The organism is Asticcacaulis sp. EMRT-3 (assembly GCF_030027245.1).
Lineage (GTDB): Bacteria > Pseudomonadota > Alphaproteobacteria > Caulobacterales > Caulobacteraceae > Asticcacaulis.
Window position 1 is genome coordinate 2518799 of sequence record NZ_JASERT010000001.1, and the last position, 55854, is coordinate 2574652.

General features: G+C 60.3%; 56 protein-coding genes and 1 tRNA gene (1 of these 57 running past the window's edge). 26 read left to right on the top strand and 31 right to left on the bottom strand.

The features are described 5' to 3' along the window. Positions 1–37: 37 nt before the first annotated feature. A complete protein-coding gene (locus QB905_RS11855; protein WP_282975231.1) occupies positions 38–220 on the bottom strand; it encodes a Flp family type IVb pilin in 183 nt (60 codons plus the stop codon). Positions 221–577: 357 nt separating this feature from the next. On the opposite strand from QB905_RS11855, the gene QB905_RS11860 reads away from it, so the two are divergent. From QB905_RS11860 to QB905_RS11870, 3 genes are all read left to right on the top strand, one after another. Then, positions 578–1051 (top strand): pilus assembly protein N-terminal domain-containing protein, encoded by a 474-nt coding sequence (locus tag QB905_RS11860; RefSeq protein ID WP_282975232.1) that lies wholly within the window; start codon positions 578–580, stop codon positions 1049–1051. Positions 1052–1340: 289 nt separating this feature from the next. Next, positions 1341–1886: a TadE/TadG family type IV pilus assembly protein gene (locus QB905_RS11865; RefSeq protein WP_282975233.1), complete on the top strand. Its 546-nt coding sequence runs from the start codon at positions 1341–1343 to the stop codon at positions 1884–1886. Further along, entirely contained in the window at positions 1886–2464 is a 579-nt protein-coding gene (locus QB905_RS11870) for a TadE/TadG family type IV pilus assembly protein (protein ID WP_282975234.1), read from the top strand. Before QB905_RS11865 ends, QB905_RS11870 begins: the two co-directional genes overlap by 1 nt. Before the next feature lie 3 nt (positions 2465–2467). Here QB905_RS11870 and QB905_RS11875 read toward each other — a convergent pair whose 3' ends face one another. From QB905_RS11875 to bioB, 5 genes are all read right to left on the bottom strand, one after another. Then, a complete protein-coding gene (locus QB905_RS11875) occupies positions 2468–3883 on the bottom strand; it encodes an anthranilate synthase component I family protein (protein ID WP_282975235.1) in 1416 nt (471 codons plus the stop codon). A 175-nt stretch (positions 3884–4058) separates the two neighbouring features. Further along, the gene (locus tag QB905_RS11880) at positions 4059–5567 is read right to left on the bottom strand and encodes an AMP nucleosidase (protein WP_282975236.1); all 1509 of its coding nucleotides are present in this window, start codon (positions 5565–5567) and stop codon (positions 4059–4061) included. Positions 5568–5632: 65 nt separating this feature from the next. Beyond that, a complete protein-coding gene (locus QB905_RS11885; protein WP_282975237.1) occupies positions 5633–5923 on the bottom strand; it encodes a type II toxin-antitoxin system RelE/ParE family toxin in 291 nt (96 codons plus the stop codon). Beyond that, a complete protein-coding gene (locus QB905_RS11890) occupies positions 5920–6186 on the bottom strand; it encodes a type II toxin-antitoxin system ParD family antitoxin (protein WP_282975238.1) in 267 nt (88 codons plus the stop codon). Before QB905_RS11890 ends, QB905_RS11885 begins: the two co-directional genes overlap by 4 nt. Positions 6187–6251: 65 nt before the next feature. Continuing rightward, positions 6252–7241: a biotin synthase BioB gene (gene bioB / locus QB905_RS11895; protein ID WP_282975239.1), complete on the bottom strand. Its 990-nt coding sequence runs from the start codon at positions 7239–7241 to the stop codon at positions 6252–6254. A 140-nt stretch (positions 7242–7381) separates the two neighbouring features. Here bioB and QB905_RS11900 point away from each other — a divergent pair, with 140 nt between their 5' ends. Further along, entirely contained in the window at positions 7382–8653 is a 1272-nt protein-coding gene (locus tag QB905_RS11900) for an MFS transporter (protein WP_282975240.1), read from the top strand. Positions 8654–8734: 81 nt separating this feature from the next. After that, positions 8735–10138 (top strand): adenosylhomocysteinase, encoded by a 1404-nt coding sequence (gene ahcY, locus QB905_RS11905; RefSeq protein WP_282975241.1) that lies wholly within the window; start codon positions 8735–8737, stop codon positions 10136–10138. A gap of 139 nt (positions 10139–10277) precedes the next feature. Here the strand turns inward: ahcY and QB905_RS11910 are convergent, their stop codons facing one another. Further along, positions 10278–11105: an AraC family transcriptional regulator gene (locus QB905_RS11910; RefSeq protein WP_282975242.1), complete on the bottom strand. Its 828-nt coding sequence runs from the start codon at positions 11103–11105 to the stop codon at positions 10278–10280. A gap of 118 nt (positions 11106–11223) precedes the next feature. Between QB905_RS11910 and QB905_RS11915 the strand changes: the two genes are divergently transcribed. Together QB905_RS11915 and QB905_RS11920 are read left to right on the top strand one after the other, a co-directional pair. Further along, positions 11224–11499: a hypothetical protein gene (locus QB905_RS11915; RefSeq protein ID WP_282975244.1), complete on the top strand. Its 276-nt coding sequence runs from the start codon at positions 11224–11226 to the stop codon at positions 11497–11499. Between the two features lie 65 nt (positions 11500–11564). After that, positions 11565–13241, top strand: a complete 1677-nt coding sequence (locus QB905_RS11920) for a tetratricopeptide repeat-containing sulfotransferase family protein (RefSeq protein WP_282975245.1) — start codon at positions 11565–11567, stop codon at positions 13239–13241. 186 nt (positions 13242–13427) lie between these two features. Here the strand turns inward: QB905_RS11920 and QB905_RS11925 are convergent, their stop codons facing one another. From QB905_RS11925 to QB905_RS11945, 5 genes are all read right to left on the bottom strand, one after another. Next, on the bottom strand, positions 13428–14627 hold the full coding sequence (locus tag QB905_RS11925; RefSeq protein ID WP_282973519.1) for an IS256 family transposase: 1200 nt from the start codon (positions 14625–14627) through the stop codon (positions 13428–13430). Positions 14628–15055: 428 nt separating this feature from the next. Beyond that, positions 15056–15772, bottom strand: a complete 717-nt coding sequence (locus QB905_RS11930) for a lysophospholipid acyltransferase family protein (protein ID WP_282975632.1) — start codon at positions 15770–15772, stop codon at positions 15056–15058. 8 nt (positions 15773–15780) lie between these two features. Continuing rightward, the gene (locus QB905_RS11935) at positions 15781–16437 is read right to left on the bottom strand and encodes a YdcF family protein (protein WP_282975246.1); all 657 of its coding nucleotides are present in this window, start codon (positions 16435–16437) and stop codon (positions 15781–15783) included. 4 nt (positions 16438–16441) lie between these two features. Continuing rightward, positions 16442–17356: a cell division protein FtsX gene (locus tag QB905_RS11940; RefSeq protein ID WP_282975247.1), complete on the bottom strand. Its 915-nt coding sequence runs from the start codon at positions 17354–17356 to the stop codon at positions 16442–16444. Further along, complete coding sequence (locus QB905_RS11945; RefSeq protein WP_282975248.1) at positions 17353–18144, bottom strand: cell division ATP-binding protein FtsE; 792 nt, start codon at positions 18142–18144, stop codon at positions 17353–17355. Before QB905_RS11945 ends, QB905_RS11940 begins: the two co-directional genes overlap by 4 nt. Before the next feature lie 118 nt (positions 18145–18262). On the opposite strand from QB905_RS11945, the gene QB905_RS11950 reads away from it, so the two are divergent. Beyond that, positions 18263–19213, top strand: coding sequence for an MJ0042-type zinc finger domain-containing protein (locus QB905_RS11950; RefSeq protein ID WP_282975249.1), 951 nt, complete (start codon positions 18263–18265; stop codon positions 19211–19213). Position 19214: 1 nt separating this feature from the next. Then, entirely contained in the window at positions 19215–19757 is a 543-nt protein-coding gene (locus tag QB905_RS11955; RefSeq protein WP_282975250.1) for a phosphoribosyltransferase, read from the top strand. On the opposite strand, the gene QB905_RS11960 is transcribed toward QB905_RS11955, so the two are convergent. From QB905_RS11960 to argH, 4 genes are read right to left on the bottom strand one after another with little or no spacing between them, the layout of a single operon-like run. Then, the gene (locus QB905_RS11960) at positions 19754–20290 is read right to left on the bottom strand and encodes a DUF4175 family protein (RefSeq protein WP_282975251.1); all 537 of its coding nucleotides are present in this window, start codon (positions 20288–20290) and stop codon (positions 19754–19756) included. The genes QB905_RS11955 and QB905_RS11960 overlap by 4 nt on opposite strands. 20 nt (positions 20291–20310) lie before the next feature. Next, entirely contained in the window at positions 20311–21630 is a 1320-nt protein-coding gene (gene lysA / locus QB905_RS11965; protein WP_282975252.1) for a diaminopimelate decarboxylase, read from the bottom strand. A 3-nt stretch (positions 21631–21633) separates the two neighbouring features. Then, entirely contained in the window at positions 21634–21975 is a 342-nt protein-coding gene (locus tag QB905_RS11970) for a hypothetical protein (protein WP_282975253.1), read from the bottom strand. Beyond that, entirely contained in the window at positions 21972–23339 is a 1368-nt protein-coding gene (argH, locus tag QB905_RS11975) for an argininosuccinate lyase (RefSeq protein WP_282975633.1), read from the bottom strand. Before argH ends, QB905_RS11970 begins: the two co-directional genes overlap by 4 nt. A 61-nt stretch (positions 23340–23400) precedes the next feature. Between argH and QB905_RS11980 the strand changes: the two genes are divergently transcribed. Beyond that, positions 23401–24210 carry a TlpA family protein disulfide reductase gene (locus QB905_RS11980; RefSeq protein ID WP_282975254.1) on the top strand — a complete coding sequence of 270 codons (810 nt, stop codon included), beginning with the start codon at positions 23401–23403 and terminating at the stop codon, positions 24208–24210. Here QB905_RS11980 and QB905_RS11985 read toward each other — a convergent pair. The 3 genes from QB905_RS11985 to QB905_RS11995 are packed head-to-tail and all read right to left on the bottom strand — an operon-like array spanning position 24200 to position 26693. Next, positions 24200–25372, bottom strand: a complete 1173-nt coding sequence (locus QB905_RS11985; RefSeq protein ID WP_282975255.1) for a DUF418 domain-containing protein — start codon at positions 25370–25372, stop codon at positions 24200–24202. The genes QB905_RS11980 and QB905_RS11985 overlap by 11 nt on opposite strands. After that, positions 25369–25815, bottom strand: coding sequence for a hypothetical protein (locus QB905_RS11990; RefSeq protein WP_282975256.1), 447 nt, complete (start codon positions 25813–25815; stop codon positions 25369–25371). Before QB905_RS11990 ends, QB905_RS11985 begins: the two co-directional genes overlap by 4 nt. A gap of 2 nt (positions 25816–25817) precedes the next feature. Continuing rightward, positions 25818–26693 (bottom strand): 3-hydroxybutyryl-CoA dehydrogenase, encoded by an 876-nt coding sequence (locus QB905_RS11995; protein ID WP_282975634.1) that lies wholly within the window; start codon positions 26691–26693, stop codon positions 25818–25820. A 171-nt stretch (positions 26694–26864) separates the two neighbouring features. On the opposite strand from QB905_RS11995, the gene QB905_RS12000 reads away from it, so the two are divergent. Together QB905_RS12000 and QB905_RS12005 are read left to right on the top strand one after the other, a co-directional pair. Then, on the top strand, positions 26865–27116 hold the full coding sequence (locus QB905_RS12000) for a hypothetical protein (RefSeq protein ID WP_282975257.1): 252 nt from the start codon (positions 26865–26867) through the stop codon (positions 27114–27116). Positions 27117–27446: 330 nt separating this feature from the next. Continuing rightward, on the top strand, positions 27447–27788 hold the full coding sequence (locus QB905_RS12005; protein ID WP_282975258.1) for a DUF2794 domain-containing protein: 342 nt from the start codon (positions 27447–27449) through the stop codon (positions 27786–27788). On the opposite strand, the gene QB905_RS12010 is transcribed toward QB905_RS12005, so the two are convergent. From QB905_RS12010 to QB905_RS12025, 4 genes are all read right to left on the bottom strand, one after another. Further along, entirely contained in the window at positions 27789–28055 is a 267-nt protein-coding gene (locus tag QB905_RS12010; protein WP_282975259.1) for a hypothetical protein, read from the bottom strand. A 30-nt stretch (positions 28056–28085) separates the two neighbouring features. After that, entirely contained in the window at positions 28086–29285 is a 1200-nt protein-coding gene (locus tag QB905_RS12015; protein ID WP_282973519.1) for an IS256 family transposase, read from the bottom strand. A 117-nt stretch (positions 29286–29402) separates the two neighbouring features. After that, on the bottom strand, positions 29403–30302 hold the full coding sequence (locus QB905_RS12020) for a hypothetical protein (protein ID WP_282975260.1): 900 nt from the start codon (positions 30300–30302) through the stop codon (positions 29403–29405). Positions 30303–30374: 72 nt separating this feature from the next. Beyond that, on the bottom strand, positions 30375–31127 hold the full coding sequence (locus QB905_RS12025; RefSeq protein WP_282975261.1) for a Bax inhibitor-1/YccA family protein: 753 nt from the start codon (positions 31125–31127) through the stop codon (positions 30375–30377). Between the two features lie 243 nt (positions 31128–31370). Between QB905_RS12025 and QB905_RS12030 the strand changes: the two genes are divergently transcribed. Beyond that, complete coding sequence (locus tag QB905_RS12030) at positions 31371–32168, top strand: HpcH/HpaI aldolase/citrate lyase family protein (protein WP_282975262.1); 798 nt, start codon at positions 31371–31373, stop codon at positions 32166–32168. Here the strand turns inward: QB905_RS12030 and zapE are convergent. Both zapE and QB905_RS12040 read right to left on the bottom strand, forming a co-directional pair. Next, entirely contained in the window at positions 32152–33261 is a 1110-nt protein-coding gene (gene zapE / locus QB905_RS12035) for a cell division protein ZapE (RefSeq protein ID WP_282975263.1), read from the bottom strand. The genes QB905_RS12030 and zapE overlap by 17 nt on opposite strands. Positions 33262–33364: 103 nt before the next feature. After that, positions 33365–34210, bottom strand: coding sequence for an NAD(P)/FAD-dependent oxidoreductase (locus QB905_RS12040; protein WP_282975264.1), 846 nt, complete (start codon positions 34208–34210; stop codon positions 33365–33367). Between the two features lie 240 nt (positions 34211–34450). Between QB905_RS12040 and QB905_RS12045 the strand changes: the two genes are divergently transcribed. From QB905_RS12045 to rarD, 3 genes are all read left to right on the top strand, one after another. Then, complete coding sequence (locus tag QB905_RS12045; RefSeq protein ID WP_282975265.1) at positions 34451–34876, top strand: response regulator; 426 nt, start codon at positions 34451–34453, stop codon at positions 34874–34876. A 149-nt stretch (positions 34877–35025) separates the two neighbouring features. Then, positions 35026–36054, top strand: coding sequence for an aspartate-semialdehyde dehydrogenase (locus tag QB905_RS12050; protein WP_282975266.1), 1029 nt, complete (start codon positions 35026–35028; stop codon positions 36052–36054). Positions 36055–36131: 77 nt separating this feature from the next. Continuing rightward, the gene (gene rarD / locus QB905_RS12055; protein WP_282975267.1) at positions 36132–37055 is read left to right on the top strand and encodes an EamA family transporter RarD; all 924 of its coding nucleotides are present in this window, start codon (positions 36132–36134) and stop codon (positions 37053–37055) included. A 13-nt stretch (positions 37056–37068) separates the two neighbouring features. Here the strand turns inward: rarD and QB905_RS12060 are convergent, their stop codons facing one another. From QB905_RS12060 to secA, 3 genes are all read right to left on the bottom strand, one after another. Continuing rightward, positions 37069–37323 (bottom strand): hypothetical protein, encoded by a 255-nt coding sequence (locus tag QB905_RS12060; RefSeq protein ID WP_282975268.1) that lies wholly within the window; start codon positions 37321–37323, stop codon positions 37069–37071. Between the two features lie 20 nt (positions 37324–37343). Next, positions 37344–38480: a serine hydrolase domain-containing protein gene (locus tag QB905_RS12065; protein ID WP_282975269.1), complete on the bottom strand. Its 1137-nt coding sequence runs from the start codon at positions 38478–38480 to the stop codon at positions 37344–37346. An 86-nt stretch (positions 38481–38566) separates the two neighbouring features. Further along, positions 38567–41437 (bottom strand): preprotein translocase subunit SecA, encoded by a 2871-nt coding sequence (secA, locus tag QB905_RS12070; protein ID WP_282975270.1) that lies wholly within the window; start codon positions 41435–41437, stop codon positions 38567–38569. A gap of 285 nt (positions 41438–41722) precedes the next feature. Between secA and QB905_RS12075 the strand changes: the two genes are divergently transcribed. Continuing rightward, a complete protein-coding gene (locus tag QB905_RS12075) occupies positions 41723–42793 on the top strand; it encodes a peptidylprolyl isomerase (RefSeq protein WP_282975271.1) in 1071 nt (356 codons plus the stop codon). 203 nt (positions 42794–42996) lie between these two features. Beyond that, positions 42997–44412, top strand: coding sequence for a bifunctional glutamate N-acetyltransferase/amino-acid acetyltransferase ArgJ (argJ, locus tag QB905_RS12080; protein ID WP_282975272.1), 1416 nt, complete (start codon positions 42997–42999; stop codon positions 44410–44412). Positions 44413–44587: 175 nt separating this feature from the next. Here the strand turns inward: argJ and QB905_RS12085 are convergent. After that, a tRNA-Gly gene (locus QB905_RS12085) sits at positions 44588–44661 on the bottom strand. A gap of 259 nt (positions 44662–44920) precedes the next feature. Beyond that, complete coding sequence (locus QB905_RS12090; protein WP_282975273.1) at positions 44921–45640, bottom strand: EAL domain-containing protein; 720 nt, start codon at positions 45638–45640, stop codon at positions 44921–44923. Between the two features lie 240 nt (positions 45641–45880). On the opposite strand from QB905_RS12090, the gene QB905_RS12095 reads away from it, so the two are divergent. The 5 genes from QB905_RS12095 to QB905_RS12115 all read left to right on the top strand — a co-directional run bounded on the left by QB905_RS12095 (position 45881) and on the right by QB905_RS12115 (position 50238). Continuing rightward, positions 45881–46930 (top strand): NAD(P)-dependent alcohol dehydrogenase, encoded by a 1050-nt coding sequence (locus QB905_RS12095; RefSeq protein ID WP_282975274.1) that lies wholly within the window; start codon positions 45881–45883, stop codon positions 46928–46930. Positions 46931–47199: 269 nt separating this feature from the next. Further along, positions 47200–47730, top strand: a complete 531-nt coding sequence (gene gcrA, locus QB905_RS12100; protein WP_282975275.1) for a cell cycle sigma 70 cofactor GcrA — start codon at positions 47200–47202, stop codon at positions 47728–47730. Between the two features lie 167 nt (positions 47731–47897). Next, positions 47898–48149, top strand: a complete 252-nt coding sequence (locus QB905_RS12105) for a FeoA family protein (protein ID WP_282975276.1) — start codon at positions 47898–47900, stop codon at positions 48147–48149. Then, positions 48149–49981: a ferrous iron transporter B gene (feoB, locus tag QB905_RS12110; RefSeq protein WP_282975277.1), complete on the top strand. Its 1833-nt coding sequence runs from the start codon at positions 48149–48151 to the stop codon at positions 49979–49981. Before QB905_RS12105 ends, feoB begins: the two co-directional genes overlap by 1 nt. Positions 49982–49989: 8 nt before the next feature. Continuing rightward, positions 49990–50238: a DUF6587 family protein gene (locus QB905_RS12115; RefSeq protein ID WP_282975278.1), complete on the top strand. Its 249-nt coding sequence runs from the start codon at positions 49990–49992 to the stop codon at positions 50236–50238. Positions 50239–50629: 391 nt separating this feature from the next. Here the strand turns inward: QB905_RS12115 and QB905_RS12120 are convergent, their stop codons facing one another. Continuing rightward, positions 50630–53113, bottom strand: a complete 2484-nt coding sequence (locus QB905_RS12120) for a glycoside hydrolase family 3 protein (RefSeq protein ID WP_282975279.1) — start codon at positions 53111–53113, stop codon at positions 50630–50632. Positions 53114–53307: 194 nt separating this feature from the next. Here QB905_RS12120 and QB905_RS12125 point away from each other — a divergent pair, with 194 nt between their 5' ends. From QB905_RS12125 to QB905_RS12135, 3 genes are all read left to right on the top strand, one after another. Then, positions 53308–53727: a GlcG/HbpS family heme-binding protein gene (locus QB905_RS12125; protein WP_282975280.1), complete on the top strand. Its 420-nt coding sequence runs from the start codon at positions 53308–53310 to the stop codon at positions 53725–53727. Positions 53728–53731: 4 nt separating this feature from the next. After that, entirely contained in the window at positions 53732–54772 is a 1041-nt protein-coding gene (mgrA, locus tag QB905_RS12130) for an L-glyceraldehyde 3-phosphate reductase (RefSeq protein ID WP_282975281.1), read from the top strand. Between the two features lie 139 nt (positions 54773–54911). Further along, positions 54912–55854, top strand: the 5' portion of a protein-coding gene (locus QB905_RS12135) for an aminotransferase (protein ID WP_282975282.1). Its footprint extends 203 nt past the window's final position; only the first 943 of its 1146 coding nucleotides appear in the window; it begins with the start codon at positions 54912–54914; its stop codon lies off the right edge, out of view.

Sequence of the window (55854 nt, forward strand, 5' to 3'; positions counted from 1 at the left end):
GTGGCCCGCATCAGATCAGATAGGTGATCTGGGTCGATTAAGCGGCGCCGTTAGCCGTCGTCAGCTTGGTCGAAATCTTGCTGAAGGTGTTCGACAGGCTGCCGGACAGGGTGCCGAGAATGGTGATCAGGGCAACGGCGATCAGGGCGGCGATCAGGCCATATTCGATGGCGGTGGCGCCGGATTCGTCTTTGGCAAAGCGGTTGAAGAACTTGGTCATAGGGTTTCTCCTGGTTGAATGACTTGTAGCAATTGATCCATTTACTCGTATCGGGCCTCAAGTTGAATGGCTCAAATGCTCCCGAACACAGGATCGAATTTAGCGAACCTTGATTAATTGCTAGTAAATATCGAATTATTTTTGAAAATAATCTATAGTTAATAAGGATTTACTGTTAATTGTCATTAAGGTTAATCTTTATTAAGTCTATCAAATATTGATTTTTCTCAAGAAATTTGCTTTAATATTATGTTTAGTAAATTTAAAGATTTATTATTTACCTTTCCCGCTAATCGATTCCTCAGCTCTGGCCGCCAGACTGAAGCTCCGTCCTTCTTTGCAAGATGAGCCGCATCCATGATGAACCGCAAAATTTTCGGCCCTGTTGCCGCCCTGATGGCCGCTATGGCCCTGATGGCCGCTATGGCCCTGCTGGCCGCCCCGGCCCTGGCCGCCCAGCGCGTGACGGTGGAAAAGAACCACACGCTGCGCGTCAGCCTGGCCGGTTCGGCGGGATCGGTGATTGTCGGCAATCCCGACATTGCCGATGTCACCGTGGTCGATTCCCACACACTCTATATAGTGGGCAAGGGTTTCGGTTCGAGCGCCATCACCGTCACCGATCAGGCGGGCCGTCCCTTGTTCGATGGCGAGGTGATGGTCACCGCCGCCCAGCAGGGTGCGGTCACCGTCTATAAGGGGCTGACCCCCTCCACGGTGATCTGCTCCACCATCTGCACGCCGGAAGACCCGCAGGCCGTGGCATCGCAGGGATCGTCCGGTATGAATCTGACGCCCGCCGCCATGCCGGTGACGGTGGCTGCGCAATAGACGGAAGATACCCCACCGTCAGCTTCGCTGCGCTCGCTGCCACCTCCCCATCTTCGCTTTGCTCGATAGGGAGGAGGGTGGTGCCGTTATCTCCCTCCTCCCGTTATCTTCCTCCTACCTGCGCGAAGCGTGGGGTTTGGCAAAGCAAAAGTATAGCTTTTGCAAAGCCAAGGGCGCGCAGCGCCGGAGGGGTATCTTTCTTTCTCACCCTTCTGGCGGGCACTTAACGGACTGTTGACGCCGTTGCGCTAAACTGACGGATCATCTCGTCGGGGGCTTCATGCTGACCATGCGGTCATTGTCTTTATCGCGCGCCTTTCAGGCCCTGCGCCGCCGTTGGCGCGATGACCGGCGCGGCGCGGCGGCGATCGAATTCGCCCTGGTGGCCGGGCCGCTGATCTTCATGATCATGTGCTGTATCGAACTGGCCCTGGTGATCCTGCTGTCGGTAACGCTCGACAACGCCACCGACATCGCCGCCCGCCAGATCCGCACCGGCACCACCACGGCGGCCAATTCCACGGCGACGGATTTTCGCCAGCTCATCTGCAATAATATGACCTGGCTGGCCGGCAGTTGCATGGCGTCATTGCAGGTCGATGTGCGCACCTACAGTAATTTTTCTCTGGTTGACACGACCAGCCCGATCCTGAACGGCAAGATGCAGGGCAGCGTTTTTGCTTATCAGATCGGGGCGGGCTCCACCATTCAGTTGGTGCGCGCCTATTACGAATGGCCCCTGTTCACGCCTTTCCTGAAGCCGGGTCTGGCTTCGCTGGCCAATGGCGACGCCGTCATCACCGCCACGGCGGTCTTCAGGAATGAGCCCTTCTGATGCTGCGCCAGATGAACCGAAAGATCAGGCAATGGGCCGGCTTGCAGCGTTTCGCCGCCGACCGCAAAGGCGTATCGGCCATCGAATTCGCCCTGGTGGCACCGCTGCTGATCATGATTTATCTTGGTCTGGCCGAGCTGACCCTGGGCATGATGGCCTCGCGCCGCACCTCGCACCTGGCCGCTACGATCGGCGATCTGGCCGCCCAGTCCGAAACCCTGACCGTGGCTAATATCAGCGATCTGTGGAACATCGGCAACAGCATGATGCAGCCCTTCGCCACCGGTGCGAGTCTGAAAATGCGCCTGACCAGCGTGACCATGAGCAGTCAGAACAAGGCGCTGGTGAACTGGAGCCAGGGCTCCAATATGGCCCGCCTACATCAAAACGACCCGGTTCCCGCCATCACCACGGCGCAGATCGCACCCGGCGAAAGTCTGATCATGACCGAGGTGGAATATGATTATGACTCGCCGATTGGCAATTTCCTGCCCGGCGAGACGAAATTCACCGACACCTTTTATCACCATCCGCGCAATGGCGCGGCGGTGGTCTGTTCGGATTGCCCCGTACCCTAGAGCTTAAACGCCCTCCAGCACGGCCCGGATCAGCGACAGCTTGGTTTCGCTTTCCAGCCGCTCGCTGAGCGGATCGCTGTCGGCCACGATGCCGCCGCCCGCCGCCGCCCGGATCAGCCAGCGGCCACCTTCATCCCTTTCGCAGGCAAGCGTGCGGATCAGCACATTCGAATCCATGCCGCCGCCCGCATCGATCCAGAACAGCGAACCGCAATAGGGGCCGCGCGCCGCCTCCATCCCGGCGATCACCTTCATCGCCTGCACCTTGGGCGCGCCGGAAATCGATCCGGCGGGCAGGGTGGCGCACAAAAGATCAGCCGCGGTCAGGCCCTCGCGCAAACGTGCTGTGACGGTCGAGACGAGATGGTGGACATTGGCGAACGATTCCAGCGCATGGAGCGCCGTCACCCGCACGCTGCCGATCTCGGCCACACGGCCCAGATCATGGCGCATCAGATCGACGATCATCAGGTTTTCGGCGCGGTCTTTTTCGCTGGCCAGCAGTTCGGCGGCCAGTGCCCGGTCGGCTGCGGGGCTTTCACCGCGCGGGCGCGTGCCCTTGATCGGGCGCGTTTCCATACGGCCATCGGGTTCAAGGCGAATAAAGCGCTCCGGGCTGTTGGAAACGATGGCGCGCTGTGATGGGCCAAGGCGCAGGTATCCGCCAAAGGGGGCGGGGCCACGCCGGTGCAATTGCGCCGCCACCTGTCCGGGGGTTACGCCTTCGCGCAAACGCCCCGTCCAGCCGCGCGCCAGATTGGCCTGAAACAGGTCACCGGCATGGATCTGCTGCACCAGAGCCGCCACCTTGTCTTCGTGGGCGTCATCGGGCGTTTCCGAACGCAAGGGCGCATCGAGGCAGGGGCCACTGACGGGCGGCATGTCGGGCGGCAAAACGGGCGTGCGGGCATACAGCGCCGCCAGCTGATCGCGCGCCGCCTCGGCGGCTTCAGGCGTGGGGCCGCGCCCATAGACGGTCAGGGTATGCGCGGTGTGGTCAAAAGCCAGCACCGCCGGATAGAGGTGCAAGACCAGTTCGGGCCAGGCCGTGCGGCCTTCGATGCGGAAAGGGCGGCGGCGCAGGTTTTCCAGCCGTGGGCCCAGCTCAAACGCCGCCATGCCGATCACGCCGCCGGTAAAGGGGGCAGCGTCCGGCGTGGTTTCGCCCCGATCAAAAGCGCAGGCGGCGTGCAAAGCATCGCGCGCGTCACCCACGGCGTCGTGCGCCAGTTCGGCGGTGGCCGCGGGCAGGGCTGTCAGGTAACTATAGCGTCCGCGTTCGCCGCCATCGGAGATCAGCGCGCAGGCGTGATCGTGCGTGAACCAGCCCGCCAGCCGATCCGCCACCGGCGTCCAGTCCAGCCGCCTTTGCGCCAGACAGATCAGGGCTTTCGGCTGATCACGGAAAAAAGACAACATTCACAGCAACTTGATTCGATTGTTAAGGATGAAAGCGCCACTATTGTTACAGGATTTGTCAGCCGGTTGCGGTTTTCAAAACCTATGGATGGAGGTCCATTGATCAAACTTCAGGAGCAGATGGCGGCGGCTGGGCGTGCCGCGCGATCTGCTCCGATTTTTATTCCCCTTACGTTTAGCGAAACGGCGGCTCGTCAAAGGCGCGCAGCTTGCGCGAATGCAGTTTCGGGCCAAAGTCGCGCAGGATATTCATCGTCTCGATGCCGATGTCGATATGTTCGCGGATGGCGCGCTCATAGAAATGATTGGCCTGACCGGGCAGTTTCAGTTCGCCATGCAAGGGCTTGTCGGAAACGCACAGCAATGTGCCGTAAGGGACGCGGAAGCGATAGCCCTGCGCCGCCAGTGTGGCCGATTCCATATCAATCGCCACGGCGCGCGATTGTGAAAAGCGCAGGGCGCTCAAAGTATAGCGCAGTTCCCAGTTGCGGTCGTCGGTGGTGACGACCGTGCCGGTACGCAGGCGTTTTTTCAGCGCGTCGCCGCTTTCGCCCGTAATACGCACGGCCGATTCATGCAGGGCCAGTTGCACCTCGGCAATCGGCGGAATGGGAATTTCGAGCGGCAGCACATCATCCATGACGTGATCATCGCGCAAATAGGCGTGGGCCAGCACATAGTCGCCGATGCTCTGTGATGGGCGCAAGCCGCCGCAATGGCCGATCATCAGCCAGACGTGCGGGCGCATCACGGCCAGATGGTCGGTGATGTTCTTGGCATTGGACGGGCCGACGCCGATATTGACCAGCGAAATGCCGCGCCGCCCCTCGGCCAGCAGGTGATAGGCCGGCATCTGGTGGCGTCGCCATGAAGACTTAGCGATCAGTTCCTCAGGATTGGGCGTGTCCTTGGTGATGGTGAAGTGGCCGCAGCACGACAGCGCCGTGTAGGGGCTATCGGCTTTGCGTAACTGTTCCAGCGCATAGGTGACGAACACATCGACATAGCGATGATAGTTGGTGAGCAGGATATAGCCTTGGGTATGTTCGGCGGGCGTGCCCGTATAGTGGTTGAGGCGGGCCAGCGAGAAATCGGTGCGCAGGCCATCGAAAAGCGCCAGCGGATGATGGCCCTGTTCATCGACGATATCGAGGCCATCGGCCACCTCATTACCGATCAGGGCCAGTTCGGTGGCCGGGAAATGCCGCGCCAGATCGAGCGCTGACACGCTATTGAGATCAAGCCCCGCCCCATCCAGCACGTAAGGGTAGGGGATTTCCTGATCGGACAGGCTGACCCTGACCTCGGCCCCGTAATCGCGGATCATCAGGTCGAGCTGTTCCTCGATATGGCTGCCGAAAATATCGGGCCGGGTAATCGAGGAGGCATAGGTGCCGGGGCGCGAGAAGCGGGCAAAGGCGCGATTGACCTGCGGGTGGCGGTTTTGCAGGATCAAGGCCTCGTCATCGGCATCGTGCTGGCCGTGCCAGACGACGGTGAGCCTGGGGTAGCAATAACGGCCACCGGCGCGCAGCTCTTTCGAGGGCAGGATGCGCTTATCAAGCCAGGCGTGTAGATCGGCCTGAAGCGCCGTGACGGCCTGGGTGTAAAGGCGCTTGAGTTGGCGGACGGCTTCGGCGGCGGAGAGCGGCGTCGTGTCGGTGGTGTTGGCGGGTCTGTTCATGGCTCTGGATACCATGCGCTTCGCCGCTTCGCCAATCGGGACGGCGTGAATATTTTATGGCGTGGTCAGAGGTGCGTGCCCGGTTCCATGCTTTGGTGAAGGATACGCACGATGATGAGATCATCGCCATTGATGCGGAAATAGAGTGTATGTGAAGCGACGTGACATTTGTTATGTCCGGCCTTGATGTGATCCGCTGTTTGGCCAATGCGCCGCCCCTCCAGCACATCCTGACAAGCCTGTTTTATGACACCTATGTAGCTATCGGCCTGCATCACCGACCATTGCTCGGCAGAATAATCCCAGATCTGGCCCAGATCGGCCACGGCACGGTTCGACAGGACGAGGCGTTTCAAGCCTTGCGGGCCTTCATCTTTTGCTCATGTGCGACGTGGCGTCCGGCCAGAAAATCGTCGAAATCGAAACTCTCGACATAGCCGGAAGCTTCGCCCACATCCAAAGCTTCGCGCAAAGCCTTCACCTTGGATTCGTGATCTTCCAGCAAGCGCAGACCGGCATTGATAACGTCGCTTGGCGATGCGAAGCGCCCCGCATCTACCTGTCCGGCCATAAAGGCGGCGGCATGATCATCCAGATTAAGGGAAACAGGTTTTGTCATGTCATCCTCTTCTGAAAGCCGTCCTCTTTTGAAGGCAGGGAGTGTAGAACTTAAAGCCTGTGGCCTCAAGCCATCGTCATCGGGCGGAGTCCCAGTTCTTGCAACAGATGGGCGTCCGAGCCGCGTTCGGGGTTGGGCGTGGTCAGGAGCTGGTCGCCGACAAAGATCGAATTGGCTCCGGCCAGAAAACACAGAGCCTGCAATTCTTCGCTCATCTCATTGCGACCGGCTGACAGGCGCACCATCGATTTCGGGCAGACGATGCGCGCCACGGCGATGGTGCGAATGAATTCCAGCCCGGAAATGCCGCCGTCGCGTTGCGCTTTTTCACCGAGCGGCGTGCCCGCAATGGCGACCAGATTATTGATCGGAATCGAATCGGGATGGTGGGGCAGGGTGGCGAGTTGGTGCAGGAAAGACGCCCGGTCTTCGCGGCTTTCACCCAGCCCCATAATGCCGCCGCAGCAGGTCTTCATGCCCGCATCGGCCACGGCTTGCAGCGTGTCGAGGCGTTCCTGATAGGTACGGGTGGTGACGACCTGATCATAATATTCGGGCGAGGTATCGAGATTGTGGTTGTAATAATCAAGCCCCGCCTCTTTCAAAGCCTGCGCCTGATCGGGGCGCAGATGGCCGAGCGTGGCGCAGGTTTCCAGCCCCAGCGCCCGCACGCCGCCGATCATTTCGGCCAAAGCCGGCACATCGCGGTCTTTCAGATCGCGCCAGGCTGCGCCCATGCAAAAACGCTGCGCCCCGCCATCCCTGGCGGCTTTCGCCGCGGCCAGCACCTCATCGACCGGCATCAGTTTCGACGCCTTCAGGCCCGTGTCGAAATGCGAGGATTGCGAGCAATAGCCGCAGTTTTCGGCGCAGCCGCCGGTTTTCACCGACAAAAGCTGCGACAACTGCACCTCGCTCGGATCGAAGCTCTGGCGATGCACGGACGCCGCCTGAAACACCAGTTCCATGAAGGGCAGATCGAACAGGGCGGCGATCTCGGCCTTTGTCCAGTCGTGACGTAAGCTGATCGTGGAAAAGGCGGCGGTGTCGGCCATGAGAAGCTCCGTGAAATGCGTCACCAGACTTAGCCTTAAAGGCCGTGCCGGGTCAAACCTTGCAGCGCAGCAAATGACAAAAATCCTCGCGCTTTGGACGGCTTTGTTTTATGTGCGGCTGATAAGGGAGGCCACAAACCATGACCGCACACCAAAAACCGCTCAATTCGCCGTTCAAGGTGCTGATCGCCAGCCTGATCGGCACGACGATTGAGTTTTTCGACTTCTATTCTTACGCCACGGCGGCGGTGCTGGTCTTCCCGACCCTGTTTTTCCCGAATGGCAACCCGACCACGGAGCTGTTGCAGTCGTTTGCCACCTTCTCCATCGCTTTTTTTGCCCGCCCGATCGGCGCGATGGTGTTCGGCCATTTCGGTGACCGCATCGGCCGCAAGGCGACATTGGTGGCGGCGCTTCTGACGATGGGGCTGTCGACCGTCATCATCGGTTTCCTGCCCGGCTATGCCAGCATTGGCGTGGTCGCGCCGCTTCTGCTGGCCCTGTGCCGCTTTGGTCAGGGTTTCGGTCTCGGTGGTGAATGGGGCGGAGCGGTGCTGCTGGCCACCGAAAACGCGCCGGAGGGCAAGCGCTCATGGTACGGCATGTTCCCGCAGTTGGGCGCACCGGTCGGGCTTTTGCTGTCATCAGGCGCCTTCTGGGCGCTGTTGCACTTCATGCCGCAATCGGCGCTTTTGAGCTGGGGCTGGCGCATTCCGTTCGTCGCTTCGGCGGTGCTGATCATGCTCGGTCTGTGGATGCGGCTGTCTCTGACCGAAACGCCGGAATTCCAGAAGGCGGTCGCGGCAGAAGAGCGCGTCAGCGTGCCTCTGGTCGAGATTTTCCGCCGCTATAAGCGCAATCTGTTCCTCGGCACCTTCGTGGCCCTGGCCACCTTTGTTCTGTTCTATATCGCCAGCGCCTGGCTGTTGTCTTACAACGTCAAGACGCTGCACATCCCCTTTCTTGACGCGCTTGAAATCCAGATGGCGGGCGCCGTGGCTTTCGGTATTTTCATCCCGCTGGTGGCCAAGCTGGCCGAACGGATCGGCCATCGCCTGAGCCTGATCCTGACCACTGTGCTGATCGGCGTCTTTTCGTTTGCGCTGGCACCCTTGCTGAAGGGCGGCGAGAGCGCGATCCTGATCTTTGCTATCGTCAGCATGGCGCTGATGGGCATGACCTATGGCCTTTTGGGCACCACCCTGGCCGCGATGTTCCCGACGCGCGTGCGCTATACGGGCGCTTCGCTCACCTTCAATTTTTCTGGCATTGTCGGCGCATCGCTGGCCCCTTACATCGCCTTGTGGCTGCAAGGGCATTATGGCTTAGGCGCGGTCGGGCTTTACCTGCTGGTGGCGGCCCTGATCACGCTTGTTTGCGTGCTGCTCTCCGATAAGACGGACGCCATATAAAGATATGTTTATGTCTTTATTGCGAAGTGCGGTGTGAGCGGCTATAAGCGGCCATCATCCCCTTCGTAACGGACATTTCTCATGGCTGCCAAAGACCAGGATTTCATCGTAAAAGACCTTTCGCTCGCCGCTTATGGCCGCAAGGAAATCGACATTGCCGAAGGCGAAATGCCGGGCCTGATGGCCACGCGCGCCGAATTTGGCCCGACGCAAACCCTGAAGGGTGCGCGCATTGCCGGGTCGCTGCACATGACGATCCAGACCGCCGTGCTGATCGAAACCCTGCAAGCCCTGGGTGCCGAAGTGCGCTGGGCGTCGTGCAATATCTTCTCGACGCAAGACCACGCCGCCGCCGCCATTGCCGCCACGGGCACGCCGGTCTTCGCCATCAAGGGCGAAACGCTTGAGGAATACTGGGATTACGCGCACAAGATCTTTGAGTGGCACGATGGGGGTTACCCCAACCTGATCCTCGATGACGGCGGTGACGCCACGCTTCTGTGCGTGCTGGGCCCCAAGGCCGAAAAAGACCCGTCCGTCCTCGACAAGCCGACCAATGAGGAAGAAGAAGCGCTGTACAAGGTGATGAAGCGCTACCTGAAGGAAAAGCCCGGCTTCTATTCGGCCATCGCCAAGGCGATCCAGGGTGTTTCGGAAGAAACCACCACGGGCGTCCACCGCCTTTACGCGATGGCGCAAAAGGGCGAACTGCCCTTCCCGGCGATCAACGTCAACGATTCCGTCACCAAGTCGAAGTTCGACAACCTCTATGGCTGCCGTGAATCGCTGGTCGATGCCATCCGCCGCGCCACCGATGTGATGCTGGCCGGCAAGGTGGCCGTGGTGCTCGGCTATGGCGATGTCGGCAAGGGTTCGGCGGCGAGCTTACGCAATGGCGGGGCGCGCGTCATCGTCACCGAAGTCGATCCGATCTGCGCTCTGCAAGCCGCGATGGAAGGCTATGAGGTGCGCACCGTCGAAGAGGTGGCCTCTGCCGCCGACATCTTCGTCACCTGCACCGGCAATAAGGACGTTTTGCGCTTAGAGCATATGCGCGAGATGAAACATAACGCTATTGTCTGCAATATCGGCCATTTCGACTCCGAGATTCAGGTGGCGGCCTTGCGCAACTACAAGTGGGACGAAATCAAGCCGCAGGTGCACCACGTCGAATTCCCTGATGGCAAGAAGATCATCATCCTGTCGGAAGGCCGCCTGGTCAATCTCGGCAATGCCACGGGCCATCCGTCCTTCGTCATGTCGGCCTCGTTCACCAACCAGACCCTGGCCCAGATCGAATTGTGGACGCGCGGTGAGACTTACGAAAACAAGGTCTATACCCTGCCCAAGCACCTCGATGAAAAAGTGGCCATGCTGCACCTCGAAAAGCTGGGTGCAAAGCTGACCGTGCTCAATGCCGAACAGGCCAACTATATCGGTGTGCCGGTCGATGGCCCGTTCAAGCCGGATCATTATCGTTACTAATATCAAAAGTCTTTCGCTACGCTCAGTGTACTTTTGATATTGAATTTAAGAGGCGGCGCATCACTGGGTGCGCCGCCTTTATTTGAATCCTCCCCCATCAAGAGATGATAAGGGAGGCGGGTTTCGTCAATTTTCCGTTTTACCTGACTACCGGCACCCAGATTTCGATCACACCTATGCCGGTGTGGCCATCGAAGCGTTCATCCATGCGTTCGAAGCTCGGTGTGTATTGCGGTTTCAACCCGGCATTCGCCAGCCATGCGTCATAGATGGCCCGCCATGTGTCCGAAATTCCCGAAACATGACCATGATGCTCGAAAATAGCATAACGGCCTGAGGGAATTTTGATAGTGCTGAAGCCGTCCGGCAGTATGCCCGAGCCGTCAATCTCGACGCCAGACATGTAGGTGAGCCCGTCTGGTTTGAAGTCGTAGGACACACCATAGCAAACGCCCCCGACCTGTCCGTCAATATGGCCGAAATGGTCGCGGAAGGCTTGCCACTGGCCGGGTATGCCGGTTAGTTGCGTCATGGTGTAAGCATGGGCCAGACCGGCGATAGTCATGGCGGCCCCATCTACGAGGCGAGGGGTTTGCGTGGGCAGGGTCTTGATCTCAGTCATGGAAAAAGGCTCCGTTAAGGCAAGCGCGGCGAGATTGCCGCTAAGACGCAAATCCTTGGGTGACATGCCAAACTCTGCCCGAAAAGCGCGGGTAAAGGCGGCATGGCTGCCATATCCATTGGCCACGGCGACGTCGAGAATATCACCAGCCACCATCAGGGCCTTCGCCGCCTGGCTCAGCCTGCGTGCGCGGACATAGGCCATAAGGGGACGTTGGCTCACAGCCGCGAACAGGCGCGTGATGTGAAAGCGGCTGGCATCCGTGGCCCTAGAAATTTCGGCCAAGTCAGGATTGCGTTCGAGATGGGCCTCGACATACCAGACGATCTTGCGGATCAGACTCACGTTCTTCTCTTTCGGGTTTGCGCTTATAATAGTCTAATCGGGCTCAGACGACGATATTTGATCGCTCTTGTGGCGAAGCGGCAGGATATGGCCTGCCCTGAAAATAAAGAGGTTGGGCATGAAGGAAACCGGTATTGTTACCGTCTCCATCGCATGTTGTCCCGATGCCGAAGCGCAGGCTCTGGCGCGCGCCCTGTTTCGCGTTGACGGCACCGACGCCCAGATCCTGACCAAGTCGGAGCTTTTGCAGCTTCTGGCCGCCTTCGACATCGATGCCCAGCGCAAACTGACGACGATCCGCCTCGGCGATAATGGCAAGACCGACCGCGCCGCCGCCCTCGATCTCGGGCTGGCCCAGTATCAGATCGTCAAACAGTACGAAGCCGGTCAATAAAGCTGTGTTGCGTTTGGCTGCGAAGCGGCTGAAACTGGCCGTTTATTCCTTTCCGGCGCGTCTGCATGACCTCAGCTTCCCGTCCATCCGATCAGGCCGTCTCCGCAGCCATCGCCGCCATGCAGCGCGGCGATCTGCACCGCGCCGTCGAAGCTGCGCGTCAGGCGACCGGGCTTGATCCTGATGATCTCGACGCCTGGTGGCTGCTGGGCTCAGCCACCTGCGAATTGTGGATTTTCGGCGAGGCCGAGGAGGCTTTCGCGCAAGGCATCAAACGCGCGCCCTCAGGCTCGCCGCGACAGGTCAGCTTCCTCGTGCATCGCGCCCGCGCCCTGGCCGCGATGGCGCGCATGGCCAGTGCAAAAAACCTGATCGAAAAGGCACTGGCCATCGGCACCCATGATCCCGCCCATCTGGCTATCATGGGCAAGGTGCTGACCCAAGCCGGATGCACAGGTCAGGCCATCCCCCTGCTTGAAAGCGCCGTCAAGGCGGCACCCGACAATGCCGAGAACTGGCATCTGCTGGCCGAGGCGCAGCAATATATCGGCGATCTCGACGCGGCTGAAACCGCTTACGAACATGCGATCGACCTGGCCTCGCTGCCTGCCGCTCATCTGGCTCTGGCGCGTTTGCGGCGCTGGACGAAAGCGCATCACCATATTGCCCGCCTTCAGCGCCTGCCGCGCCGCAATGCGCAGGAAGCCGCCTCGATCTGTTATGCCCTGTTCAAGGAATGCGATGACATTGGCGATCATGAAGCGGCGTGGAACTGGCTGCAAATGGCGGCGCTAGCCGCGCAGGATCAGGTGGTGCCCGCCGAACGCGGTCAGTGGAATCGCGGTCAGCCCCTGCTGCCGCCCGTGCGCATCGGTGACTGGAAGCCGGCTCAGGAGGCGGCGATTGTCGATAGCTGGATCGAACATTTTCCGGCATCGCGCTTTGAAAACCCGCCTGCCTCCGCGCCGCAAAGGCCCCGGCGCATCTTCATCATCGGCCTGCCGCGTTCGGGCACCACGCTGGTGGAACGCATCCTGACCGCCCATTCGCAGGTGCAGGCGCAGGGCGAATTGCAGGTGATGGCGCTCGGCACCAAGATTCTGTCCGCCAGCCGCAGCGGCCCGATGCTCGATCCCGATGTGGCGGCGCGCGCTGCCCGTATCGACCCCGTCGAACTGGCCGAATATTACCGCAGCGAAACCGTATTCTTAAGCGATGGCAGCCCCTATGCCATCGATAAATTGCCGCACAATTATCACTATGCCGGTCTGATCCGTCTGGCTTTTCCTGATGCCATCATCATCCATCTGCGCCGCGATCCGATGGATTCCCTGTTCGGCACCTACAGGCTTCTATTCGGCTATGCCTATCGCTGGTCGTACACACAAGACAATCTGGCCGGATTTTACGCGCAATATGTGCGCCTGACCCGCCACTGGCGCGCCTGTTTTGCGGCCAGTGGCCAGCCTTTGATCGATGTGTCGCTCGAAGCCCTGATCGCCAGCCCGGAAAGCGAAATCCGACGCCTGCTCGCGGCCTGCGGTCTGCCCTTTGAAGCGGCCTGCCTCAATCCGCACAAGAGCGATGGCGCGGTGGCCACGGCCAGTTCGGTTCAGGTGCGCCGCCCGATCAACAGCGAAGGCGTGGGGGCGTGGCGGCGCTATGCAGCGGGCCTTGCGCCTCTACGCCAGCGCCTGTTCGAGATGGGGTTTATCGACGAGGATGGCCTGGGAAGGGCTTAGGACGGGCGACATTCAGGCTGTTTTCTGTAGCATGGTATAGACCCTGAGCTGTCGTTTAAATAAGCAGCCTTCATTAAGAAGCCACGGATAGACACGGATGATGGCCTACGGCCACCGATCGTGCCCCAGGGCGTGGTGTAATTGAGCGCTTGGCATCAATGACTTCCGGACAGGTCCGGGTTTCGCTCAGTTTGCCACGGCTGGCATGCTGAGAAGTGGATCATCGCTGAGTTGTGCGATGGTTTCAAGGGTAATGTAGCGTCCGCGCTGAACCGCCCATTCGTCATTTTGTTCGAGCAGGATGGCGCCGACCAGTCTGGTGATGGCATCGTCGTTTGGGAAGATGCCCACGACATCGCAGCGACGCTTGATTTCGCCATTGAGCCGTTCAATGGGGTTGGTTGAGTGCAGCTTGATGCGGTGTTCCTTCGGGAAGGTCATATAGGCCAGGACATCGTGCTCAGCCTCGTCCATGATCGTGGCCAGCTTTGGCATTTTGGGCCTGAGCTGGTCGGCGACGTTTCGCCATTGGGTACTCGCCGTTTCCGCCGTCTCCTGGGCGAAGGCCGTGCCGATGAAGGCAGAGACGACGCGTCGCCCGCTCTTGCCGGCATGGGCGCAGACATTGCGCATGAAGTGAACACGGCAGCGCTGCCAGGTGGCGTTGAGAACCTTGGAGACGGCACCCTTGATCCCGATGTGGGCATCAGAGACCACAAGTTTGACACCACGCAGGCCCCGGCGTGTCAGGTTGCGCAGGAACTCTGCCCAGATCGGTTCGGCTTCCGAGGTGCCGACCTCCATGCCCAGCACTTCACGCCTGCCGTCGCTGTTGACGCCAACGCAGATGATGACGGCGACCGAGACGATACGGCCGCCCCGGCGCACCTTCAGATACGTAGCGTCAATCCAGATGTATGGCCATTCCCCTTCAATGGGGCGGTTCAGGAAAGCCTTCACACGGTCATCGATCTCTTCGCACAGCCGACTGACCTGACTCTTGGAGATGCCGCTCATCCCCATCGCCTTGACCAGATCATCGACAGAGCGCGTCGAGATACCCTGAACGTAAGCCTCCTGGATCACAGCCGTCAGTGCCTTCTCGGCCACGCGCCTGGGCTCCAGGAAACCCGGGAAGTAACTGCCTTTACGAAGCTTCGGGATCCGAAGCTCGACCGTGCCTGCGCGTGTTTCCCAGTCTCGGTCACGATAGCCGTTGCGCTGGACCAGCCGGTCGCCGGTTTTCTCATGGTAGCCGGCACCGGTCATGCCGCTCACTTCCAATGCCATCAAGCGTTCAGCCGTGAAGCTGATCATGTCGCGCAACAAATCGCTGTCTGAGGTCTTTTCAACAAGCCCTTTCAGGGCCATCATATCGTCGGTCATCGGTGTTCTTTCGTTCTGGAATGAGTGTCGCAACCCAAACCTATCCGAAAATCACTGATGACCAACCCGCTACGCTAAGGCTCGCTTTGCCCTTTTGAATGGGCAGCGAGCCATGCGCTACGCTCTTACCCAGTTACACCACTCGCTGGGACACGACCCGGCCACCAGCACGGATAATACCAACTTGCGCAGACCAGAACCTATTCAGGTGCAAGTTGGTATTCGTTTTTTTGCAGCTCAAGCGCCGCATGGCTCGCCGCATACGCGGCGACGCGCAGTCGCGCTTGCCAAGCTGCGATGAGTCAAAGTCATCGCAGCTTGGTATAAGGTTTAAAAATCTGTTCTTATCCGTGTGGTCGCTTGCGACCGTCCGTGTCTATCCGTGGTTCAATCTTTCTGCAAAGGCCTCACACCTGATTGTCGATCGCCTAACGCGGCGTCTCATCCATCAGGGCGTTCGAGGCCGTTTCCAGCCGAGTCTTGATCTCGCTCATGAATTCGGCGCGCTTGAGGCCCGCGGGTAAAGGCGGCAGAAATTCAAACACCACCGTGCCCGGCTTGCGGTCAATGCCGTGGGCGGGCCAGAACTGGCCGGAATTGGTGGCCAGCAAATGACAGGGCACATCGAGATCACGATACAGCGCCGCCACGCCCGGCTTATAGCTCGGATCATCGCCGGGATCGGAGCGCGTGCCTTCGGGGAAGATGATGATCTGGCGGCCCTCCGACAGGTTTTTACGGCAGCCCTTGACCATCGCCTTCAGCGCCTTGGCCGCGTCTTCACGCTTGATTGCCACCATATGGGTACGCCAGGCATACCAGCCAAGAAATGGCATATAGATCAATGATTTCTTCAGGACATAAGAGGTCTGGTTCAAAACCGTAAAGGGGGCGATCGTATCGAGCATACTCATATGCTTGCCCGCGATCAGCGCTGCCCCATCGGGTCGGTGTTCGAGGCCGCGAAACTCGACGCGGATACCCACCAAAAGGCGTGCGCCGAACAAAACACAGTGCGCCCACCAGCGGATGACGGCCATCGCCGCACCGGTCGGCAACAGCAGAAGCGGCGAACAGCCGATGCCGAAGATGGCCATTGAACCATACAGCCACACGATAAACAGGATGGAGCGGAGGCGGGTGATCAGGGCGCTCACGAACTGGCGCTCGCAGCGGCGGAGTCTTCGGAACCGGCGGCGGGTGCCCCGCCCTTATCGCCGAAACTGCGCGAAAGGCTGATAATGGCGTCGCGCGTCAGTATGGCCAGGTATTTGCAATATTCGACAACGATGAGGCGCTGGCTTTTCGGTGATTTCCACCAGCCGCGCGCGTCCAGTTCGGGGGTCGCCACCGGATAGGCGATAAAATGGGCGTCAGGCATATCGGCTTTCAGTTCGAGAAGGGCGCGGGGCATGTGGTAATCCGAGGTGACGACGATCAGATTATAGAAATCGTGGCCGCGCGCCCAGTCGGCGATTTCGCGGGCATTACCGACCGTATTTTCGGCTTCGTAGCCGAGATCGACGCAGCATTCATAAAGCCGTTTTGAGCCTTGCGTGACGGCCATCAGCTCCGGGCGCTTGACCTCGCGGTTGACGCCCGAAATAAACAGACGCTGGCCGCGTCGGCGTTCGAGCAGCCGCATCCCTTCCTTCAGGCGCAGATCGGAGGCGCCGGTCAGCACCACAATGGCGTCGGCAGCCGTCGCCGGTTCGACGGCAGGCGTCGAATCGATCACGCGGTCGGCAAAGACCAGCAGACCCGCCAGCCACAGCAGAATGACCACGGCCAGCGCGATGAGGGATCGCATGTGCTTAAATTTCGCCTCCCCGATGACCCGAACCACCCAGCAGCTTCAGCGTGACCATGCGCGCCGTAACGGCGGCGGTCAGCGCCACCAGCACGGGACACGGGATCAATATTAACAGGTCGGGCCATGAAAAGGGAAGGGCCAGGGTGAAGCTTTGTGAGCGTCCGGTGATTTTTATGATCGTCATGGCCAGGGCGGCCAGGCCTGCACCGAGCAGCCCCGATTCAAAGGCCATGCGCGCAAAGCGATTCTGGAAGCGTTCGGCGATGAAGATGTCGCTGGCCCCGCACAAGGACAAGACCTCGACAATATTGGCGCGCGCCGTCAGCCCCGCCCGCGTGGCAAAGCCGACCACCGCCGCCGTGGCCGAGCCGATGATCAGGAAAATGCCAAGCGAAAGCAGCCTGATGGTCAAGGCGCTTTGCTGCACATCCTTCAGCCACACCGTATGATCGTCGATCGAGGCGTCGATGTCCTGCGTGCTCAGGGCGGTTTTGAGATCATGCAGACTGGCCGGATGGCGCGGATCAAGGCGCACCTCGACCAGATTGGGAATCGGCAGATCATCAAGCACGGCATCGCCCAGCCACGGCTTGATCAGATCCTTGGCCTTTTCCGGTTCCAGCGCCGTCACCTGCCCCACGCCTTTCACTCCGGCCAGCACCTCAGCGGCGCGCGCGGCGGCCACCGAACCGCTTTCAAGGCCTGAGGGCCGCACCTGAACCGTGACTTCGGCGTGAATATCGCGTGACCAGCCGGCGGCGGCGCGGTCCGACGCCATGACGGTCAGGGCCGCCATGCAGGCCAGAAAGCACAGGACGCCGATCACATAATGCAGGGCCACTTCGCGCTCATCCTGACGCGGCAGCAGGTCGCGGGCGCGCAAATTCTGAAAGCGGCTGAGCAGCGGGCCGATCATGATGCCTCCCCTTTGGCAGGATCGGTTTTTGTCAAATCCCGACGGCTCAGACGACCGCTTTTCAGCTCCAGCACCGGCATACCGGCGGCACGCACCAGCCCCTCATCATGGGTGGCGATCAGCACGGTGGCCCCTAAGCGGTTCAGCTCGATAAACAGGCGCATGATGCGCAGGCCCATCGCATAGTCGATATTGCCGGTCGGCTCATCGGCCAGAATCAGCGTGGGCCGCGTCACCACGGCGCGGGCAATGGCCAGCCGCTGTTTTTCACCGCCCGACAAAAGCTCCGGCATGGCGTCAAGGCGGTGCTTGAGGCCTACCCAGGTCAGAAGCTCGGTCACGTCATCATGATAGCTGGCCGGATTTTTGCCGTGCACGAACAGGGGCAGGGCGGCATTATCGAACACGGTCAGATGATCGAGCAGGCGGAATTCCTGAAAGACGATGCCAAGCTGGCTGCGCAGCCGCGCGCTCTGGGCGCGGTCACGCGGGCGCACCGCCTCGCCAAACAGCGAAATCCGTCCCTGCGAAGGTTGCTGGGCCAGATAGATCAGCTTGAGCAGCGAGGTCTTGCCCGCGCCCGATGGCCCGGTCAGGAAATGAAACGAACCGGCAGGCAGTTGAAAATTCAGGTTTTTCAAAATGAGGCGCGGATCGTCCTCGCCCTGCAAAGGCGGCTGGCCCGGCCCCAGTCCATAGCCCAGCGACACCTGCTCAAACGCCAGTACCGGCGCAGCGGGGCGGGCCGTCGGAGGGGGGCTGGCGGTGGTGTCGGGGCGTCGGGACATCTCTTCAGGTGCGGCTCAGGGCTTGATCAGTTGTTAAGATTTTTCGGGACATAAGGTTAAGAACCTGTGTGTGGTTAATACGGGCTTATGCAGTGATTCGGCGATAAACTGACTGACCATGATCTTGAGTTGCCCCAGTTGCGGTACGCGTTACACCCTTCTTGAGTCCCAATTGGGGCCGGCAGGGCGCAAGGTGCGCTGCGCGGCCTGCAAGACGACCTGGCACGCCGAAGCCGCCCCCGCGCCCGAAGACCCGATCGATCTGGCCCCCGAACCGGCACCCAAACCGCGCGTCGAAGACCTGCGCCAAATCAAGGCCGAAAAACTGCCCTCGCGTTATCGCGCCCTGTTGCAGGACAAGAAACGCCTGAAAGCCCTGACGGCGCAAGGTCTGGTGTGGGGCGGCATGGCGGCGGCCTTTATCGCCGTCTTCGGACTGGCCTTCATGCTGCGCGTCAATATCGTCAGCGCCTTCCCGCGCATCGCCGGAGCCTATGCGATGGTTGGGCTGAAGGTCAATGCCACCCATTTGCAGTTCGGCAACAAGAGCGCCGATGCCGCCTTCAAGGGCGGGCAGTTTGTCGTCACCGTGCAGGCGCAGGTGAAAAACCTCAGCGACAAGCCGGTGCCGGTGCCGCCGGTGCGCGTCAAGCTGATGGATTCGACGCTGCAAACCTTCAGTTCGGTGCTGATCCCGTCGAGCGGCCTGGTGGTCGGGCCGCATCAGACGCGCACCCTGACCTTCGATGTGGCCGATCCAAAGAATATGACGGCTTCAATCGATCTCGATTTCGATCTTGTGGCGATGAAGGCGATGAAGAACAGCCCGGCCCCCTTGCGTCCGGCGATGGCTGAGGCCGATTCGCCGCCCGCAAGCGAAGATCCGGCTTCCGAATCTGCCACCACCGAACTGGCCGACAACAATACCCTGCCCGCCACCGCGCCGGTCAGCGCCGCCGCCATCGATTCCGACAGCGGCGCACCCGTCTCCGACCATGCCTCACCGCCGCTGCGCCCGCCGCTTAGCGATGACGGCGATGGCCCTTCAGCCCACAAGGCCGCGCACTGAGATGACGCAGACGCCCGCCCTGCCGCCGGTTTTGCTCTCCGAAGACGAGGTACAGACGCGCGTCGAGGTGCTGGCCGACCTCATCAGCCACTATATCCGCGAAACCTGCGTCGGTGTCTGTTTGCTGACCGGTGGCCTGTGGTTCTCCGCCGATCTCAGCCGCGCGCTCAACAAACGCGGCTCCGACATCGCCTTCGACGCCCTGTGGCTGTCATCCTACGGCGATGTGCGCGAATCAGGCACGCTGCTGATCCGCGCCCCCTTGCAGCGCTCGGTGGCGGGTCGTCAGGTGCTGATCATGGATGATGTGCTCGATACCGGGGCCAGTCTGAAAATCGCCCGCGACATCGCGCTGGAGGCGGGAGCGGCGGAGGTGCTGACCTGCGTGTTTGCCCGCAAACCCGATCCGCTCAAAAATGGCCAGATGCGTGAAATCGACGCCGATTTTTCCGCCTGGGAAGCCCCGGCGCGCTATCTGGTGGGCTATGGACTCGATGATGCGGGACGTTACCGCGCCCTGCCCTATATCGGCGCGCTGGATTAGTTCCGGCTGGCCAGAGTGAAGGGTTGCGCAGTGATTCCCGGCACAAAGGCCGACATAATGCGTTCCATCGGCACGGGCCCCAGCAGGATAAACCCGAAAATCGCCGCCACCAGCGCCACATAGCGCAGGGCGAACGGATCGGCCTCGGCAATGCCCGCCTTGGCCTTGCCCAGCTTCAGCGGCGGCTGACTTATCTCGTGGCGCATGGCCAGCAGGCGTTCCGGTTTCAGGCCATTATCAAGCGCGAGGCGGTTATTGATCTCGGTAAAGCCGGGCATCCGAAAACGTCTGGCGGCGCGCACCGAAGCGATGAAGGTCAGCACAAAACCGACGATCAGAACCGAAGCATGGGCGGGCGTCGAAAGATGCTGAAACAGCCCCCACTGCGCCGCCACCGCCACCCATATGGCCAGCAACACATAGGGAAACAGGGCCGGCAAAAGCCGCTCCCAGATCATCAGGACTTTCGTGGCGAACAGGGCGCGATTGAGCGGCGCGAAGGGCGACCGGTTACTCGACTGCAAACTCGACATCACTCCCCCTTCTGTGTCCGTTAAGCGCTGGCCTTGTGTGGCGCTGATTTCAGCCAGACCGGCAGAGGTTCGCGCTTCATCATCTCATCATAGCTCGGCCTAGGACGCACGACCGACCAGTCAGCGTCACGCACCAACACCTCAGGGGCGAGCGGGCGGCTGTTATATTCGCTTCCCATCACCGCGCCGTAAGCCCCCGCCGACATGAAGGCAACCAGATCACCCGCCTTCAGCACCGGCAGTTCGCGGCCGCGCGTAAAGGTATCGCCGGTTTCGCAGATCGGGCCCACAACATCATAGGCCGCTGTAGCATTGCTTGTCGGCTGCACCACGGGGCGGATGTCGTGATAGGCGTCATACAGCGCCGGACGGATCAGATCGTTCATCGCCGCATCGATAACCAGAAATTGCTGGCCCGAATCCGTGCGCTCATGCACATGGATGACGCGCGACAGCAAAACCCCGGCATTGGCGGCGATCAGCCGGCCCGGTTCAAACGTATAGCGCACGCCGAGATTACCGACCGTCAGGGCCGTCATTTCGGCGAAGGCGGCGGGTGAGGGTGGTTCGGACTGGTTGAAATAGGGCACGCCCAGTCCACCGCCGAGATCGAGCCGCTCGACCGGTAAACCATTGGCGCGCAAATCCATCACCCAGCCGCGCATTTTCGCAAAGGCCGCCTGCATCGGCGTCAGATCGGTAATCTGGCTGCCGATATGGCAGGCCAGACCCATCGGGGCCAGATTGGGGTGCGAAGCGGCATCGGCATAGAGGGCCAGCGCCTCTTCGGCGGAGATGCCGAACTTGTCGCGCGCCCCGCCTGTCGTGATCTTGGCATGGCCGCCCGCCCCGACGCCGGGATTGATGCGGATAACAAACGGGGCCACCCTATCGAGCGAGGCCGCCACGCGCGCCAGCCGCTCCAGCTCAGGGCGCGATTCGATATTGAGCTGATAAATGCCCGCCTTCAGCGCAAAGGCCATTTCGTCATCGGTCTTGCCGACGCCGGAAAAAACGATTTTGTGCGCCGGAATACCGGCGGCCAGCGCCTTGCGGATCTCGCCTTCCGACACCGTATCGGCGCCCGCGCCGCACCCCGCCAATGTGGCCAGCACGGCCATATTGGAATTGGCCTTGGTGGCATAGGCCACCAGAGGCGCCTCACCCTTCGGGCTTTTCAGTTCGGGCGGGGTGGAAACGGCCTGAGCGAAGACATGATAGTGCCGTTCCAGCGTGGCCGAGGCATAGACATAGCAAGGCGTGCCGACCGTATCGGCCAGTTCGCGCAGACTGACATCCTCGGCATAAAGTTCGCTGTCGCGGTAGTCGAAATGGTTCATACTTTACTGGCCTTCGGCATTACCAAAGCCTTCGAGCGGGGCGCTCGAAATCTTCTTATTGCCGCGATAGGGATCGGGCATGTGATTGACATCGTCCTTGTCCGGCTTGGCGCGCTCAGTGTCGGCCGAACGCGAATCGTCGGTGGTGGTGGTGGTGCCGCCATCGCTGTTTTGCGAGGTGGACCACGACAGCTCCGCCGATTTATTCATCATGGGCGGTGCCTGTTCGAGCGTGCCGAGCTTGCCGCAGGCGCTCAAGGCCAGCGAGGCCAGAAGCGCCGTAGTGGTCAGGGCAGCAGCGGCGATAAAGCGGGCCCGATTCGGGTTATGAGGTCGAATTGTCATTTGCGTTGGTCCTTCCAGCGCTGGATTTGCAAACGAACCTGATCGGGCGCTGTGCCGCCGTAAGACTGGCGGGAGGCAGCCGAGGCCTCAGGGGTCAGAACCTTATACACATCATCGCTGATCCTGGCTTCCAGATTTTGCAGATCGGCCAAAGACAATTGCGCCAGATCGACCCCTTGCGTTTCAGCCAGTTTCACCGCCGCCCCGGTGATATGGTGGGCATCGCGGAACGGAATATCGAGCGTGCGCACCAGCCAGTCGGCCAGGTCGGTGGCGGTGGAAAAACCGGCCCCGGCGGCGGCGCGCATCCGGGCGGTATCGGCCTCCAGATCGAGCACCATGCCGGTCATGGCGCGAAGGGCCAGATCGAGCGCATCGAAGGCTTCGAAAACCGGCGGCTTGTCTTCCTGCATGTCCTTGGAATAGGCCAGAGGCAGGCCCTTCATCACCGTGGTGAGCGCAATCAATGAACCATTGATGCGGCCCGTCTTGGCGCGCACCAGTTCGGCAGCGTCCGGATTGCGCTTTTGCGGCATGATCGAAGAGCCGGTCGAAAACGAATCCGACAGGCGCACAAAACCAAAATAGGGCGTGGCCCAGATGACGATTTCCTCGGCCAGACGGCTCAAATGACCAGCGCAGATCGCGGTATGGCTCAGGGCTTCGAGCGCGAAATCACGCGCCGATACGCCATCGAGCGAATTATGCATCGGGCGGTCAAAGCCCAGTGCCTTCGACGTGGCGAAGCGGTCGATCGGAAACGGCGAACCGGCCAGGGCCGCCGAGCCCAGCGGGTTTTCGTTCATGCGCAGGCGCGCATCGGCAAAGCGCGAGCGGTCACGGCCGAACATCTCGACATAGGCCATCAGATGGTGGCCGAAAGTGACCGGCTGGGCGGGCTGGAGGTGGGTAAAGCCCGGCATCAGGGCGTCGGCATATTCCTCGGCGCGGCGGATCAGGGCGGCCTGCAAATCATCGAGCTGGCCTATCGTCATATCGACGGCGTCGCGCACCCACAGGCGAAAATCGGTTGCCACCTGATCATTACGCGAACGCGCCGTGTGCAAGCGGCCCGACACCGGCCCCACCAGTTCGCGCAGGCGCGCCTCGACATTCATATGAATATCTTCAAATTCGGCGCGGAATGGAAAGGTGCCTGCCTCCAGTTCGCCCTCAATGATTGTCAGGCCGTCGAGCAGGGTTTGGGCATCTTCGGAACTTATGATAGCCTGCGCCGCCAGCATGGTGGCGTGGGCGCGGGAACCGGCAATATCCTGACGCCACAAACGCTTATCGACATCAATCGACACATTGATGGCTTGCATGATCTCATCCGGGCGGGCATTGAAACGTCCACCCCACATTTTCTGGCCCGCAGGCGCCTGTGCGGGCGTTGCAATGGCTTTGGCGTCGGAAGATTCGGACATGACGGAACCCGTAGATAAGAGTGAGATCGAAGCCGAAGGCCAGCCTCTGGCGCAGGTGGCGGCGGATCAGGCCAAGCCTATAGCCGACGAAGGCGCGGAACCCAAGACGCCCGACGCAGAAATTTGGCGCGACACGGCGCCAACCGTCACCCGGCCGCGCAAATGGCGCGGCCCGCCCCTGCCTGCCCTGCTGATCGTGGGCGTCATCATTCTGGCCTTGCTGGCCCTGATCGTCTGGCGCGTGGTCGCCGTGACAACGCACCATTCCGAAGCCGGTGCCGCAAGCCCGCTCACCGCCAATAGCGCCCCGGCTGCCGGTGTGGCGGCAGGGCCGCTGGCCGTTTACGCCAAGGGCTCGCTGGCCCATCTGGTGACACTGGCCACGCCGCAGGCCATCACTGACATCGGCTTTATCGACCGCGACAAAAAGCCGGTCAAGCTGAGCGATTTCAAGGGCCAGGTGGTGATCCTCAATGTCTGGGCCACCTGGTGCGCGCCGTGCCGCTTTGAAATGCCGACTCTGGCCAAGCTCCAGGCCGATAATGCCGGCAAGGCGCTGAAAGTCCTGCCGCTCAGCGTCGATACGGAAGACAAGTTTGGCGATGTCAAATCCTTCATCGACGTGCAGCAGCCGCTTGATGTCTATGCCGACCAGAATTTCGCCGCCCCGCAGGCTTTCAATATTGCCGGTATGCCCACCACCCTGATCCTCGACAAGCAGGGCCGCGAAGTGGCGCGGCTGGATGGCGAAGCGACCTGGGACACGCCCGAAGTGCAGACCCTGATCAACCACCTGCTCAGCGAGTAATGGCAAGCACCTGCCGGTAGGTCAGGCAGCGCCAGCCCCATTCAAACGGGCCATAGCGGAAAAAGCGCAGCCAGAGCGTGCTGACGACCAACTGGCCGATCCAGATGGCGATGACAATCGGCACGAGGGCGGCGTGGTTCATTGTGCCGAACAGGCCACCCTGCCAGAACAGGCTGCGCCCGCCATAAAAAATGCCGGTCATGATCAGGGATTGCATCAGATAATTGCTGAACGCCATTCGTCCGCAACAGGCCAGCGGGTGCAAAAGCCACGCGCCGAGGCGCGTGCGGCCCATGACAATCAAAACCGCCATATAGCCGAGCGTCACCGGCAGGCATAAAAACCGGTTGGCGAGATCATAAAGGCCCAGCGTCTGTGGAAAGGGAAAGTCCTGCACCTCGGCCAGATATGCCTGCCAGCCGATCAGGGCCAGACACGGCACAGCCGCTACGATCGCCGCCACATAGCCGATCATCCGGCCTTCGCCACGCAGCCAGCCGCTTTTGAACAGGCCCAAACCCACCATCATCAGGCCCAGCGTCAAAGGCAGGTAACTGATCAGCTCACTGGCTTCGCTGTCCGCCCAGGTGGTGAAATTACCGCCGAGCGAACGCCAGAAACCGCCCTGCATCCGGCCCACCATAGCCAGTATCGCCTGTGGATCGCCTGCGCTGCCCTGCGCCGTCAACAGCAGCGGCCCGACGATGAGCAGATTGCCGATGATAAACAAAAACAGCCCGAAACCGAGCAGTATTTTCGGCGAAGCGGCCCGCCAGCGCCAGAAAAACGCACCTGTCACAGCATAGGCCAGCAATATGTCGCCATGCCAGATCAGCGCGCCGTGGATCAGGCCGAACACGGCCAGCCAGCCAAGGCGGCGAAACAGAGGTGTATCATAGACCGGCCTGCCCGGCGGATGATCGCGCCCGACCAGAAACATGCTGACGCCGAACAGCAGGGTAAAGGCGGTAATGAACTTGTTTTCAAAGAAGGTTTCGCTCAGCCACCAGACAAAGCGATCCGCCTGCGTCAGCGGCAGGGGCGACAGGCCGGGCAGGGAATAGACCTCGAAAGGCTGGGCGAAGGCGATGGCATTGACCAGCAATATGCCGAGAATGCTCAGGCCCCGGATATGGTCGAGCGCGGCGATGCGGGCCTTCATGCAGATCGGCGCGTCAGGGCGATCCCTTGCAGCAGCAGGATCGACGGCAGGGCCATGATGAGTTGCGCCAGCACCAGCATCAGGCTGAGCATCGAAAACGACGACAGCAATTCATGGCTGGGCGCATAGCCTTGCAGCAGAACCAGCCGGATCAGAGCGGCCAGTGAACCCAGCACCACCACGGCCAGGGTGCAGCCCCAGGCGCTGAAAACGGCGTGCAGCCGCGAAGACGGCGCGAACACCTTCCACACAACGAGCGCGCATATGAGCCAGCCGAGCGCTGGCACCATCTGGCGACAGGCTTCACCCCCTGCTGCCGCATCACCGGCCAGGGTGCGCGCCACGAACCACAGCGCGCCATGCAGGCACAGGGCGGCGGCCGTAGCGGCGATCAGCCAGGGCGTCTCCGGCTGGCGCAGATGTAACGGAGCCATATCGGTCATGATCAGCGCGTCGGCACCGGCTTTTCGCCGCGATAATCATAGAAGCCGCGCCCGGCCTTGCGGCCCAGCCAGCCCGCCTCGACATATTTGACGAGCAGCGGACAGGGGCGATATTTCGAATCGGAAAGCCCGTCATACAGCACATTCATCACGGCCAGCACCGTATCAAGCCCGATGAAATCGGCCAGTTCGAGCGGCCCCATCGGGTGATTGGCGCCCAGTTTCAGCGCCGTATCAATCGATTCGACCGTGCCGACGCCTTCATAGAGCGTATAGACCGCTTCATTGATCATCGGGATCAGGATGCGATTGACGATAAAGGCGGGAAAATCCTCGGAATTGGCCGTCGTCTTGCCGAGGCTGCGCGCGAAATTGACCGCCGCCTCATAGGTGCCGGGCTCGGTGGCGATGCCGCGAATGATCTCGACCAGATTCATCACCGGCACCGGATTCATGAAGTGCAGGCCGATGAACTTGCCTGGCCGGTCGGTGGCCGCCGCCAAGCGGGTGATCGAAATCGACGAGGTGTTAGAGGCCAGCAGGGCTTCGGGTTTCAGATGGGCGCACACGGCCTTGAAAATGGCGTTCTTGACCGCCTCATTCTCGGTGGCCGCCTCGATCACCAGATCGCAATCGGCAAGGTCGCTCATGGCGGCAGCCATCAGGCGGCTGCGCGCCTGCGCGGCGTCGGCCTCGCTCAGAACCTCTTTTTCGACCAGCCGCGCCAGACCCTTTCCGATGCGTTCCAGGGCGGCGCTGACCGCATCGGCGGACTGGTCGAACAGCCGGACGCTGTAACCCGATTGTGCGCAGACCTGCGCAATGCCCGCCCCCATCTGGCCCGCGCCGATAACGCCGACGGTGTGAATAGTCATAATGATTTGATCCTTAGACAATCTGGAACTGTAACCGGCAATATGGGAACAATTTGCTGCGAAGCGCAAGGCGTATTGCCTGATCGTCCCTCCGTTTCCAAGCCCTTAAAATTCTCGTCTTGGAGAGCGGGCCACTGTCTGGCATGGAGATATGTCGTCACAGAAAGCCACCGGATGAACAAGACCGTACCCGTCCTCATTGCCCTTGCCGGACTGGCGGCCGCCTTTTACGCCGCTATCAGCAATCTGATGTCGCCGGGACCGCAAAGTGCTGTCTTCGCCATTATCGCGCTGGTGTGCGGTGTCTGGTCGTTCCGGCGCGGCGGCGGCTGGCGCTTTCTGGCCATCGCCATGATCGGCCCGGCGGTATTCGTGCTGACCGACGCCCTCATGCGCCTGTTATTCTGGCTGAACCATCGCGGATAACAAACAGCCGACAAAAAAATAGCGCCGCTGCGGGAGGGGGGAGACGCAGCGGCGCGGAGATTTTATCAGGGAGGATAATCTGTCAGCCAAGGGATCGGCTAGGTTCCAGGGGGGCTGGGGGGCTGTTCAGGGAGGAACCGGGCCGACCGCCTTGGCTGACAATCAGATATTCGCAGGCCAAACAGGCAGCCAAAAGGCGGAATTAAGGTCATCTCGCGGCGAATTTATAATGCCAGGATAAGACGGCCACGCCGAAGCCGTATTTCGGCTTGCGCGATTCATGGGTTTGGGGCGTAATCACCATGTCAGCACCCGGACAGAGTAGGCTTCATGAGTGTTCAGGATTTCAGCGCCGCTATGACGCAAAGCCCCAAGGGGCCGGTGTTTTTCGACCGCAAGGAACTGGATCTGATCTTGAGGCTGTATGGCCTGCATGTCGCGGCGGGCGACTGGCGCGACTATGCCATCGACCAGTTTTCTGACGCCGTCTGTTTCAACATCTATCGCCGCACGTCCGAAGCGCCGCTCTATCGCATCGAAAAGCGTCCGGCGCTGGCCCGCAAACAAGGTGCCTTCGCCGTGTTTAATCAGGCGGGCCTGATCCTGAAACGCGGCCGCGAACTGGGGCCGGTGCTGGCCGTGCTTGATAAGCGCAAATTCGAGGTGCTGTGATCATATGTCCCGATAAATCCGGCGATAGGTTCTGAATTCACTGTCCGCCAGAATGGGTTCAAGCGCCGCTTTTGCCAGATCGAAATCGACAACAAAACAACATACTTCCATAGTGCCCTGTCCCGAAGACCCGCCGTCGCAATGACCGAGGCCCAGACGCCCTGTCCAGTCATCGAGGAAGACTTCGAGCGCATGGCGCATATCTACCTCATCCGTATTGGCAAAATGATCGTGCCCCAGGGCGTGGTGTAATTGAGCGCTTGGCATCAATGACTTCCGGACAGGTCCGGGTTTCGCTCAGTTTGCCACGGCTGGCATGCTGAGAAGTGGATCATCGCTGAGTTGTGCGATGGTTTCAAGGGTAATGTAGCGTCCGCGCTGAACCGCCCATTCGTCATTTTGTTCGAGCAGGATGGCGCCGACCAGTCTGGTGATGGCATCGTCGTTTGGGAAGATGCCCACGACATCGCAGCGACGCTTGATTTCGCCATTGAGCCGTTCAATGGGGTTGGTTGAGTGCAGCTTGATGCGGTGTTCCTTCGGGAAGGTCATATAGGCCAGGACATCGTGCTCAGCCTCGTCCATGATCGTGGCCAGCTTTGGCATTTTGGGCCTGAGCTGGTCGGCGACGTTTCGCCATTGGGTACTCGCCGTTTCCGCCGTCTCCTGGGCGAAGGCCGTGCCGATGAAGGCAGAGACGACGCGTCGCCCGCTCTTGCCGGCATGGGCGCAGACATTGCGCATGAAGTGAACACGGCAGCGCTGCCAGGTGGCGTTGAGAACCTTGGAGACGGCACCCTTGATCCCGATGTGGGCATCAGAGACCACAAGTTTGACACCACGCAGGCCCCGACGTGTCAGGTTGCGCAGGAACTCTGCCCAGATCGGTTCGGCTTCCGAGGTGCCGACCTCCATGCCCAGCACTTCACGCCTGCCGTCGCTGTTGACGCCAACGCAGATGATGACGGCGACCGAGACGATACGGCCGCCCCGGCGCACCTTCAGATACGTAGCGTCAATCCAGATGTATGGCCATTCCCCTTCAATGGGGCGGTTCAGGAAAGCCTTCACACGGTCATCGATCTCTTCGCACAGCCGACTGACCTGACTCTTGGAGATGCCGCTCATCCCCATCGCCTTGACCAGATCATCGACAGAGCGCGTCGAGATACCCTGAACGTAAGCCTCCTGGATCACAGCCGTCAGTGCCTTCTCGGCCACGCGCCTGGGCTCCAGGAAACCCGGGAAGTAACTGCCTTTACGAAGCTTCGGGATCCGAAGCTCGACCGTGCCTGCGCGTGTTTCCCAGTCTCGGTCACGATAGCCGTTGCGCTGGACCAGCCGGTCGCCGGTTTTCTCATGGTAGCCGGCACCGGTCATGCCGCTCACTTCCAATGCCATCAAGCGTTCAGCCGTGAAGCTGATCATGTCGCGCAACAAATCGCTGTCTGAGGTCTTTTCAACAAGCCCTTTCAGGGCCATCATATCGTCGGTCATCGGTGTTCTTTCGTTCTGGAATGAGTGTCGCAACCCAAACCTATCCGAAAATCACTGATGACCAACCCGCTACGCTAAGGCTCGCTTTGCCCTTTTGAATGGGCGGCGAGCCATGCGCTACGCTCTTACCCAGTTACACCACTCGCTGGGACACGACCAACAATTGCCCTCCACCGGATACTCGACAATCAGCCGCTTATGTTTTGACATGGGTACAGAGCGGAATCCCTTCGCCTTCATTTGCGATTTCAACCGGGCGACAATTTTTGCTGCTTGAGCTGACGTTTCAAAATCATGGAACCGGTTTTCGCCGCCGATGCCGCAAAGCCCTTCATATTCGGTGATGCGCCCTTCATGCGGGAAAGCTTCGTAGAAATGCAGGCCGTCTTCGTCGCGTCTGAACTGACGAGAGATCGCAGGTAAGGCTTCTTCACCCTTAGTCTGGGATGTGGGAATCGAAAAAGCATCTTCAGGCCTGACTTCGACATAGCGAACGCCCGGCGGGGAAAAGTCATTCGCACCGGGGACGGGACCAAAATGGAGACCGGCCCGGTCGCTGCTTTCAAAATAGATGAGTGAAACCGGCTTAAGGGGTGTGATAAATTCGGGTGCTGATGCCATAACCTCTGTGATTGTGCGCGCATTGACATCCAGCAACACAAGACGCTCGGCATCGGTGAGACGGGTCTTCGCAATCCGCATGATGGCTGTATCGATCGCCTGACCATAGCCCAGAACACGCGAGCGCCAGTCCTGCGGAATCCAATCCGCATAATCCAAGTGGCAAGAGCTGAAATAGGTATGGGTCGGTTTATAATAACTGCCCCGGCGGTTATCCGGTGCCCGTTGCGCTGCCGGGTGCATGATCGAGGTGAATATGACCAGATCACCGAAGCTCTGTGACACGGCTCCATCACCGAAGATGCGTACAAATGTAGGCCCATAGACCGCATCCATTTGCTTGATCGCCTCGCTTGTATCCTCGCTATACGACACGCAGCGGATTTCAATTCGCATAAAGCCCCCCTTTATGAAAAAGCCCTCCGGAGTCGCTTCCAGAGGGCTTTCATGTATCGTCTCCGTCAGCTTTTAGCGGCGACCACCCGTGAAGCGCAGAATGCTGAGGAACAGGTTGATGAAGCTGATATAGAGCGACAGGGCACCATAATAGGTCATGGCGGCCAGACCGGTCTGGTTATGCTCAAACTGGTAATAGGCGTTTTTCAGCCACTGGGTCTTGTAGGCGATCAGGCCCGAAAAGATCAGCACGCCCGCCGCCGAGATCATCAGGTCGAACATGGTGTTGTGCAGCAGGAACACATTGACCAGCGAGGCAATGATGATGCCGAACACGGCCATGACGAGAAAGGAGCCCCAGGCCGTCATATTGACCTTGGTGGTGTAGCCGAAGATCGACAGGCCGCCAAAGGCCGCCGCCGTGATGAAGAAGGTCGAGGCCAGCGACATATCCGTATAGAGCAGGAAGATCGACGACAGCGACACGCCCATCACCGCCACGAACAGCCAGTAGAACAGAGCCATCATGCCGACATTGAGGTTACGCATGAACAGGCCGGACGCCAGCGAAAGACCCAGAGGTGCGAACAGGAACACATAACCGATGACGGTATAGCCTGCGATATGGCCATCGCCCGTGGTGTGGTAAAGCATCTGCAAAAAGACCGGCGAATGGGCCACGGCCCAGGCGGTGGCGCCCGTCAGCAGAAGGCCGAGCGCCATCTTCTGATAAATGCCGAGCAGGAAGCGCTTCAGGCCCAGATCGCGGGCCTGAGCCTCAACGGTCGGGCGGGTGGTTGTGTTTTGACCGACAAAGTCGTTCATGGAATAACCCCTGTTAACATTGCAGAGCCCGCCTTCGGGCCTTGCCTTAAACTTGAGACTAATATGGGACTGCGGCAAAGCGATGGCAAGGGGTATCGTTTTTAACAGGCTTTGACCTTAAGACCGGCCATCTGGTATGAGTCTTTTTTTCAGCTCAGACGCCGCATGGCTCCTCGCATAAGCTCGGACGGGCGGTTGCCCTTGCCAAGTTGCAATGAGCCACAGTCATCGCAGCTTGGTATTATGATCCGCTCCGCCCTGTTTATCCCGTGCGCCCATGAACGCGCCGTCGCCAAGGCCGCCACACTGGCCTGCGACGCCCTGATTTTCGATCTCGAAGACGCCGTGGGCGCGCAGGAACGCGAGGCGGCGCTCAAAGCCTTAAGCCAGGCGCTGCAAGGCGATTTCGTGGCCAAAACCGTGCTGGTGCGCATCCATCCGCCGTCACTCAACGCCATCCACAAGGCGCTTTCGGGCCTGCGCCTCGATGGGCTGGTGGTGCCCAAGGTCGGCGATGTCGAGGATGTGCGCGCCCTGATGATGGCCTGGCCGAAAATCCCGGTCTGGGCCATGATCGAAACGGCGGCGGGGGTGGCCAATCTGTGGGAAATCGCCGGATTGCCGTTGCAAGGGCTGATCGCCGGGCCTAATGACCTGCGCAAAAGCTTACATACCCGTCCGATGCCTGAGCGCGCCGACATCCTGTTCGCCCTGTCGCAGATCGTGCTTTTTGGTCGCGCCCACGGCCTGACCGTGCTCGATGGGGTTTATAATGCGTTTCGTGATGCGGCGGGTTTCAAAGACGAATGCCAGCAGGGGCGCAGCCTCGGCTTTGATGGCAAGACCCTGATCCATCCCGATCAGATCGCGGCGTGCGAAGCGGCCTTTTCACCTTCTGAGGCCGAGATTGTCTGGGCGCGCGCCATAGTGGCGGCCTTTGCGGATACACAGGCGGGCGTGGTGACGGTGGAAGGCGAAATGGTCGAGCGTCTGCATCTGGCGCAGGCTGAGACGATTCTGGGGATTACCGCGCGCTCTTGAGATAGTCTTCCGAACGCATCTCCTCCAGCCGTGACACGGTGCGCTCGAATTCGAACGCGCCGTCGCCCGTCGGATAGAGCTGTTCCGGCTCACGCTCGGCCAGGATAACCGTGCGCGTCCGCGCCTCGTACAGCGCATCGATCAGTGTGACAAAGCGCCGCGCCTCATTGCGATTATCGGCGCTTAGGGCGGGCACATTTTCGATAAAGACGGTGGTGAAACGCTCGGCAATAGCCAGATAATCGGCCGCGCCATTATTGGCGGCGCACAGGTGCTGAAAATCGGCGCGCAGCATCGGCCCGGACGTGGTGGCGAAGGTCAGCTTGCGCTCATTGACGGTCAGCACCGCCTCGCGCTCGCTCATACCGCGGGTCATACTGGCCCACAGGGCGTCGAAACCGGCGCGGGCCTGTGCATCCGAGGCCGGGGAAAACCATGTCTGCTGGTCGCGCAGGCGATCCAGGCGGAAATCGCGCGGCCCATCGACCTCGACCACATGGCAGCGCGTCTTGATCATGTCGATGAACGGTTTGAACAGGTCGCGGTTGAGGCCATCCTTGTATAGATCGTCGGGCGGGCGGTTGGAGGTGGCCACCAGCACGACTTTGCGCGCAAACAGGGCCTCGAACAGACGGCCCAGAATCATCGCGTCGGCGATGTCGGTGACCTGAAGCTCATCAAAGCACAAAAGCTGCGACTGGCTGGCGATCAGCCGGGCCACGGGCGCAATCGGATCATCGCCCCTGTGGGTGCCGAAATGGCGTTTGCGCGCCGCCGCATCGCTTTCGCGCCACAGACCGATGGCGTGATGCACCTCAGCCATGAAGGCGTGAAAATGGACGCGGCGCTTGGAGGCAATATGGGCATTATGGAAAAACAGATCCATCATCATCGACTTGCCGCGACCCGGCGGGCCCCACAGATACATGCCGTAGACGCGCGGACGCAGGCCCAGAAGCGCACGCCACCAGGAACGGCTCATGCGGATCTGTCGTTCCAACCGGAAAAGCGCCTGAATCGCCGCCTTTTGCGCCGGATCGGGCGTCAGTTCGCCCGAAGTGATCATCTGTTTGTACGCGCTGCGAATACCCATCTGTGCCGTTTGCTGTATGCGGGCGCTTCACCGCCCTGCCTATCATGCGGGGCAACATAGACGACCGGTTTCAAATTGGCGTTAAAAAAATGCTGCACCGCGCTCAAGAATTCAAACGCCTGCTGATCGACCTGGCCACCTGAATACCGTGGGCCGCCGAGGTGGTGACGCACGGATGCCAGTAATCGGTGACCTCGCCGCAGGCAAAGACGCCGGAGATAGAGGTTTCGCCGAAACGATCCACACGGATATAGCCGCCATCCAGCGTGGGCTGAAGTCCTTCCGGCACCACCGCTTCGAAGCCGTACATGATGCCGAAGGCCGCAAAGGCCTCGCCATTGACGGTCATGGCCGCCGGATCGGCGTGATAATCACCCACCACCACCGGCACATCGGGAATCAGGCCCTGCAACAGCTTTTGCGCGCGCGGGGCATGGCGCGAAAAGATCACCGGCTTGCCACCGCGATCCCGCACAAAGCGCGCCTGATCAAAGGCATTATCACCGCCGCCCAGAATGGCGATGCGCTGCCCCGCCACCTCCAGCGCCTCCATGCCGTCACCGGGGCCGATAATGATGGTGGGCGAAGGCGAAAAACCGCCGCTGCGCGGGCGCGAACCGGTGGCGATGACCAGAAAAGACGCCTCCAGCACCTCATCAGCCGTGGTCACGGTGCGGCGGCCATCGGCGGAGACGGCCACAACCGGGCACAACTTACGCACCGGCACGCCGAGCGTCATCACATGATCTTCCAGCGCCTGCGCCACCTGCTGACCGGTCTGGCCCTGCACGCCCGGTATCCATAAATTCTCATAAGGACTGCGCTTTTGCAGGCCACCCACATGCGCCGCGCCCTCCAGCAGCAGACATGAAACGCCCATCTTGTGCAGCCAGATGGCGCAGGCTATGCCCGCCGGGCCGCCGCCGATAATGATCACATCTGTCTTCATGGCCGCCAATTTATCCATCTCAGGCGCCGCCGCCCAGCGCAAATTATTGTGAGACTCACCGTGCCTTTATGGCCCGATTGACGCTGCATCCCTTGCGATGTCTCGGAAACGCCTTGCGGCCTCTGCGCAATTATAAAAAAGCAATGGGCCTTCTTCAGCTTTTCATAAGACACATATTGTATATTATTGTTACAGGGCGCGAATCAGTACTGCGTAATCCTTGCGCCCGTGGAGGAGTAGATGAGACTTTTGTGCGTTGAAGACAATTCGACCCTGCGCAAGATGATCGATCTTATGTTGGCGGCCACCGGTATCGATGTCGATTTTGCCAGCGATGGCGAGGAAGCCGTCGAAGCCTATCAGGTCAATGAGTATGATGCCGTGCTGATGGATATGGAAATGCCGCGCATGGCGGGCCTTGCGGCGGCGCGCGCCATCCGTCAGGTGGAAGATGGTTTTTGCCTCGGCTATACGCCGATCCTGTTTTTGAGCGGCCATGACGACGAGGCGCATATCGAACAGAGCCATGAGGCGGGCGGCGATGCCTATCTGGCCAAACCCTTCACCTCCGAATCGCTGATCGGCGCGATTGCCAGCCTGCTGCACGGCCGATCCGCCACCCGCCTGAGCGCTTTTACAGGCGGTTGGCAGCAGGCGGCTTACTAGGCTCTCAACCGGCCTCCCTGATCACGAACACCGTCGCAGGCCGCCATATCTGCGGCGGTGTGGACTCTTTGCACTTGTAAATCTGAGCAAAAAGGCTCATGTGCGCCTCCGGGCGCGACAGGCGCGTGCCGCTATCAGGAGTGTGTATCATGGGTTATCGGGTCGCCGTAGTCGGCGCCACCGGCGCTGTGGGTCGTGAGATGATGACGATCCTCGAAGAAGTCAATTTCCCCATTGCGGAAATTTACGCGGTCGCATCGCGTAAATCGATGGGTGTTGAGGTCGCGTTCGGCACAAAAACCCTGAAATGCCAGAACCTGGAAACCTTCGACTTCACAAAGGTCGATATCGTGCTGATGAGCGCGGGCGGCGACGTGTCGAAAGAATGGTCGCCCAAAATAGGGGCGCAAGGCCCCATCGTCATCGATAATTCCTCGGCCTGGCGCATGGATCCTGAGGTTCCGCTGATCATCCCCGAAGTGAACCCGGATGCGGTGTGGGACGCCAGGAAGAACATCATCGCCAATCCGAACTGTTCGACCATCCAGATGCTGGTGGTCTTAAAGCCCCTGCACGACGCTGCCACGATCAAGCGCGTCGTCGTTTCCACCTATCAGTCGGTGGCCGGCGCCGGCAAGGCGGGCATGGACGAATTGTGGGATCAGACCAAGGCGCTTTACGGCATGGGCGACAAGACGCCCAAGAAGTTCACCAAGCAGATCGCCTTCAACGTTATTCCGCATATCGATGTCTTTATGGACGACGGTTACACCAAGGAAGAGTGGAAGATGATCGTCGAGACGCACAAGATCCTCGACCCGACCATCGATGTCGTGCCGACCTGCGTGCGCGTGCCGGTGTTTGTCGGCCATTCGGAATCGATCAATATCGAGTTTGAAAGCCCGATGGACGAGGATCTGGCCCGCGAAATTCTGCGCGATGCGCCCGGCGTCTCTGTGATCGACAAGCGTGAAAACGGCGGCTACGTCACGCCCATCGAAAGTGTCGGTGAATTCGACACCTATGTCTCGCGCATCCGCAATGACAAGACCGTGCCTTATGGCATTTCGTTGTGGTGCGTCGCCGACAATCTGCGCAAGGGCGCAGCGCTCAATGCCGTACAGATTGCCCAGCTCCTCGACGAGCGCGGGGTCATCGAAGCCAGGATCGATGCTTAAAGGTCAGTACAAACCTTTCAAGTTTTCAAGCCGGTGGATGACCTCATCCACCGGCTTTTTTTATCGGAAACCTACCCATGACGTCGCAAAACCCGTCATCCCAAACGGCCTCTCTGCCCGCCTCGCCCTTGCTGATGGGGGCCATCTGCTATGCCGTCTGGGGTCTGGCCCCGCTGGTCTATCTGCCGATCCACGCCTTTGGCGGCGGGGCTATCGAGATCATCTGCCATCGCGCCATCTGGGCCCTGACCCTGCTGGCCGTGCTGATCCTCATCACCCGTCAGGGCGCGAACCTTAAGGCCATCTTCCGCCATCCGGCCCATATGGGCCTGCTGTTATTGTCCGCCACCATGCTGACGGCCAACTGGGGCGTCTTCGTCTGGGCCGTCACCCACGGTCGCACGCTGGAAACCTCGCTCGGCTATTATCTCAACCCCCTGCTCAATATGGCGGCAGGTGCCATCTTCTTTCGTGAGCGGCTGGATCGCTATGGTCAGGCCGCCATCGCCCTGGCCGTGGCGGGCGTGGCCTTGCAGGCGCTGGCGATTGGCCATATTCCGCTGGTGTCGCTGTTTTTGGCCTTTTCGTTTGCCGGTTACGGGCTGGTGCGCAAACAACTGGCCGTCACCGCCATGTCGGGCCTGTTTACCGAGTGCCTGTTCATGTGCGTGCCCGCCATCATCTATCTCGGCTGGCTTGCGGCCCACGGCGGCGGCCATTTCCTGTCCGCACCATCGCACATCTTCTGGTTCATGCTGACCGGCCCGGTCACGGTGATTCCGCTCGCCCTGTTTTCCTATGCGGCGCGCCGGCTGCCGCTTTCGACGCTCGGCTTCTTGCAGTTCATCGCCCCCACCATCACCTTCTGCATCGGGCTGAACGAGGGCGAACCGTTCAGCCTGTGGCGCGGCGTGTCGTTCGTGGTGATCTGGATCGGCGCGGGTGTTTTCGCCTATGGCGCCTGGCGGCGACTGAAAGCGGTGAAGCTGGCGGCAGGTTAAAACGCGCCCGTCGTTAAGCTCGGTCAAATATGCTGACCAGAGCCGTCAGAACCATTTGCAGAGAAATCAGCCAAAAGAAAAACTGACCTAAGACTTTAAGGAAGCCTATACCTTTTTGGGCTTCTGCCTTTTTCCGATCTCCGAAACACAGCAAATACACCACGATAAAACGCGTATAAAATCCGATTGCCCCGAAGAATAAAAGTCCGACCAGAGAAAATATCCACTCCCGTTGGTCAAAATGGAAAACGTCTAAAAGCTCTTTCATCCCCTCACCTTCATACTTGACTACAAACACCCATAAAACGCATCAATCAGACTGACCGGGCGCGGATCGCCAATCAGCCAGTGCGATTGCTTATTCATCACATAGGCTGCCGAAACCTTGCGCTCCGGGTCGGCCAGGGCGCACGATCCGCCCCAGCCCGAATGACCGACCGCGTTCGGGTTGGGGCCATAGATGGCAATGCCCTTATTGCGCAGAAAACCCGCGCCCCATGACAGCCGGTAGGGCAAGACGCGATCCTGACCGTAAACCCGTTCGCGCATGGCCTGACTAAGCGTCTCCGGCGAGATCAGCGAACGGCCATCGAGCACACCGCCATTTGCCACCACGCTCATCAGCCGCGCCAGACCCAGCGAAGTGGCGTGGGCGTTGGCCGAGGGAATTTCCATGCGCCGCCAGTCAGCCGAACCCTTGCCCGCCGGTGCCGAACCCTTGTCGAGAAAAGCGGCGCGCTTGATGGCGTCGATGGGGCCGAGATCGGGCGGGGCGGAGGGCTTTTGCAGATGGGCGATACGCGGCTCATAAACATCAGGCGTGCCGATCATCACCTCAATGCCAAAAGGTGCGGCAATGTCTTCGCGCAGGGCCGTGCCGAGCGAGCGGCCATCGGCGCGGCGGAACACTTCGCCGAGCAGATAACCGCCGGCAATCGGGTGATAGCCGGAGCCTTCGCCCGGCGTCCACAGAGGGGCCTGTTCGCACAGGGCCTTCAGTGTGGCGGGCACATCGAACCAGATCGAGGGGTCTTGCGGCGGTGAAAAGCCCGACAGCCCGCCTTGATGAGAGATAAGCTGACCGAGCGTGATGCCTGCCTTGCCGTTCTGGCCAAATTCCGGCCAGTAATTGGCAACGGTGGCTTCGTAATCGAGCTTACCCTGATCGACGAGGCGGGCGATCATCAGCGCCATTACCGCCTTGCCGGTGGAAAAGATCGGCGTCAGGGTTTCGTCGTCAAAGGCGCGTGTGCCGGGACGGCCGGCATGGCCGCCCCACAGATCGACCACGGTTTCCCCGGCGATCTGGGCGGTGAAGCGCGCGCCCAGTTCCTTGCCCGCCGCGAAATTGGCAGCAAAGGCTTCGCGCACAGCGGCGAACGGGGGCGGGCAAAGACCGGAAATGTCTAAAGAGGTGTCAGCCATAGATCGGCGCTCTAAGTTATTGTTTACGCCTCATGCTTCTTCCAAAACGGCCAAAAAAGGTTTCCGGCCGTTTTGGGTATAAGGCTTTAGACCAGTACGCCGTGGCAATGCTTGAATTTCTTGCCGGAACCGCAGGGACACAAGGCGTTGCGCGGCGTATTTTCCCAGCCGCCGGGCAAGACCGAATGCGGTAAGGCGGCGCGCTGCTCGGAATCGAGATCGTCGGTCAGCCTGGCGGCGCGTTCGTTCTGGCCGGTCAGCGGATCGAGATGCACTTCCTGGAACTGGCGGCGGCGCGAAATGGCGTCGGGAATCGGCGGCGGAGCCTCTTCCGGCGGCTGGAAGCGGATTTCCATCGTCATCAGCCAGCGCGTCACCGACTGGCGCAGATTGACCAGCAGGGCCTCGAACATGGTAAAGGCTTCGGTCTTGTATTCATTGAGCGGATCGCGCTGGCCATAGCCGCGCAGGCCGATCACGGCGCGCAGATGATCGAGGTGCATCAGGTGTTCGCGCCAGTGCATGTCGATCATTTGCAGCAGGAACTGCTTTTCGAGCGCCTTCATCTGCTCGTCACCGAGCAGTTTCAGGCGTTCGTCCATCTTGTCGGCGGCGGCCTTTTGCAGACGCTCCTCGAACTCGTCATTGGCGATGCCTTCTTCGGCGGCCCAGTCGTGCAAAGGCAGGTCGAGGCCGGTCAGGGACAGAACCTGTTCCTGAAGGCCGTCAATGTCCCACTGTTCGGCATAGGCCTTGGGCGGCAGGTGGCGCTCGACCAGTTCGTGGATGGTGTCGCTGCGGAATTCGGCGATCAGTTCGGACAGATCGTCGGTATCCATGAATTCCTGGCGCTGCTCGAAGACGGCCTTGCGCTGGTCATTGACCACATCATCGTATTTGAGCAGGTTCTTGCGGATTTCATAATTGCGGGCTTCGACGCGCTTTTGCGCGGTGGCAATGGCACCGTTGAGCAGGGGCGAGGTGATGGCCTCGCCGTCCTCGACGCCCAGCGTCTTCATCATCGAATTGAGCTTGTCACCCGCGAAGATGCGCATCAGGTCGTCTTCGCACGACAGGAAGAATTTCGAACGGCCGGGGTCGCCCTGACGGCCAGTACGGCCGCGCAACTGGTTGTCGATACGGCGGCTTTCGTGGCGCTCGGTGCCGAGCACGAACAGCCCGCCCAGTTCGAGCGATTTCAGCTTGAGGTCCTTGATCTGGGCTTCGATTTCGCCGCGCTTGGTCAGCAGGGCCTCCTGCGAAACCTCGACGCCCGCCGCCTCCTGTTCGGCCAGCCATTTTTGCACGCGCATATCGACATTGCCGCCCAACTGAATGTCGGTGCCGCGACCGGCCATATTGGTGGCGATGGTGACGGCGCCCGGCACACCGGCATCGGCGACGATTTCCGATTCCTGTTCGTGGAAGCGCGCATTCAAAACATTGTGCGGAATACCCTTGCCGGTTTTCCAGACGATGTCATAGGCGTCTTCGCCGGCCTTCAGAATATCCTTCTTGTCGGCATTGGCGAATTGCGGTTTCAGGGTGCGCGACTGCTCGACCTTGTAATTATAGGTCTTGAGGAAGTGCGACAGCTCGTCGGATTTCTCGATCGAGGCGGTGCCGACCAGAATCGGCTGGCCCTTGACGTAACACCAGGCGACCTGGGCGGCGATGGCGGCGAACTTTTCCTTTTCGGTGCGATACACCTCGTCATTGTCGTCGATGCGCTGGATCGGGCGGTTGGTCGGGATTTCCAGCACGTCCATCTCGTAGATGTCGCCGAATTCCTGCGCCTCAGTGGCCGCCGTGCCGGTCATGCCCGACAGCTTGTCGTACATGCGGAAATAGTTCTGGATGGTGACCGAGGCCAGCGTCTGGTTTTCCGGCTGAATCTCGACGTGCTCGCGTGCTTCGATGGCCTGGTGCAGGCCTTCCGACAGGCGGCGTCCGGTCATCATGCGGCCGGTGAATTCGTCGATCAGGATGATTTCGCCGTCCTTGACGATATAGTCCTTATTGGGCGTGTAGAGCGTATTGGCGCGCAGGGCCTGATTGGCGTGGTGAACCAGCGAGATATTGACCGGATCATAGAGCCCGGCTGAATCCTCGGCCAGGTGGCCTCCGGCTTCGAGCATTTCTTCAAGCCGCTCCGAACCCAGTTCCGACAACAGTACCTGGCGCTGTTTCTCGTCCAGTTCGAACATGTCGGGATCCTTGATCAGCTCAAGGATCGTGGTGTTGAGGATCTTGTACAGCTCCGAGCGGTCTTCGGTGGGGCCCGAAATGATCAGAGGCGTGCGCGCCTCGTCGATCAGGATCGAATCGACTTCATCGACGATCGCAAAATTGTGGCCGCGCTGCACCATTTCCTGACGTGTATAGGCCAGATTGTCGCGCAGGTAATCGAAACCGAATTCATTATTGGTGCCGTAGGTGACATCGGCATTATAGGCCTGCTTGCGCTGGGTCTGCGACAGGCCGTTAACGATCACGCCGGTGGTCAGGCCGAGGAAGCGATAGACGCGGCCCATCCATTCGGCGTCGCGCTTGGCCAGATAGTCATTGACCGTGATCAGGTGGACGCCTTTGCCGGCCAGGGCATTGAGATAGACGGGCGCGGTGGCCACCAGCGTCTTGCCTTCACCGGTGCGCATTTCGGCGATGCCGCCCTTGTGCAGGATCATGCCGCCGACGAGCTGAACATCATAGTGACGCTGTCCGATGGCGCGCCACGAGGCCTCACGCGCCACGCCGAAGGCTTCGTCCATCAGCGAATCGAGCGTAGCGCCCTTTTCGAGGCGTTCGCGGAACAAAACGGTCTGGCCGCGCAGTTCCTCATCGCTCATCGCCTTGTATTTGGGCTCCAGCGCGTTGATCTTCTGGACGCGGGACATATAGCCGCGCACCTTGCGGTCATTCGAGGAGCCGAAAAGCATTTTGGCGAGAGCCAGCATGAGAAACCTTAAATTCTTGAAGTCCGACAAGGCTTGCATAACGCGAAAAGCGTCAAATTAACCTGTCGGATGTAGAGGGTTGTTATGGATCCGTGCGACGTTTCTTTAGGTGCTCGACATGTTCGTAACGCTTGAGAAACGGGTTACAGGTCAAATGGGCCTGAAAAGAGGCTTTTCAAGCACGGTTCCTGACTTAAGCGGCGGAATAGTGTATGTCAATCTGGTGGCTCATGGATGTGCGTGTTTCGGCCCGCCCGCCCGGGGGCTGGCTACGGGGAAAATAGCATGACGAACAGCCCGCGCATCGGCGCCCGCACAGTTTTGCCTCTGCTGGCGATCATGGTGTGCCTGGTGGCCTGCGGTAAAACCGCCACCGGGCCCGAGCATCCGCCCGAAGCCGGTGATGTGGCCGTGGCGCGCCTCAACGGCCATACCATCTGGACATCGGATGTGCGCAATGAGGCCATAGCGCAGGGCGCCATCGGTCAGGGCGAACCGCTCGACATCACCTCTGATCTGTTTTCGCGCACGCTCGAAGAGGTGATCGATCAGCGCCTGCTGGCCGATGACGCCGTGAAACAGGGGATCGACAGATCGATCGTCGCCCAGCGCCGCTTACAGGCCGCGCGCGACCGCATTCTGGGTGACATGCTGGTGGAAAACACCATCGACCGTGACATCGACGACAAGGCGATCAAGGCGCAATATGACGAACAGGTGCGGCTGGCCAAGACCTCCAATGAAATCCGCGCCCGCATCATGGTGCTGAAAACCAAGGCCGACGCCCAGGCCGCCTTGCAGCAGGTGCAGGGTGGCGCAGGCTTTGAAGCCCTGGCCATGGAAAAATCGGTCGATCAGGCCACGCGCTTCAATGGCGGCGATATGGGCTATTTCACCGAGGACATGATGCCGGCCAGCTATAAATCCGTGCTGACCACGGCCAAGGTGGGCGATACGGTGGGGCCGGTGCAGGTCGATAATGGCTGGGCCATTTTCCGCGTCGAGGAGCGCCGCCCCGAACAGGTGCCGACGCTCGATCAGGAACGCCCGATCATCATGCGTTACCTCGTCTATAATCAGGTGGCCGGGCTGCTGAACAATCTGCGCAACCATGCCAGGGTCGAACGCCTGATCGCCGGGCCGTCAAATCCTGCCGATGATCCGCCGCCTGCCACCGCTTCGGATGATTCGGCCAATTCCGCCGGTGACAGCGAAGCACAGGCTTCGACGGCAGCATCGTCTGCCGCGCCACCTGTGAAGGCTGCGCCGTCACCGGCGGCTGTGCCGGAAGTGCTGAAAGTCGATCCCCTGCCGCCCGGCCATCATTATTTCGCGCCGCCCAAGCTGAAGAAGTAGGCTGAAACGCATTGGCGAAGCACGCAGGCTCTGATAAGGGGCTGGGCCAGAGCGGTTTGCATTCTGATTGAATCGGTCAAAGAAATGCAACACGCTCTCCATTTTACATTTTTCCGCATCTCGCATTCAATTTGTAAGTCAAATTAAACGCTCGTTGCTCTAGTCTCACCCCCGCCCTGGCCGGGCCTCAAGGAGCCGCGCCCATGACCAAGCCGCCCGCATCCCAAACCCCTTCGACTCCGGCCAAAAACCGTGCGGCGCAAGGGCTGGAGCGTGCGCTTGATCCCTTGACCAGTGCCATCAAGCGCGCCGTGCAGCCGGTGGCCGATCTGGCCGCCAACCTGACGCCGGGACACGCTGAACCGGTCGCGCCGGGCAAGCCGGGTCTGGCTATCTCGCCGCTGGCCGTGCCCCTGCCGTCCATGCCGCCGGTGGGCGGGGTGCGGCTGGCCACGGCGCGCGCCGGTTTTTACAAGCATGACCGCAAGGACACGCTGTTGATGACCTTTGCCGAGGGTACGACCTGCGCCGGCGTCTTTACGCGCCACACGATTGGCTCGGCACCCGTTGACTGGTGTAAGAAGCAGCTTGAGGCCAATGACGGCCATGACATCCGCGCCCTGGTTGTCAATGCCGGTTGCGCCAATGCCTTTACCGGCAAGGCCGGGGCCGACGCCGCCCGCCGCACGGCCTCGGCCCTGTCGCGGCGCATCGATTGCCGTCAGCGCGACATCTTACTGGCCTCGACAGGCGTGATCGGCGTGGTGCTGGATGATGCGAAAATCGCCGCCCGGATCCCGCAGCTTGAAGCCGATCAGCGCGCCGATGCCTGGGCCGAGGCTGCCGCCACCATCATGACCACCGACACCTTCGCCAAGGGCGCTTCGGAAACCGCCGAGATCGACGGTGTGACGGTGCGCATCAATGGTATCGCCAAGGGTTCGGGCATGATCGCGCCCGACATGGCCACCATGCTGGCCTTCATCGCCACCGACGCCACCCTGTCGCCCGGCGTGCTGCAATCCCTGCTGGCCCTGTTCACGCGCACCACCTTCAATTCGGTGACGGTGGACGGCGACACCTCGACCAACGACACCTGCCTGCTGTTCGCCACCGGGGCGGCGGGGGCGGTCAGGATTTCGCGCGCCGGTGATAAGCGGCTGGCCGATTTCAAGGCCAAGCTCGAAAAGGTGATGCACAATCTGGCCACGCAACTGGTGCGCGATGGCGAAGGTGCCACCAAGTTCGTCAAGGTCAATGTGACGGGTGCGTCAAGCCCCGCCTCGGCGCGCAGGATCGCCAAGTCGATCGCCGAAAGTCCGCTGGTGAAAACGGCGCTGGCCGGTGAGGACGCCAATTGGGGCCGCATCGTCATGGCGGTGGGCAAGACCGAAGAACCGGTCGAACGCGAACGCCTCGCCATCCGTTTCGGCGATCTGGTGGCTGCCGAACAAGGCGCTGTGTCGCGCACCTATGATGAGGCGGCGATGAGCGCCTATATGAAAAACCCGGAGCTGGAAATCAGCGTCGATGTTGGGGTGGGACGCGCCAGCGCCCACGTCTATACCTGCGACCTGACGCATGGCTATATCAGCATCAATGGTGATTACCGTTCCTAGAGCAACGAGCGTTTAATTTGACTTACAAATTGAATGCGAGATGCGGAAAAACGTAAAATGTAGAGCGGGTTGCATGCCTTTGACCGATTCAATCAGAATGCAGACCGCTCTAACGCCCTGCATGATACGCAAAGAGCGTGAGATTGGCTGACCGTTTCAAATGAAAGACAGAAAATGGAGCGGGTGAAGGGAATCGAACCCTCGTATTCAGCTTGGGAAGCTGCTGCTCTACCATTGAGCTACACCCGCCTTCATAAGGCTTTGCGTTACGCTGAGACAGAGCGTTTTACGCGATCGTCTTCAAGGCGTTTGCCTAGAGCGGTTTGCATTCTGATTGAATCGGTCAAAGGAATGCAACCCACTCTACATTTTACGTTTTTCCGCATCTCGCATTCAATTTGTAAGTCAAATTAAATGCTCGTTGCTCTAGTGCCATAACAATAGAGGCACCGTCAACAGAAGCGTCGCGGGATTTCAAAGATCTATGCCGCCTGCCATTCCATCCATCTCAGGCGCGGCAGCGGTTTTCGAGGCTTTGCACATGGGGCCATGCGGGGGGTGTGAGCGCCGCAACAGACGGTCTGCCAAGCAGGTAGCCCTGCATCAGTTCGACGCCCATATCGCGCAGAACATCAAACTCGCCGACCGTTTCGATCCCTTCGCAAATCACGCGGATATTCAGGTCGTTCAGCATTTTCAGGCTATTGCTGAGAATGGTGCGCTTGACGCCATCCGTGTCGATGTCACGGATCAGCTCCATGTCGATCTTGACGAGATCGGGTTGAAATTTGGACAGCAGGCCCAGGCCAGCATAGCCTGAGCCGAAATCATCAATCGCGGTCTGGAAGCCCATAGCGCGGTATGAGCGCAAAATATTGAGCAGGTGGCCGGTGTCCAGTTTTTCCGTTTCGGTAAATTCAAAGATGATGCGATTGAGCGGGAAGTCACACTTCATCGCCGTCGCCAGGGTGAGGCGAATACAGGCTCTCGGTTCATAGACGGCATTGGGCAGGAAATTGATCGAAAGACTGGTGCCTTCCTCAGCAAACTTCAGGCCCGCAGCCAGTTCGATAGCCTTTACCCGGCAGGTCTGGTCAAAAGCATAACGATTTTGGTCTGATACCTGTCCCAGAACCTGTCCGGCACCTTCGCCATTCGTGCCACGCACCAGGGCTTCCTGAGCAAAGACGGTGCCATTCGCCAGATTGAGAATCGGTTGAAAAGCCATGGTGATCGGGAGTTCAAAACCCGCCCCATCCTGGCACCCCTGGCATCTATTGTGGTCGCTCATGACGCACCTTCCAAACTGATATATGCAGATGAGCCTACCAGAAGGACGTTAAAAATTTTCTCCGGGGCGCAGGCGGATAAACCGGACTTTTCATGAGCTTGAGGGTGGTAACCGGCGCAGCCGAACATATATGCGGTCTGGAACCTCTTCCTTCATCCCTACAGACGGAACTCCCCCATGTTCACATGCGAAGCCTATGCCGCGCCCTCGGCCAGCGAGCCGCTGGCACCCTTTTCCATCGAACGCCGCGAGCCCACGCCGGAAGACGTGCAGATCGACATTCTCTTTTGCGGCGTCTGCCATTCCGATCTGCATATGGCGCGCAACGAATGGGGCTTTTCCACCTATCCGCTGGTGCCCGGCCATGAAATCGTCGGTCGCGTGAAAAAGGTCGGTTCGGCGGTGACGAAATTCAAAGAGGGCGATCTGGTCGGCGTCGGCTGTATGGTCGATTCCTGCCGAACCTGTTCGGCCTGCCGCGATGGGGTCGAGCAGTTCTGCGAACAGGGCATGACCCAGACCTATGCCTCGCCCGACAAGCACACCGGCGGCTTCACCTATGGCGGCTATTCGAAAAGCATCACGGTTTACGAAGGTTTTGTGCTGAAGGTATCGGAAAAGCTCGATCCCGCCGCCGCTGCGCCGCTTCTGTGCGCAGGCATCACCACCTGGTCGCCCTTGCGCCACTGGAATGTCGGGCCGGGCAAGAAGGTGGGGATTGTCGGCCTGGGCGGGCTTGGTCATATGGGCGTCAAGCTGGCCCATGCGCTTGGGGCGCAGGTCGTTCTGTTCACCACCTCGCCATCAAAGATCGAGGACGGCAAGCGCCTCGGCGCGCACGAGGTTGTGGTGTCGAAGAATGCCGACGAAATGGCGGCCCACGCCGGCTCGTTTGATTTTATCCTCGATTGCGTGTCCGCCGAACACGATCTCAACGCCTATCTCAACCTCCTGAAGCGCGACGGCGCCATGTGTCTGGTGGGGGCGCCGGAAAATCCCTCGCCGGTGGCGTCTTTCAGCCTGATCATGGGGCGACGTTCGCTGGCCGGGTCGCTGATCGGCGGCATTGCCGAGACGCAGGAAATGCTCGACTTCTGCGCCGAGCATAATATCACCTCCGATGTCGAGGTGATCGACATCAAGGACATCAACACCGCCTATGAGCGGATGCTGAAATCCGACGTCAAATATCGCTTCAGCATCGATATGGCGTCGTTGCCGGGCTGATCGTCCGCAAATTCAACAGGTTGACAGGCCGCTCCCGCCGGGGCGGCCTTTTTCATGCGCGCGCCGCAATTATCCACATTTGTGGATCAATAAAACACTATATCTAGATAGATGTGGACAGAGTGAAATTCCCCTGACACCATATATTGCGGTTTTTAACATTTCGTTTACCATCTGTTGATGACTGGAGAGCGGGTTCTCTGGTGCAACACTATATCTTGTGGTTTCGTTGCTTGCGAACCGCAAGTCATATGGGACGGGAGCGTAAAATGAGCTGGACCGACGAACGGGTGGACACCCTGAAGAAGCTTTGGCAGGACGGTCATTCCGCCAGCCAGATCGCCAAGCAGCTTGGCGGCGTGACGCGCAATGCCGTGATCGGCAAGGTGCATCGCCTCGGCCTGTCGGGCCGCGCCGCGCCTTCGCAGCCGACGCGCCCGCTCTATAAACCGGCGCGTCCGGCCCGCACCGTAGCCGCCAGCCCCGAACGCACCGCCGCCCATGCGCCCGCGCCGCGCCGCACCGAGCCGGTGATCAGTCGGCCGGTGACCTCGAACGCCCCTGTCACCCCCTATGTCGAAAGCCCCGGCACGGCCACCGTGCTGACGCTCGGCGCCAAGATGTGCAAATGGCCGATAGGCGATCCTTCGACCGATGGCTTTTCCTTCTGCGGCCGGGTGTCGTCGGAAGGCGCGCCCTATTGTGTCGAACATGCCCGCGTCGCCTACCAGCCGTCGCAGCGCATGAAGAAGCGCGATGGCGGGGCCGATCTGTCGCGCTCGCTGCGCCGTTATCTCTGAGTTTTGATCCCGATTTTTTGGGGACGGACATCATCAAAACACCCCGTGGCCCGGTGCTGCGGGGTGTTTTGCTGTTCAGGGCCATATTGTCGCGTCGCGAAGTTGCGAATAGTTTGCAAAATCATTCGCAAGCTCCTATATAGCGGTCATTCGCACCTTGACCCGTTATGAGTACCGTGATGACGCTGACCGAACTGCCCGCCTTTACGCCCGCTATGGTGACGGGCGTGCGTGACGCCGTGCAGGACGATGTCATCAGCAACCGCCTGCGCGAACTGGGCTTTGTCAGCGGTGAGCCGGTCGAGGTGGTGGGCCGCGGCCCCATCGGCGCCGATCCTTTGCTGATCCGCATCGGCTTTACGCGCTTTGCGCTGCGCCGCGCCGAGGCCAGCCGCGTTCTGGTCGAAAAGGCCGCCTGATGGACGCCCTCACCATTGCTCTGGTCGGCAATCCCAATTGCGGCAAGACGGCCCTGTTCAACCAACTGACCGGCGCACGCCAGAAGGTGGCCAACTATGCCGGTGTGACGGTGGAGCGCAAGGAGGGCGTGTTTCACGCGCCTTCGGGCCGCCGTGTCTCGGTGCTTGACCTGCCCGGCACCTACAGTCTGGAAGCGATGGGGCCCGACGAGATCATCACGCGCGACATCTGCCTGGGCCGTCGTCCCGGTGAGGTCATGCCCGACCTGATCGTCTGCGTGGCCGACGCCACCAATTTGCGCCTGCACCTGCGCTTCGTGCTGGAGGTCAGGCGGCTGGGCCGCCCGATGGTGCTGGCGCTCAATATGATGGACGCGGCGCGCGCCCGTGGCATACAGGTGGATCGCGCGCGGCTGGAGGCCGAGCTGGGCGTGCCTGTCATTGAAACCATTGCCGTCAAATCGGGCGGTACGGCTGCTCTGGTGGCCCATCTCGACCGCAATCAGGCGGGTTCCGTGCCCGCGCTTGACAGTATCGCCGACATCCACGCCGAGGTGCGGCGTATCCTGACTGCCGCCGTGGTGATGCCGACGCGCACCTCAAAGATCGACGACCGGCTGGATCGCGTTCTGCTGCATCCGGTGTTTGGGCTGGTCATCCTCGCTCTGGTGATGTTCGTCATCTTTCAGGCGGTCTTCACCGGGGCCACGCCGGTGATGGACGGCATTACGGCGGGCTTTGACGGGCTGTCCACCCTGGTGCGCAGCCACATGCCCGACGGGCTGCTGAAAAGCTTTATCGCCGACGCCATGATCGGCGGTTTAGGCGCGGTGATCGTGTTTTTGCCGCAAATCCTGATCCTGTTCTTCTTCATCCTGTCGCTGGAAGAAACAGGCTATCTGCCGCGCGCGGCGTTTCTGCTTGATAATCTGATGTCGAAGGCGGGCCTGACGGGCCGCTCCTTCATTCCGCTGTTGTCGAGCTTTGCCTGCGCTATTCCCGGCATCATGGCCACGCGCTCGATCCACGATGTGCGCGACCGGCTGACCACCATCCTGATCGCGCCGCTGATGACCTGTTCGGCGCGTTTGCCAGTCTATACCCTGCTGATCGGGGCCTTTATTCCCGAACACATGTTCTTTGGCTTTTTGTCGCTGCGCGGCCTGATCCTGTTCGGCCTTTATCTGGCGGGAATCTTTGGGGCGCTGCTCGTTTCGGTCATCACCATGCTGTTCCGCGCTGACAAGAGCGAGCATCCGCTGATCATGGAACTGCCGTCTTATCGCCTGCCCAACCTGCGCAATCTGGCCATCGGCCTGTGGGAGCGGGCGCAGATCTTCATGCGGCGCATCACCGGCATTATCTTTGCTGCCAATACGGTCTTGTGGGTGCTGACCACGTTTCCGGGCAAGCCGGCGGGGGCGGTCGGGCCAGCCATCGACTATTCGGTGGCGGGCATGGTGGGGCGCTTTTTGCACCCGCTTTTTGCGCCGATCGGCTTTAACTGGCAGATCTGCGTGGCGCTGATCCCCGGCATGGCAGCGCGAGAAGTGGCGGTGTCGGCGCTCGGCACGGTCTATGCGGTGCAGGGCAATGAAGACACGACGGCGCAGCAACTGGGTCATCTGATCTCGGCGCAATGGTCGCTGGCCACGGCCCTGTCCCTGCTGGCCTGGTATGTGTTCGCGCCGCAATGTTTATCGACGCTGGCCGTCATCCGCCGCGAGACCAATTCGTGGAAGATGGTGGCGGTGACGGCGGGTTATCTGTTCGCTATGGCCTATCTGGCTTCGCTGGTCACCTATCAGCTCGCCAATCTGTTGATGAAGTGAGGTTTGAGATGCTTTATGCCGTCATCCAGTTCGTCATCATCACCGCCGTGGTGGTGTTCAGCCTGTGGCAACTGGCGAAAAAGCTGTTGCCCAATACGGTGCGCGATGTGCAAGGCCGCATGGCGCGCCTGATGGATCGCCGGGGCCTGCATGGTCTGGCCCACGCGGTTCAGCCCGCCGCCGCCCCGGCCACGGGCTGCGGCTCAGGCTGCGGCAGTTGCAAGGGCTGTGGCTTGAGCGAGGTGAAGAAGGGGTAGAACGGGGCAACATTAAGTATTTTATTTAATTAAGAAATTGACCACGGAAAGCACGGATGATGGCCTGTGGCCATCTGCACGGATAAGAAAAGAAAATATTGTCTGTTCTTATCCGTGTGGTCGCTTGCGACCGTCCGTGTTTTCCGTGGTGAAATCTTTCGATAAACGCAAACGCCTAAATGTCGATCCGCCCTTTAGAGCGGTTTGCATTCTGATTGAATCGGTCAAAGGCATGCAACCCGCTCTACATTTTACGTTTTTCCGCATCTCGCATTCAATTTGTAAGTCAAATTAAACGCTCGTTGCTCTAGCTAAGCCCCCCACCACCACATCTCAGCCGCGCTGCGGCTTCGCGCGGTCCCCCGCCCACAGGTGGGTCGGCATAAGGAGCCTAGTTCGCAGGGCAGGCTCCATTGCCCCTGACCTCGACCAGACGCACATCCGAAATCGACACATCGAGCGTACCCGCCGTCTCCAGCCGGGCCACGGTCGGTGTTTTGCTCAGATCCTGGGCGCTGAAGCACGACAGCGGCACCACCACCTGCTGATAGCTGCCACCGGGCAGGGCCTTCAGTTCGGCGCTGATCGGCACCGAGGCCGAACCGACGCCAAGTTGAACCGCATCGGATGGCGCAGCATTGATGCGCAGGGTGACGGCCAGCATCATGGCACCATTGGCCTCTCTGGCGATGTCAGACGGCTTGTCGGCCCCCACATCCAGCCAGGCCTGCGACTTGCCATTCCAGACGGCGTGCAGCGCGCCGTCAGCTTGCGGCTCCACCGTCAGGCTGGCATGGCCATACAGCGTGGTGCGCGTGCCGACATAGTCCATATGCGGCGCATTGGCGTCACCGATGGAAATCTTGTAGCCGTTCCACACATCACCTTTGGTAAAATAGACGTTCTTCTCGCCATATTTGGTGGTGTCGGCCACTTCGGGCAATTGCGGTGTTTGCGCAGGCGCGGCATAGGACAGGCCGTAGCCATAGGCGAACTGCGGATCATAATTCGCATCGCCGACATTCAGCGGCGTCTGGTCGGGGCGCTTCGGCCACGAAAAGGCCAGTCTGCCGGTGAAATCCTTGTGGCCGAGCAGGACATCGGCCACGCCTTCGCCTTCCGATCCCGGCAGCCAGGCCGCCACAAAGGCGTCGGCGGCATTGATCTGCGGATTGACGTAGAGCGGGCGGCCCGACAGCATGACGGCCACCACAGGCACGCCTTCGGCCTTCAGCTTTTTGATCAGGGCCAGACTGTCGGCATTATCGTGGTGCAGAGCCACATCGGGCTGGTCGCCCATGAATTCGGCGTAAGGCGTTTCGCCAAACACGATAATGGCGGCGTCGGGTTTGGTCGGGGTTGTGCCATCGGGACTGTAGAGCGCCTGTCCGCCCGCCGCCTCGATCTGGGCCTTCAACCCCTGGTAGATGGAGGTGGCGCCGGGGAAGTCGGCATTGGTGTTGTCGGTGCCCTGCCAGCTTGAGGTCCAGCCGCCCGACTGCATGGCGATATTATCGGCCCCGTCACCGGCGATCAGGATGGTGGCGGAAGGTTTGAGCGGCAGGACGCCGTCATTTTTCAGCAGCACCAGCGATTCCGCCACGGCCTGACGGGCAATGGCGCGGTGGGCGGGCGTGCCGATCGGCTTGCCGGCATCGGGGCGGTTGGCGGGCGAGGGCTCATCAAAGACGTGGGCGCGGAATTTAACGCGCAAAATGCGGCGCACGGCATCATCAAGCCGGCTCATGGGGATGGTGCCGTCCTTGACCTCCCTGATCATATTGGCGTCGAGCGCCTTCCAGTCGGTGGGGGCGTTGAAGATGTCGAGCCCGGCATTGAAGCTGATCGGGCAATCGCCATTGGTGCAGCCGGGAATCTGGCCGTGGGCGTTCCAGTCGCCCATGATCATGCCGTCAAAACCCATGCGGCCTTTCAACACGTCGGTCAGCAGGGCCTTATTGGCGTGCATTTTTATGCCATGCCAGGAATTGTATGACGCCATGACCGACTGCACACCGGCATCGATGGCGCTGGCATAGCCTTGCGCGTGCAAACGGATCAGTTCGTCTTCCGAAGCCAGGGAGTCGCCCTGATCGCGGCCGCCATCGGTGGAACCATCGCCTAAGAAATGCTTGGCGGTGGCGATGACGTGATCCTTATCGAGGAAGGCATTACCCGTGCCTTGCAAGCCCTCCACCATAGCGGCGGCGTATTCGGCCACGATCTTCGGGTCTTCGGAATAGCTCTCATAGGTGCGGCCCCAGCGATCATCGCGCGCCACGGCAATGGTGGGGGCAAAGGCCCAGTCGAGGCCGGTGGAACGCACCTCTTCGGCGGTGGCAGCACCAATGCGCTTGATCAGCTCGGGATCATGGGCCGCGCCCAGTGCGATATTGTGCGGAAACAGCGTAGCGCCGAACACATTATTATGGCCATGCACGGCATCCGAGGCCCAGATCAGCGGAATGCCCTCGGCATTGCCCTTCAAAGCGGCCTGATAATAGGTATCGGACGCCTTGACCCAATCGGCCACGGTGGCGTGCTTGTTTTGCCCCGGCCATGAGCCGCCGCCATTCTCGATGGTGCCGATATGGTATTTTGTCACCTCTTCGGGCGTAATGTTGCGGATTTCCGGCTGGATGACCTGTCCAACCTTTTCCTCAAGGCTCATACGCTTGAGAAGCGCTGTGATCTTCGCCTCGGTTTTGGCGTCAAGACCGATGGGCGAATGGCTGTCCGGCCATTTCTGCGGGTGGACGACGGGGGCTACAGGGCCTGCGGCAGGTGTTGCCGCCACAGCGCCAGAGCAGGCCATAGCCATGACGAGGGCAAGGGCGGATACCGCGCCCAAAGGGGCGATGCGGAGGGCGGACATGGGCGTTTCTCACTGATGACAATTATTTTTTCAGATATGAATAGCCATGACAGCGTTGTCGTCAAGGCTTATCGTGGTTGCATCCGCGCTTTTGTAACCGATTACAATATGCGGGTCGGGGGATTGACAGGCGCGCCTTCATCCTTATTCATCGGCGGCCATCATCGAAGTCATCAAACGTCTGGAAACGCACCATGCAGATTCGCAACGAACTTGGCGAGGCCGAGGCCCGATTGGCGATGGACGCCTGCGTGACCGAACTGAAACGGCGCGGCAAGGTGGGCGTGGTGGCGGTCGGTGACAGTCATGGTGAACTGCTGGCCCTGTGGCGCATGGATGGCGCGGCCCTGCCGCCCATCGTGATTGCCCAGAACAAGGTCTATACCGCTGCCCGTGTGCGCGGCCTGTCCGGCGATCTCGGTCGTGCGGCGCAAAAAGACGGCTCCGATGTCCATTATCACGGCGATGCCCGCTATGTCGGCTGGGATGGCGGTGCGCCGGTCATGCACAAGGGCCAGTGCCTCGGTGCCGTGGCCGTCAGCGGCCTGTCGGGCGAAGAAGACTTAGAAATTGCGCAACTTGGCGTCAAAGCCATTCTCGAAACCCTGGATTAAGCACATGGCCTTTCCCGTTCCCTATACCGCCGCACCCACGCGTTATGACACCATGCCCTATCGCCGCTGCGGGCGTTCCGGCCTGAAACTGCCTGCCATATCTTTGGGGCTCTGGCAGAATTTTGGTGGCGAGGATGTGTTCGAAACCGGCCGCGCCATCCTGCGCTATGCCTTTGATTCCGGCATTACCCATTTCGATCTGGCCAATAATTACGGCCCGCCCTATGGCTCGGCCGAGGAAAATTTTGGCCGCGTGATGGCCAGCGATTTCAAGGCGCACCGCGATGAGCTGGTCATCTCCTCCAAGGCTGGCTGGGACATGTGGCCGGGGCCTTACGGCGATATTGGCGGCTCGCGCAAATATCTGATCGCGTCATGCGACCAGAGCCTGAAGCGCATGGGGCTCGACTATGTCGATATCTTCTATTCGCACCGCGTAGATCCCGAAACCCCGCTCGAAGAAACGATGGGGGCTCTGGCCACCCTGCACCGTCAGGGCAAGGCGCTCTATGTCGGCATCTCGTCCTATTCGCCGGAGCTGACGCAAAAAGCGGCGGAGATTCTGAAATCCGAGGGCGTGCCGCTGCTCATCCACCAGCCTTCCTATTCGATGCTCAATCGCTGGATCGAGGACGCGCTTCTCGATACGCTCGAAGGGCTGGGCACGGGCTGCATCGCCTTTTCACCGCTGGCGCAAGGGCTTTTGAGCAAGAAATATCTGGGGGGCGTGCCCGCCGATGCGCGCGCCGCCAAGGACGGTTCGTTCAATCAAAACCTGATCACCGACGACAATATCCGCCGCATCCGCGAACTGAACGCCATCGCCGAAAGCCGTGGCCAGACCCTGGCCCAGATGGCCATTGCCTGGGTGCTGCGCGATCCTCGCGTCACCTCAGCCCTGGTGGGCGCGCGCACGGTGGATCAACTGGCCGACACGCTGAAAAGCCTCGATAATCTGGTCTTCAGCGACGACGAACTGGCGCGCATCGACACCTTCGCCACCGAAGGCGGGATTGATCTGTGGAAAGTCTCCTCCACCCTGTAGGATTTTCGTCAGGACGGCCTGCGAATTGCCGCTTTTCTACGCTTCCGGTGCTCACGTACTTGAGTACGCTCCGCTCCGGGTCTCGAAAAACGACATTCTCGGCGCGTCCTGACGAAAATCCGGTTTAGAGCCGTAATCCATGAACCCTGTCTTCGCTGATCTGCCGGTCAGTATCTTCGAGAGCATGTCGCTGGCCGCGAAGGCGCGCGGCGCGGTCAATCTCGGTCAGGGGTTCCCGGAAACCGACGGTTTTGCCGATGTGCGCCAAGCTGCCGCCCGCGCCCTGATGGAGCACTCCAACCAGTATGCGCCGATGCGCGGGATCGCGTCCTTGCGTCAGGCGGTCAGCGATTTTTATGGTCGCACGCAAGGGATCACGCTCGATCCTGAGCAGGAGGTGTTGATCACTTCAGGCGCTACCGAGGCCATCTGCGCCGCGCTTTTGGCCCTGATCACGCCGGGCGACGAGGTGGTGGTGTTCGAGCCAATGTACGACGCCTATGTGCCGCTGATCGAGAGGGCGGGCGGCATTGTGCGCATCATTCCGCTGTCGCCGCCCCACTGGTCATTCAGCGGCGACGATCTGAAAGCGGTGTTTAATGACCGCACAAAACTGGTTTTGCTGACCACGCCGAATAACCCGACCACCCATTGCTTAAGCCGCGCACAACTTGAGCTTCTGGCCGTATATTGCCAGCGCTATGACACCTATGTGGTGGCTGACGAGGTGTGGGAACAGGTGGTTTTCGGGCAGCCGCACTTAAGCGTGCTGCATCTCGATGCCTTACGCCAGCGCAGTATCAAGATCGGTTCGGCAGGCAAGATATTCGCGCTGACCGGCTGGAAGGTTGGCTTTGTCTGCGCTGACCCTGACCTGATTGATCAGATCGCCCGCGCGCACCAGTTTATCACCTTCTCGACGCCGCCCGCCCTGCAATATGGCGTGGCCTGGGGGCTGGCCCTGCCGCAGGTGCGCTTCGATGCGGCCCTGGCCGAGCTGGCGACGCAGCGCGACTATCTGACGGGCGCACTCGAACAGGCCGGTTTTGCCGTCCTGCCGTCGCAGGGCACCTATTTTATCA

Excerpts from the sequence above, each read along its gene's own strand:
- QB905_RS11855 (WP_282975231.1), bottom strand. The coding sequence starts at position 220 with ATGACCAAGTTCTTCAACCGCTTTGCCAAAGACGAATCCGGCGCCACC.
- QB905_RS11860 (WP_282975232.1), top strand. The coding sequence starts at position 578 with ATGATGAACCGCAAAATTTTCGGCCCTGTTGCCGCCCTGATGGCCGCT.
- QB905_RS11865 (WP_282975233.1), top strand. The coding sequence starts at position 1,341 with ATGCGGTCATTGTCTTTATCGCGCGCCTTTCAGGCCCTGCGCCGCCGT.
- QB905_RS11870 (WP_282975234.1), top strand. The coding sequence starts at position 1,886 with ATGCTGCGCCAGATGAACCGAAAGATCAGGCAATGGGCCGGCTTGCAG.
- QB905_RS11875 (WP_282975235.1), bottom strand. The coding sequence starts at position 3,883 with ATGTTGTCTTTTTTCCGTGATCAGCCGAAAGCCCTGATCTGTCTGGCG.
- QB905_RS11880 (WP_282975236.1), bottom strand. The coding sequence starts at position 5,567 with ATGAACAGACCCGCCAACACCACCGACACGACGCCGCTCTCCGCCGCC.
- QB905_RS11890 (WP_282975238.1), bottom strand. The coding sequence starts at position 6,186 with ATGACAAAACCTGTTTCCCTTAATCTGGATGATCATGCCGCCGCCTTT.
- bioB (WP_282975239.1), bottom strand. The coding sequence starts at position 7,241 with ATGGCCGACACCGCCGCCTTTTCCACGATCAGCTTACGTCACGACTGG.
- QB905_RS11900 (WP_282975240.1), top strand. The coding sequence starts at position 7,382 with ATGACCGCACACCAAAAACCGCTCAATTCGCCGTTCAAGGTGCTGATC.
- ahcY (WP_282975241.1), top strand. The coding sequence starts at position 8,735 with ATGGCTGCCAAAGACCAGGATTTCATCGTAAAAGACCTTTCGCTCGCC.
- QB905_RS11915 (WP_282975244.1), top strand. The coding sequence starts at position 11,224 with ATGAAGGAAACCGGTATTGTTACCGTCTCCATCGCATGTTGTCCCGAT.
- QB905_RS11920 (WP_282975245.1), top strand. The coding sequence starts at position 11,565 with ATGACCTCAGCTTCCCGTCCATCCGATCAGGCCGTCTCCGCAGCCATC.
- QB905_RS11925 (WP_282973519.1), bottom strand. The coding sequence starts at position 14,627 with ATGACCGACGATATGATGGCCCTGAAAGGGCTTGTTGAAAAGACCTCA.
- QB905_RS11935 (WP_282975246.1), bottom strand. The coding sequence starts at position 16,437 with ATGCGATCCCTCATCGCGCTGGCCGTGGTCATTCTGCTGTGGCTGGCG.
- QB905_RS11940 (WP_282975247.1), bottom strand. The coding sequence starts at position 17,356 with ATGATCGGCCCGCTGCTCAGCCGCTTTCAGAATTTGCGCGCCCGCGAC.
- QB905_RS11945 (WP_282975248.1), bottom strand. The coding sequence starts at position 18,144 with ATGTCCCGACGCCCCGACACCACCGCCAGCCCCCCTCCGACGGCCCGC.
- QB905_RS11950 (WP_282975249.1), top strand. The coding sequence starts at position 18,263 with ATGATCTTGAGTTGCCCCAGTTGCGGTACGCGTTACACCCTTCTTGAG.
- QB905_RS11955 (WP_282975250.1), top strand. The coding sequence starts at position 19,215 with ATGACGCAGACGCCCGCCCTGCCGCCGGTTTTGCTCTCCGAAGACGAG.
- QB905_RS11960 (WP_282975251.1), bottom strand. The coding sequence starts at position 20,290 with ATGTCGAGTTTGCAGTCGAGTAACCGGTCGCCCTTCGCGCCGCTCAAT.
- lysA (WP_282975252.1), bottom strand. The coding sequence starts at position 21,630 with ATGAACCATTTCGACTACCGCGACAGCGAACTTTATGCCGAGGATGTC.
- QB905_RS11970 (WP_282975253.1), bottom strand. The coding sequence starts at position 21,975 with ATGACAATTCGACCTCATAACCCGAATCGGGCCCGCTTTATCGCCGCT.
- argH (WP_282975633.1), bottom strand. The coding sequence starts at position 23,339 with ATGTGGGGTGGACGTTTCAATGCCCGCCCGGATGAGATCATGCAAGCC.
- QB905_RS11980 (WP_282975254.1), top strand. The coding sequence starts at position 23,401 with ATGACGGAACCCGTAGATAAGAGTGAGATCGAAGCCGAAGGCCAGCCT.
- QB905_RS11985 (WP_282975255.1), bottom strand. The coding sequence starts at position 25,372 with ATGAAGGCCCGCATCGCCGCGCTCGACCATATCCGGGGCCTGAGCATT.
- QB905_RS11990 (WP_282975256.1), bottom strand. The coding sequence starts at position 25,815 with ATGACCGATATGGCTCCGTTACATCTGCGCCAGCCGGAGACGCCCTGG.
- QB905_RS12000 (WP_282975257.1), top strand. The coding sequence starts at position 26,865 with ATGAACAAGACCGTACCCGTCCTCATTGCCCTTGCCGGACTGGCGGCC.
- QB905_RS12005 (WP_282975258.1), top strand. The coding sequence starts at position 27,447 with ATGAGTGTTCAGGATTTCAGCGCCGCTATGACGCAAAGCCCCAAGGGG.
- QB905_RS12010 (WP_282975259.1), bottom strand. The coding sequence starts at position 28,055 with ATGCCAAGCGCTCAATTACACCACGCCCTGGGGCACGATCATTTTGCC.
- QB905_RS12015 (WP_282973519.1), bottom strand. The coding sequence starts at position 29,285 with ATGACCGACGATATGATGGCCCTGAAAGGGCTTGTTGAAAAGACCTCA.
- QB905_RS12020 (WP_282975260.1), bottom strand. The coding sequence starts at position 30,302 with ATGCGAATTGAAATCCGCTGCGTGTCGTATAGCGAGGATACAAGCGAG.
- QB905_RS12025 (WP_282975261.1), bottom strand. The coding sequence starts at position 31,127 with ATGAACGACTTTGTCGGTCAAAACACAACCACCCGCCCGACCGTTGAG.
- QB905_RS12030 (WP_282975262.1), top strand. The coding sequence starts at position 31,371 with ATGATCCGCTCCGCCCTGTTTATCCCGTGCGCCCATGAACGCGCCGTC.
- zapE (WP_282975263.1), bottom strand. The coding sequence starts at position 33,261 with ATGGGTATTCGCAGCGCGTACAAACAGATGATCACTTCGGGCGAACTG.
- QB905_RS12040 (WP_282975264.1), bottom strand. The coding sequence starts at position 34,210 with ATGAAGACAGATGTGATCATTATCGGCGGCGGCCCGGCGGGCATAGCC.
- QB905_RS12045 (WP_282975265.1), top strand. The coding sequence starts at position 34,451 with ATGAGACTTTTGTGCGTTGAAGACAATTCGACCCTGCGCAAGATGATC.
- QB905_RS12050 (WP_282975266.1), top strand. The coding sequence starts at position 35,026 with ATGGGTTATCGGGTCGCCGTAGTCGGCGCCACCGGCGCTGTGGGTCGT.
- rarD (WP_282975267.1), top strand. The coding sequence starts at position 36,132 with ATGACGTCGCAAAACCCGTCATCCCAAACGGCCTCTCTGCCCGCCTCG.
- QB905_RS12060 (WP_282975268.1), bottom strand. The coding sequence starts at position 37,323 with ATGAAAGAGCTTTTAGACGTTTTCCATTTTGACCAACGGGAGTGGATA.
- QB905_RS12065 (WP_282975269.1), bottom strand. The coding sequence starts at position 38,480 with ATGGCTGACACCTCTTTAGACATTTCCGGTCTTTGCCCGCCCCCGTTC.
- secA (WP_282975270.1), bottom strand. The coding sequence starts at position 41,437 with ATGCTGGCTCTCGCCAAAATGCTTTTCGGCTCCTCGAATGACCGCAAG.
- QB905_RS12075 (WP_282975271.1), top strand. The coding sequence starts at position 41,723 with ATGACGAACAGCCCGCGCATCGGCGCCCGCACAGTTTTGCCTCTGCTG.
- argJ (WP_282975272.1), top strand. The coding sequence starts at position 42,997 with ATGACCAAGCCGCCCGCATCCCAAACCCCTTCGACTCCGGCCAAAAAC.
- QB905_RS12090 (WP_282975273.1), bottom strand. The coding sequence starts at position 45,640 with ATGGCTTTTCAACCGATTCTCAATCTGGCGAATGGCACCGTCTTTGCT.
- QB905_RS12095 (WP_282975274.1), top strand. The coding sequence starts at position 45,881 with ATGTTCACATGCGAAGCCTATGCCGCGCCCTCGGCCAGCGAGCCGCTG.
- gcrA (WP_282975275.1), top strand. The coding sequence starts at position 47,200 with ATGAGCTGGACCGACGAACGGGTGGACACCCTGAAGAAGCTTTGGCAG.
- QB905_RS12105 (WP_282975276.1), top strand. The coding sequence starts at position 47,898 with ATGAGTACCGTGATGACGCTGACCGAACTGCCCGCCTTTACGCCCGCT.
- feoB (WP_282975277.1), top strand. The coding sequence starts at position 48,149 with ATGGACGCCCTCACCATTGCTCTGGTCGGCAATCCCAATTGCGGCAAG.
- QB905_RS12115 (WP_282975278.1), top strand. The coding sequence starts at position 49,990 with ATGCTTTATGCCGTCATCCAGTTCGTCATCATCACCGCCGTGGTGGTG.
- QB905_RS12120 (WP_282975279.1), bottom strand. The coding sequence starts at position 53,113 with ATGTCCGCCCTCCGCATCGCCCCTTTGGGCGCGGTATCCGCCCTTGCC.
- QB905_RS12125 (WP_282975280.1), top strand. The coding sequence starts at position 53,308 with ATGCAGATTCGCAACGAACTTGGCGAGGCCGAGGCCCGATTGGCGATG.
- mgrA (WP_282975281.1), top strand. The coding sequence starts at position 53,732 with ATGGCCTTTCCCGTTCCCTATACCGCCGCACCCACGCGTTATGACACC.